The sequence below is a fragment of the Embleya sp. L77 genome (assembly GCF_055557415.1).
This window is the reverse complement of sequence record NZ_CM145709.1, coordinates 3431977-3489647: the sequence shown is the minus strand read 5'-3', so window position 1 is coordinate 3489647 and position 57671 is coordinate 3431977. Positions and strand designations below refer to the sequence as shown.

Below are 57671 nucleotides of genomic sequence, written 5' to 3'. Positions count from 1 at the left end.
CCTTCGCCGAGCGCGGAGCCCGGCTGGAGGAGTGCGTCGGCGCGATGCGCGCGCTGTGGGCCGACGCTCCCGCCACCTTCCACGGCCGGTTCACCACCTTCGAGCGGGTGCACTGCCTGCCCCGGCCCGAACGCGGCGCGGTACCGGTGATCCTGGGCGGCAACAGCGAGCCCGCCGTGCGCCGGGCCGGTCGCATCGGCGACGGCTGGTTCCCGTACACGATCGGCGCGGAGGAGTTCGAGGCGCGCGCCGAGCTGTTGCGTGCTTCGGCGCTTTCGGCCGGTCGGGCCGAGGACGTGGTCGAGATCACCGCGTGGCCCGGCTCGTGCGACCGTGATCTCCAGCACGATCCGACCTGGGTCCGTCGCTTCACCGACGCGGGTGCGAGCCGCCTGGTGTTCGCGCCCAACCCGGCCGAACTGGCCGGTCCGAAGGGGCTGAACACGTTGCGTGAGCGCATCGCGCAGTACCGCGAGAGAGTGCTGGACAAGCTGTGAGCAGCGCCGGCGACCCCGCCACCGGGGTGGTGAACATCCTCGACCACGTCACGCTGACGAACGATCAGGTGGCGCCGTGGCTGGGCCGGTTCCATGATCACTACCTGCCCGGGGCGCAGCGGCGCGGCATGCGACTGGAACGGGTGTGGCGCTCGCCGGCGGGCCGCGACGCGACCACCGTGCACATCCTGTGGGTGCTGCCCGGGATCCGTGCCTTCTACGCGATGCGCGGTGCCGCGGCGGCGGATCCGGCGGTCGCGGAGTTCTGGGCGGCCACCGACAGCCATGCGCTGGAGCGGCAACGTCGCGCGCTGCAGCCGGCGATGCCCGAGCCCGCCGACGCACCGGCCCCGGACCCTACGGCCACGGGCGCGGCCGACACCACCGGGACGGGTCCCGCCGAGACGAGTGCAATCGAAACGAATCCCACCGTGGCGACCCCCTCCGGGGCGGACCGCACGGCACACCACAGCGGAGCACACACATGACACGTTGGGTGGTGCTGGCCGCGACCATGCCCGGGCCCGGGCTCGCCGGGGTGCGCTCGGCCGGACCGGATCTGCCCGGCAGTGTCGGCGGGCACGGCTTCTCGTGGGATCTCGACGCCGCCGCGGCGCCCGAACTTCCCGCGCACGCCGAGGCGGTCGCGCTGCGCCCGGTACGCGCGGGATTCGTGCCGACGACCGGACCGCGGATCAAGCGCACGCTGCTGTTGACCGTGCGTACCGGCACATCCGCCGACGTGCTCGCGGAGTTCGAGTCGGATCTGATCGCCATGCCGGACCACATCGCCACCATCCGCTCGTGGGCGCTGTCCCGGGTGGCGGAGCGGGCCGGGCGGCCGTCGCCGTGGACGCATGTGTGGGAGCAGGAATACGCCACGGTCGAGGGCCTGACCGGCGAGTATCTGCTGAATCCCTATCACTGGGCGCACGTGGACCGCTGGTTCGACGGCGAGGTGCCCGGGTCGATCGTCGAACCGGGCCTGGCGCACGTCTTTCGGCACAGCGATCCGCCGGTGCTCACCGCAGCCGATTCTGACTGATCGTCAATTTGGGCGCCGAACAAGGGCAACCAACAGGTGGGTCCACTCTCGATCGGTGAACCGCAGGACCGCGCAGGCGCGTTGCTTGGAATCACGCACCACCACCTCGCAGGGGTGTCGATTCACCACTTCGACGCAGTTCCCCTGCACGCTGCTGTAGGAGCTCCGTCGCCACGTCGGTGCGTGGGTTTCCTGCGACAAGGTCGCCATCGGCCCGTCACCCCCCTGACTCGTCGAGGCCACGCCGACGGACGACCAGAACCCCCCGCCTCCACGTGAGGGCCAACCTCCGTGTGAGGGCCGGGGACATCGCCCGATCGGGTGAACCGTGTACACGCGGACACCGAAGTGGCGGCGAGAGTTGCACCACCGGGTTTCGTGGAGCATCCTACCGAGCACCCTCACTTTACGCGCTTACAAGATCACTTAAAGCGACGGGACGGGGCGGGGCCGCTTGCGGGGGCAAACGCAGCCCACGCAACAGGAGGTAGCTGCATGACCACCCTGGCCGATCCGGAAGTGGCGGATGCAGAGGACGAGGTCAGCCCGACCATCACGCTGCCGGCGATGCCCGCATGCGTGTCCGCCGTGCGGGAGCATGTCCGCGTGGCACTGACGGTCTGGGACCTCGACTCTTTGTCCGACATCGCCGTACTTCTCGCCTCCGAACTGGCGACCAATGCCGTACGCCACGCGGGCCTGGGACGCCCGTTCAGCGTCGTGGTCCGTCGAGATCGCACCCCGGACGGGGCCGCCTGCGTATGGATCGAGGTGCACGACACCGACACCCGGGTGCCACAGGTGGTCGAGGCCGCCGACGACGACACCACCGGCCGCGGCCTGCTGCTGGTCGAATCACTCTCGGACGGCTGGGAGTCGGTCCCCGAACCCGGCGGCAAGTGTGTGCGCTTCCGACTCGCGATGACCGCCTGATCCGCCCGCCCGGGCGCCCACCGTTGGCCTCCTCGACGGGTGCGCCCTCCGGCTCACCCCGTTGCCGGCTCGCCCGCCGTCGACCGGGCCACGTACACCGGCAGTTCGTGCACGTGGGCGCGGCCGGGCGCGAGCGTGTCCACGGCGAGCCGACCCAGGTGCGGGTGGTGGGTGAACAGCACCACCTGGAACCGGTCGGCCATCGCGTCCAGCACCGCCAGCATCGCCCGCGTGCGTCCGTCGTCGAAGGTCATCGCGATGTCGTCGAGCACGATCGGCATCGCCCGGCCGGCATCCGCGTACGCGTCCAACGAGGCCAGCCGCAGCGCCAGATAGAGCTGATCGCGGGTGCCCTCGCTCATCTCGTCCACGCCGATCGACCCGGCCGCGAACGCGCCGGAGCCTTCCGCGCCCACCGACGAGGAGCCGCCGGCGCGGCGCGCACGCAGCACCGGGGCACCCTTGCGGCCGTCGGTCTCCACAAGCAGCCGATCGAAGCGGCCCGCGGTCAGCGCGGTGAAGACCTCCTCAGCCCGGGCCAGCACCGGGGCCTGGTTCTGTTTGCGGTAGTCCTCCATGCAACGCAGCAGCACCTCGCGGGCCAACCGCAGCCGGACGAACTCCTCGGTGTCCTCGGCGATCGCCGCGACCGTGCCGGCGACCTCCTCCTGCGCCCGGGCGGCGGCCGTCGACTCGCGCTCCAGGTCCAGCACGATCTGCCGGCGCCGACCCAGCGCCTCGCCCGCCGCGGCGTACGCCGCCTCGGCCTCCTCGACACGGCGCGCGGCGTCCTCGATCTCCACGTCGAGTTCCTCGGGCGTGTGGCGCGCGGCTTCCTGTTCGACCTCCGGCGACAGCAACTCGCGATGGTCGGCGAGCGTGCCCTCGATCTCCCGTATCCGGTCGGATCGCCGCACCGCGCGGCGCAGTTCATCGGCATCGGCGGCGCCGGCCCCGGCGACCAGCGCGGCGAGTTCGCCGGCGACGTGCTCGACCGCCTCCCGCCCGGCCGCGACCGCGCGCTCCAAGCGGTCGATCCGCTCGGCGAGCCGATCGCGGGCCGCTTCGGCGCCGCGGGCCGAGGTCAGTTCCTCGTGCAGCGCGAGCACGGCCGCGAACGCCGGTCGGCCGTCGACCTCGGTCGGTACCGGGCGCCCGCAGGCGGTGAACACCTCGGCCACCCGCGCGCCGAATCCGGCCACCCGGTCGGCGGCGCGGACCCGACGCAGCTCCGCCTCGGCCGCGTGGCCGACCGCCGCCGCCACCTTGGCCAGCGTGCCCACCGCGGCGGCGACCGTGTCGGGGTCGCCCTCGGGCAGGTCCAGGCCGTGCACCAGGTCGTGCCAGCGCCGCTCCCACGCGGCGCGTTCGTCCCGGGCCCGGTCCGATTCCGCGCTCGCCTCGGCGAGTTCGGCCTCGGCCTCGCGCACGGTCGCCAGCGCGCTCTCGCGCAGCCGCGCCGCGTCGGCGAGCGCGTCGCGGCGTGCGTCGGCCTGTTCGATCAACGCGGCCAGGGTGCTCGTCGTGGTCGGCGCGCCGGATTCGGCCAGCGCGGTGCGAAAGGCGGCCACCAGTTCGGCGGCCCGCTCGCGATCGGCGGCCAGTCGGGCCCGCACCGTGCGCGCCTCGACCTCGACCCGGGCCAGGTCCCGGATCGCGTCCAGCAACGCGGCGGCGTCGTGCGGGTCCGGCGCGGGCAGCCCGCAGGCCGCCCAGGTCCGCGTCCACTGCGCCGCGAGCTCGTCCCGACGCGCGCTCGCCTCCTGCCGCCGCTCGGCCAGTCGGACCAGCGTGCGTTCGTCGTGTTCGAGGTCCACCCGGAGCCGGCCGCGCCGGACCGCGTCCTCGGCCCGGCGGGCGATCCGCTCGGCGATCTCGTCCGCGGCCCGAACCGCCTGCTCGAACGCGTCGATCCGGTCGTCGGTCAGCGGTGGGCTCGCGCAGATCTGCGTCCACAGCCGGTCCCGCTCGGCGCGGGCGGCGTGCCAGTCCTCGGGCACGGGCGGCGGATCGGCGAGCGAGAGCTTGGCGAATTCGCGGCGGCGCTCGTCGTGTTCGGCCACCGCCGCGTCCCGGGCCGTCGTGATCGTGTGCAGTTCGTCCAGGACCCGGGTCGTCTGCTCCACGTGGTCGGCGACCCGCTCCCGGCCGGGCAGCGGCAGCCGCGCCGCGTGGTCGTCGGCGAACAGGGCCGGGTCGTGCAGACCGTGCCGAGCGCGCAGATCGTCCGCTTCGCGTTCGAGCTCGGCCACCCGCTGCTCCTCGCGCACGATGTCCTCGACCAGGCTGCCCGGCACCGCCCGACGCAGGGCGCGCAACGCGGCCGGGTCGCCGGGCTCGGGGGTCAGGTCGCAGGCCGCACGGGCCGCGTCCAGCCGGGCGCGACGATGCGCGACCTGCTCGGCGGCGGCGGCGAGCCGGGCCTCGCACATCTTGAGCCGGTCGCGCAGCTCGGTCACCCGTTCGCCCACGCCGGCCGGCACCTCGTACGCGGTGGGATCGTCGAGGGCGCGGTCCGGGCGCACCCGGAACAGCAGTTCGGCGGCGCTCGCCCGGGTCTGCGACGCCTCGGCGTCGGCGTCGGCGGCCAGGTCGACCGCGTCGCGCACGGCCGCGACGTCCGCGTGCAGCGCCTCCACCTCGGCGGCGTGCGCCGCCAACACCTCGTCCACCACCACGTCGGCCGCCTCGACGCGGGCCTCGGCGAGGTCTCGGGCGGCTCGGGTGACGTCCGCCGCGGTCTCGCGGGCGCGCTGGTCCAAAGCCTGGAGTTCGGCCGTGAGTTCGGCGGCGACCGGCGGGCCCTCGGCGAGCAACTCGGCCCGCTCGGCGTCCAGCGCGCTCCTGCGGGCCAGCACCGGTAGCGCCTGCCGGAGGCGATCCAGCCGGTTCGCCGCGGCCCGCGCATCGCTGCGGTCCCGGCCGAGCCGGTCGCGCTCCTCCTCGGCGCGCCGGGCCTCCTTGACCGCCTCGCCGAACACCGAGGGGGCCAGGCCGTCGTCCTGGACCCGCTTGCGCAGCCGGCCCAGTTCGGTCAGCCCGGCGTTGATCCGCTGGTTCTTCCCGCGCGTCTTGTACAGCTCGTCGGCGCGCTCCTCCAGGCGGGTGAGCACCTCGCCGAGCCGGGCCGAGGAGCGCGACTCGAACAGCGCCCGCCCGATGTCCCCCTCGCCCCGCAGCAGTTCGGCCCCGCCCTCGCGCAGCCCGGCGTGGTCCAGCGCGAACACGTGCCGGAAGTCGTCCCGGCCCACGCCCGCGAGCACCCGGGTCAGCTCGGTCTCGGCGAGCACCGTGCCGTCCGCGCGGGTGAGCGGGTTCTTGTCCCGCTTGTGCCGCACCACGTCCAGCACGCTCCCGTGCTCGTCGCGCACCAGGGCGCCGAGCTTGAGGTCGCGCATCGCGTGCACGAAGTCGTACGAGGTCTGCCGGTCCATCCCGTACAGGAGTTGGTCCAGGGCGTGCCGCACGGTGGACTTGCCGGCCTCGTTCGGGCCGCAGATCACGTGCACGCCCGGCGCACCGAGTTCGATGTGCCGGTCGGTGAAGCAGCCGAACGCGATCAGGTCGAGCCGGTCGATTCTCATCCGGACTCCCCGTCGCTCCCGGTGACCAGCGCGGTGAGCAGGTCGACGGCCTGGTCGAAGATGTCCGCGCGCCAGGTCGGATCCGCGGGCGCGATGCCCTCCTCGGCCACCTTGGGATCGAGCGTGCGCAGTCCCGGCACGGCCCGGACCAGTTGTTCCAGTGCGGTGGGATCGGCGCGCAGCGTCCGGGCGGTGCGCGCCAGGTCCTCCACCAGCGTCGGCAACTCGACGCCCGCGTCGCCCAGGTCGCGATGCCGGGTCTCCAGCCGGATCTTCTCCAGCCACACCCCGGAGAACTCGGCGGCCAGGGCACGGGTCTCGAACACGAACCGGCGTTCGTCCCGCCACAGCGCCTCGTGTGCGTCACTGGCACCGACGATCCGGACCCGGGTGGCCAGCAATCGGTCGCCGGCCGCGGCCCGTTCCTCGGCCAGGTGCCGGCGGACCGCGTCGAGCACGTCCTCGATGTCGCTCGCTCCCGTCGCGTCCACGTCCAGCCGCGCCCACCGCACCACGTCCAGGTCGCGGTGCTCGATCACGGCCTGGCCCCGGTCGCCGTCGACGGTGATCAGCGTGGCGCCCTTGGGCCCGGTCTCCCGGGCGTGCCGGCCCTGCACGTTGCCCGGGAAGACGATCCACGGCTCGGCCTCGTGCACCACCTCGCGTGTGTGCACATGGCCCAGCGCCCAGTAGTCGTAGCCGCGCGAGACCAGATCGCCGACGCTGCACGGCGCGTAGTTGGCGTGCCCTTCGGCGCCGGTCAGCGCGGTGTGCAGCAGCCCGACGTTGAACATGCCGCCGCGCGGCGCCGGGTAGCTCACCGCGAGATTGTCGGTCACGTCCCGGACGGCGAAGCCCTGGCCGTGCACGGCCAGACCGAGGTCCTCGAACGTCACGGTCTCGGGATGCATGGTGGAGAACCGGTGCACGTTGGCCGGCAGGCGCAGTTCGCGGGTGATCCGGCTGTCCGCGTCGTGGTTGCCCGCGACCAGCAGGACCGGGATGTCCGCCTCGGCCAGGCGGCGCATCTGCACGGTGAAGAACAATCCCGTGTGGTAGTCCTTCCAATCGCCGTCGTAGATGTCGCCCGCGAGCAACACCGCGTCGACCGCCTCGGCCAGGGCCAGGTCCACCAGATTGACCACCGCCCGGCGGGCCGCCCCGCGAATCCGGGTCGCGGGCGCTCCCTCGTAACCGGAGAGTCCCCGCAGCGGGCTGTCGATGTGCAGGTCGGCGGCGTGCAGCAGCTTCATCGAGCGGGGCGCCTCCGGTCGGCGGTCACACGGGCAGCCCAGGATAGGCACACGGCACCGACAGGGCAGGCGTTTCGGCCCGTCCGGCAAAGGTGGGGCTGGCCCCACCCCCGATCCGCCAGGCACCTACCTGGTTCGCGGGCGGCCCCCCGGCCAGGCTGGAGGTAACGCTGCACATCCGTCCTGGAGCCACCATGACAGTTCGCCACACCGACCGGAGCCGGTCGGTCCCGACCGCTCTCGCCGCCTGCGCGGTCTGCGCGGTGGCCGGCGCGTTCCTGTGTCTGGCGGCCGCCCACCGGGACGGCTTCTCCGCCGACCTGGACCTGATCGGACTGCTGCGCCGGCCCGCGCCGCCGCTCACCCTGGTGTTCGGCATCTGCGGTCTGCTGGTGGCACTGCGCGCCCGTCCGGGCGGCGGAAAACCGGTTGAACCCGACCGGCATCCGGCGGCACTGTGGAGGCTCCGCCGAAGGGCGGTGGGTACGAGTGGGCCGCCCCGTCACGGGGAGGGGGCGACCCACTCGCGCACTACTGGTTAGGATGTGCACGAAACCTACGCAGGCTCGCGTAGCTCAGCGGGAGAGCGCCTCGTTCACACCGAGGAAGTCACTGGTTCGATCCCAGTCGTGAGCACCGATCATCCGATGATCTGCATCGGTTCGCTTCCATCGAGGGCCGCTCCTGTGAGCGGCCTTCGGCACGTCCAGGACGGTGCCCGGCACCAGGCGGTCCGGGTCCGGGCCGATCACGTCGATGTTCGCCGCGTACAGCGCCTGCCACCCGCCGATCACGCCGAGGTCGCGAGCGATCGAGGACAGCGTGTCGCCCACCTTGACGGTGTAGGTCGCCCCGAGCAGCCCGACCTGTCGGGCACACTGCGGCCACGCCTCCCAGCCCTGCATCAGCAGGATCTCCTCGGCGATGGCGATCTGCTCCTCGCGGGTGGCCCGGTCCGGGCGGGTGGCGTACTCCTGCCCGCCCGCCTCGTCCCAGGTGCTCGGCAGGATCTGCAACCCGCCGTAGTAGCCGTTACCCGAGTCCAGGTCCCAGCGACCGCTGCTCTCGCAGTCCGCGATCCGGTCCCAGATCCGTTCCTCGACCGCCCCGGCGGGTGCCGCGGGCAGCACGATCAGCCCGGCGCCCACGACGCCGGCGAGCAGTAAAACGACGGACGATCCGATCATCAGCTTGGCCATGCCAGCCGACAGTAGGCAGCGAACACACCAAATCGGGTGACCGGGCCGGGGGCGGGCCGATGAATCACCCGGGTGCCCCAACGCGGGCGCCCTCGCCTCCAGGCACGGTCGTCCGGGAGCCGAGCCCCGAACTCGGTCCGGCGGACGGGACCTAACCGAGGTCCGGCAGCAGGTCGGAGGGGATGTCCAGCCCCGAGGGAATCAGTCCGGACGGCAACAGGCCCGAGGGCACGCCCGGTTGCTGGGGCGCCCGGGTCGCGGGGGACTTGTTCGGGCCGTCCTCGCCGTCGTCCCCGCGGGCGACCAGGATGATCACGGTGACCACGGCCGCCACCACCACGAGCGCGATCACCAGCGTGATCAACGGGTTGCCGCGCCGGCCGCCGCGTTGTGGCGGCGGGGGCGACTGCCCGGGTTGTTGCGGCTGACCGGGTTGTTGCGGGTACGGCGGTGGCGGTTCGTGGTGCGACACGGCTTCGACTCCCCCAAGCGACCGGTGTCGGGGTCGAACTATCCCCGAACACCCATGCTGTCACGATCGGGACGCCCGGGCGCCGGTCTACCGAAGTCCGGCCACGGTGGTCACCGAATCGAGGGGAATCCCGAACCGGCCCGGCACGGGTCGACGTCGCCGGTTCCGCTGCCGGGTGCCCGGCGCGGTGCGACGCCCGCCCGGAGCCCCGGTTCGGCTCGCATCCGCGGTCGTACGGACCTCGTCCCGCGCAGATCCTCGGTCAGCACAGGTCCTTGGACAGCAGCTCGAACTCCAGGTCGTCGCGCAGTGGCCTGCCGAACCGCTCGTTGCCGTACGGGAACGGGGACAACACGCCGGTTCGGGCGAAGCCGCGCCGCTCGTACCAGGCGATCAGCTCGTCACGCTGGCGGATCACGGTCATCTGCATGCGCTTGGCGCCCCACCGCTCCACCGCGACCCGCTCGGCCTCGCCCAGCAACGACCGGCCCAGGCCGCCGCCCTGCCGACCCGGTCGTATCGCGAACATGCCGAAGTAGACGACCGAGTCCGCGCGGCGCTCCAGCTGGCAACAACCCAGCAGCACACCGTCGCGCTCGGCGATCCACATCACACTGTCGGCCCCCTCGACCACCGCCGCGACGCCGTCGGCGTCGGTGCGCTGCCCCTCCAACAGGTGCGCCTCGGTGGTCCAGCCCTGTCGGCTCTCGTCTCCGCGATAGGCGGACTCGATCAGCTCCACCAGGGCAGGGATGTCGGTTGGTCCGGCCTGGCGGAAGGAGACGGGGATGAGCCCCTCGGGGGACTCGTGCGTCCGCGTCGACGCGTCCTGCGGCACCATTGTTGTTTCTCGCCCCTCGTCGATTCGGCGATGTGTTCCATGCCGCCCACGAGCGTACGGCGCGGGTCCGGCGAGGGCCCCTCCGCTTTCGGTCACACTCGGGCGGTGACAAGGTGTCCGAAGCGTGGCAACCGGATGGCCTCGCCACGGATCGAGGGCCATCGGGCGACAAGACACGGAAAACGGGAGAAGTCGCACATGGTGAGGGCAGGCGTTCGCCGGCTGCTGGACATACGAAGGACCAGGATCTCTCTGGCCCTGGTGGGTCTGTGGCTGCTCGCCGCATGCGTCGCCGTCCGACAGGCCAACGAGGTACTCGACCGACCCCATGACCGCAGGCTGCCGGAGTTGGACGCCTGGCTCGGCCCGGAGGGCGTCCTGCACCTGCCCGGCTCGCTCTACGACACCGATTCGCGCGGCTCCACGTTCACCGGCACGCCGTTCGCGGGCTGGGTGCTGCGCCCGCTGACCAAGGCGGCGGAGAACGCGTTGGGCGTCGCGTGGACGATCGTCACGCTGCTGATCGTGGCCGCGATCGGGGTGCTGGTCGCGTACGCCCTGCCGGCGTTTCGCACGCGTCGCGCGCGGCTGCTCGCGGCCCCGCTGATCATCAGCCTCCTGGTGTTGTCGCTGCCGGTCCGGGGCAACCTGTCGCTCGGCCAGATGAGCCTGCTCCCGGTGCTGCTCGTGCTGCCCGTGATGCTCCGACCCGCCCCTGGCAGACTCGCCTCGATCGCCGCGGGCGTCGCCACCGCGCTGCACCCGGCGATGTTGTTGTTCGCCGTCTATCTGTGGATGACCGGCAAGCAGCGTGCCGCCGCGAACACCACCGCCACCTTCCTGGGCTGCACCGCGCTCGCCTGGATCACCATGCCGCACGACTCGTTCACCTACTGGGTGCACCACGTCGCGGGCGCGGGTCTGGGTGGCGACGCCGACGCGCTGTCGAATCAGTCGCTGCACGGCCTGTTGTTGCGGATCGGGCTCTCCGGACCGCTGGAGATAGTGCTCGTGGTGGTGTTGTCCGCGGCGGTGTTGTGGTTCGGCCTGCCGCGCGCGGTGGCCTACGCCAAGGACGGACAGGCTCTGCTCGGCGTCGCGCTGGCCGGCTGTGCGATGGTCGCGGTGGCTCCGGTGTCCTGGCAGCACCAGCAGTTGTGGATCCTGCTCGCCGCCGCCGGTCGCCTCGGCGCCCGGCAGACCGACCGCATGGTGTGGCCGGTCGCGGTCTTCATGATCATGACGTTCGACAGCAAGACGCTGATCTGGGGCAAGTTGTCCGCCGTCCGGGTGGTCGCCGACAACGGGCCGCTGCTGCTCGCGGTCGCCTCGGCCTGCGCGGTGCCGTTCATCACCAGGGCCTCGGCCAAGTGGACCCCGCAGGCGATGCCGCAGGGGGCCGCCGCGCAGAGCCGGTTCTCCTGGATCCCGGCACTGCCGTTCGGCTGGCGTCCGCTGTCCCGGCCGAACCTGCTGCTCGAACTGCTGATGATCCGGGTCGGCTACCAGGTCTACTCGTTCATCCGGGCGTCCGTGCCCGACCAGCGCCGGGTCGCCGAGACGCACGGGCAACAGATCATCGACATGGAGAAGTTCCTGCACGTCGACGTCGAGCGGAGTCTGAACCACTTCGTGGCGAGGATCGGCTGGCTGGAGAACGGCATGAACTTCTTCTACGAGACGTTCCACTTCATCGTGCCGCTGACCATCCTGGCGATCCTGTACGTGCGCAAGCCCGCCGCGTACCGCTCGGCCCGCACCGTGCTGAGCGTGGCCACGATCACCGGCCTGGTCGGCTTCTGGCTCTACCCGCTCGCGCCGCCGCGGCTGATGCCCGGCTACGACTACATCGACACCGTGCACGGCGTGCAGGACCTGAACAATCCGGACTTCGGCGCCCTCACCAAGATCTCCAACCAGTACGCGGCGATGCCCTCGCTGCACGTGGGCTGGTCGCTGTGGTGCGGCCTGATGATCCTGGCCATCGCGCCCAAGGGCTGGCGCTGGCTGGGCCTGCTCTATCCGCTGTCCACCACGCTGGTGGTGATGGGCACCGCCAACCACTGGATCATGGACGCGGTCGGCGGCGCCGCGGTGGTCGCCCTCGGCTTCGCGGTCCAGTACCTGCTCACCGGTCGCTCGGCCTTCTCGGTCGAGCCGCCCGCCGTGCCGGCCACGGTGTCGGTGCCGGCAGGCGCCGGGACGGGGTCGGGCTCCGCGTCCGGTCCCGGCTCCGCCGAAGCGGTTAACACGGCGATACCGCTTCAGGCCGGCGAGTCGGTGGTGATCACCCGATCGTTGGACTCAAAACAGGATGATTCCGATCAACGCGACGATCCGGACAAACAGCCGGTCAGCCGCAAATAGTGACGACACTCCTTGCCATTACCAATACTTTGCCAACAATGCCCGCAACTCGATCGTGCTTCGAGCGGTAGTCACTGTGGTCGGTGCCGGAGGGGCCCGACCTTCAGTGACACCACGAGGAGCACCATGACGCACATCTCGCGCCGCGTAGCCCAGGCCGCGCTGCTCATCGCCGCGGGCGCGGCCCCGATCCTCGGCGCCTCGACCGCCCAGGCGGCGGACCTGCCCACGGGTGGCCTCGGCGCGCTGACCCAGCCTGACGTCGGCGGCCTCGCCGACAAGCTCCCCGCGGCCACCGAGGGCGCGGGCGACGTGGCCGGTGGGACGGCCTCGAAGACCCTGCCCGCGGCCTCGAAGACCGCAGGTCAGACGGCCGGTACCACCGCCACCAACGCGAACAGGACGGTCGGCGAGAGCGCCGCCGTGGCCGCTCCCGCCGCCGGCCAGGCGGTCGCCCAGGCAGCTCCCGCCGCCGGTCAGCTCGCCGCCGGGGGCGTCCCCGCGGCGCCGTCCCTGCCCGCCGTGCCCTCCCTCGGCGGACTCCCCCTGGGCGGCTGATTCATTCGGTTGGAATCCCAGTGAAACCGGCGGGGCCGGTGCGGCGTGTCCATTGATGCCGCACCGGCCCCGCCGTGCGTCCGAACCGAGCTTCTCCACCATTGGGAGTAGCAAACGATCGGGTATCCCTCCGTGGGATGACGTACAAAGGGCCGTCGTGCGCATCCAAATTTCTTGGTGCATGTCTACGCTGTTGTGCGAGCGTTACGAAGAGTCGCAATCCTGGACATAAGACACAGGAGACCCTTCCACCACCCCACAATCGAGGAGCACGGTGTCTGCCACGACGCGGGCCGCCGCGAACGGCCACAACAAGAACGGCACCGGCACCCCGGCTGCCGAGCGCGTGCGCGGGATCTCGGCAGGGGTGTTGATCTGGTACCTACGGATCGTGGCGGCGCTGGATTTCGTGTCGGCGGTCTCGGTTCCGCTGCGTGACCGGGTGCGCCACCACGACACCGGCGAGTACTACACCCCGTTCCTGGTCACGTCCGGTTTCACGTCGGCAGCGCTGGCCGCCTTCCTCGCGATCATGCTCGGCCGGCGCAAGCGGGCCGCCTGGGCCTTCACGGCGATCCTGCTGGTCCCGTCCACCGCCGTGTACATCTGGGCGCTGTGGTTCGACGACCTGCGCCAACACCCGTTCAACTGGTCCTCGACGATCATCACCCTCCTGGTGTGCGTCGCGCTGCTGCTGAGCTTCGCGGAGTTCGGCGCCAAGGGCGACCGGGGCAACGTGCTCAAGGCCGGCCTGGTGCTGGCGGGCGGCGCGGTGGTCGGCGTGGTCCTGGGCTCGACCCTGGTCAACGCCACCGACCGGATCTCCACGTCGAGCATGGGCGACCGGATCCTGTACGCGGTGCTGCGCATCTTCACCCTCGCGCCGGACAGCGACCTGGGCTCGGTGTCGGTACCGCGCTGGGTCGACATCGTGATCAACGTGGCCGGTGTGGCGCTGTTCCTGCTGGTGCTGTTCGTGCTGTTCCGCGCGCCCAAGGGCCGTGAACTGCTCACCCCCGACGACGAGGTGCTGCTGCGCGAGCTGCTCGACAAGCAGGGCGAGCGCGACTCGCTGGGCTACTTCGCGCTGCGTCGGGACAAGGCGGTCATGTGGTCGCCGAGCGGCAAGGCGGCGGTCGCCTACCGGGTCGTGGGCGGCGTCTCGCTCGCGTCCGGCGACCCGATCGGCGACCCCGAGGCCTGGCCCGGCGCGATCGACCGCTGGCTGGCCGAGGCCGAGGACCGTGCCTGGGTGCCGGCCGTGATGGGCGCCAGCGAGGAGGCCGGCACGATCTTCGCCCGACACGGTCTGGACGCACTGGAGTTGGGCGACGAGGCGATCGTCGAGGTGGCCGAGTTCAGCCTGGAGGGCCGGGCGATGCGCGGTGTCCGGCAGGCGTACAACCGGGTCAAGCGGGCCGGGTACACCACCCGGGTGCGCCGGCACGAGGACATTCCCGAGGGCGAGATGCGCGAGCTGCTCGACCTCGCCGACCACTGGCGGGACGGGCAGACCGAGCGCGGCTTCTCGATGGCGCTGGGCCGGCTGGGCGACCCCGACGACGGGCGCTGCCTGATGGTCGAGTGCATGGACGACGAGGGCCGGCTGCGCGCGGTGCTCAGCTTCGTGCCGTGGGGCTGCAAGGGCGTCTCGCTGGACCTGATGCGCCGTGACCGGGACTCGGACAACGGTCTGATCGAGTTCATGGTGCTCGACGTGATAGAGGGTGCGAAGGCGTACGCCGCGGCCAACGCCAAGCCCGCCAAGGGCAAGGGGAAGGGCCGCGCGCCGGAGCCGGACGCCGAAGCCGCTCCCGAGCAGTCCTCGCCGATCGACATCGAGCGGATCTCGCTCAACTTCGCGATGTTCCGCTCGGTCTTCGAGCGCGGCAACAAGCTCGGCGCGGGTCCGGTGCTGCGGCTGTGGCGCACCGTGCTGGTGTTCTTCTCGCGCTGGTGGCAGATCGAGTCGCTGTACCGGGCCAACGAGAAGTACCGGCCGATCTGGGAGCCGCGCTACATCTGCTTCCGCAAGGCCAGCGAGTTGCCCCGGATCGGCATCGCGGCGGCCCGGGCCGAGGGCTTTTTGACCACGCCCACGCTGCCCCAGCTGTTCGGCGCCCGGCACGAGCAGCGGGTCGCGGCAATGGCCAAGCGCAAGGCGGGGGATGCGACTCCGCCGCTCACCGGGTGGGCCGCCGAGCAGCGTGAGCCGGCCGAGCACAAGCAGCCCTGATCGTCCGGTTCGACCACGCCGAAGGGCGGCGCCCCCCACGGGGGCGCCGCCCTTCGGCGTCACGGTCCGGGCCCGCCGTCGCGGCGGGCACGCGGTCGGCTCAGACCAGTCGACGGATCTCGCCGCGCACGCGGTAGAAGCCGCCGCGTTCGGCCGGATGCACCTCGTCCACCACATAGCGCGCACCGGCGACCCGCACGTTCTTCGGGAACTGCACGTTCCAGCCGCTCTCGTAGCCCGCGGAGACCACGTGCACCCGCAGCCGGCCGCCGCCCTGGTCGACGCACTCGACCACGACGCCGGTGCCCGCGTCGGTGGTGGTGGCCACCTCGGTGGTCGGCACCACGGCCTCGATCGTGGCCGCCTTGACGTCGCGCACCTGCGGGACGGTGCCCCCCTGGGCCGCCTCGATGGCCGCCTCGCTCACGTCGATGCAGGCCAGCGAGCCGTCCGTGGTGACGATGTACAGCCGCTCGTCGCGGTACTGCATCGAGTAGGCCGAGCCGCACGTGGTGCCCAGCTTCCACAACCGCTTGCCGTCCTCGGCGAAGCAGTACACCGTCGAGGAGCTGTCGCCGGCGAACACGTACTTGCCGTTCTCGGCCGTCGCACAGGAGAACACCGACGCGTCGCAGTCGTAGGTGGTGCGGATCGTGCCGTCCGACTTCGCGATCCGGTGCACCTTGTTGCCGGAGGTGCCGGCGTACACGTCGTCCTTTTCCTGCCAGCCGAAGAGCACGCTGCCCTTCGTCTTGGCCCGCCACATCTCCTTGCCGTCGGCGGCGGCGAACGCCTGTACGCCGGCGCTGTGTCCGTGGTAGATCGCGTTCTCGTCGCAGCGCACCATCCAGGCGCCGGTGCCGTTGGTCGCCGCGGCCCACAACGACTCGTCCTCGTGGTCGATGGTGGTGCAGCCGCCGTTGGAGTCGGACACGCCCAGCACGCCGTCGTGGATGTCGAGCCAGTAGATGTCGATGTTGTCGGTGATCTCGTAGGCCACCCGCGGGGCCTTGCCGCCGACGTCGTACACGTTGCCGTTGTCGCACCCGGCGTAGATCCACGAGTCGTCCGCGACGATGCACTTGACGCCGTTGGGCAGCTGGTAGCGGCCGGTCACCTCGCCGCTGTGGTCGAGGAACCACACGTCGCCGCGCTGGTTGCCGACCAGCACCCGCTCGGCGTCCACGAAGATGCCGAACGCGGAGGAGCCGGTGCGGTAGCGCCACAACACCGGCGCCGAGTTGCGGGCCGTGGTCGGCCGGGACACGATCTCGCGGCGGGTGATCGAGCGCGGCTGGCGCACGCCCTGGACGGCCGGTTCGTAGCCCTTGCGCAGCTTCGCGGCGACCTTCTTCTTCGCGTCCGCCTGCGCCTTCTCCGGGCTGGCGTGGGTGGCCGTGCTCGTCTGGCCCTTGGCCCCGATCCGCCCGTACGTGACCGTGACGTCGACGCCGTCGACGACGACCTCGTAGTACTTGTGCGCGCCGTCGCCCTCTTCGGACAGCTCAAGGTAGGTACGGGTCTCGGACATGACGACTCCTCGGCTCCGCTGCTCTGTTCGGGATGCGGTGACTGTGGTGGTGGCTGTGCGGGGATGCCGCCGCCGCGGGCGGCGTGGTTGCGGGCCCCGCTGTTGTGGACTTCCGTCGCGGACCTCGCGACGGGGCGCTGGAACCGTGCCGGACAAGGGGATTGATGCGCCGTCATCCCCCGTGGCGATGGCAAGACCCTACTCACGCGAGCCGACAGCCACCGGGCCGGTGTGGTGCGGCTTCGCTCACTCGGACGGCGCAACCCGGGACCGAGGGGGCCGTTGTCGGGCAAAGCGCTTCCGTGTGCGGTCTTCCCCTACTCCGAACGGAGGAGTGATGCGGGTGGGGCCCCTCCCCCGGGACGACGTTTCAGCCTCGGACGCCGGGTTAATCTCCACTCATCCCGATCACCGGTCGCCGGTCCGGCCCCATAACGGTCGGCCGAAGGCCCCGCTTGCCCGAGGAGTCCATGTGGCCGGGCACTTCTTGACGTCTTTGACTCCCGCGGTCTTCGGCGCCAGACCCGCCGGCGAGCGGTTGGCGCGCATCCGCCGATCCCCGCACTTCCGGGACGGTGCCTTCCAAAATCCCGTGCCGACCCGCCGCGGCAGCCCCGGCGCGGTCGGCAAGATGTTGCGTGCGCAAAAGGCCGCGGCCGGGCTGCGTCGGCCGGCCGGTGCGATTCCGCTGGTCACCGCGTCCGCGTTGGACTTCGCTCGGGCGCCGCTGACCGGGCTGCGCGCCTGCTGGCTCGGGCACGCGACGGTGCTCGTCGAGATGGACGGCGTTCGGGTGTTGTTCGACCCGATCTGGAGCACCCGCTGCTCGCCGTCGGCGGCGTTCGGCCCGGCCCGGCTGCACGCGGTGCCGGTGCGTTTCGCCGACCTGCCCGCCCCGGACGTCGTGGTGATCTCGCACGACCACTACGACCACCTCGACATGCCCACCATCCGCGCGCTGGGCAGGCGCGATACGGCGTTCGTGGTGCCGCTGGGCATCGGCGCACACCTGGAGCGCTGGGGCATCGCCGCGGACCGGATCACCGAGTTGGACTGGCACGAGGCGGGCGAGGTCGCCGGGCTGACCTTCACCGCGACGCCGGCTCGGCACTACTGCAATCGCGGCGCGCGGGTGCTCGGCACCGTGCTGTGGGCGTCGTGGGTGGTGGCCGGGCCCGGGCATCGGGTGTTCCACAGCGGGGACAGCGGCTACTTCCCGGGTTTCGCACGGATCGGGCGCGAGCACGGACCGTTCGATCTGACGATGATTCAGGCCGGCGCGTACGCGGAGGCGTGGCCGGAGGTGCACCTGCACCCGGAGGGCGCGGTGCAGGCGCACGCGGATCTCGGTGGCGGGTTGATGTTGCCCATCCATTGGGGCACATTCGATCTGGCGCCGCATGCGTGGGAGGAGCCGGCCGAGCGGTCGGTGGCGGCGGCCCGGGCGATGGGCACGGATCTGGTGATCCCGCGGCCCGGTGCGCTGTTCGAGCCGGCGCTGGTGGACGGCGGCGCGGTGGAGCCGTGGTGGCGTGAGGTGGCCGCGGAGCCGTCGCGGTGGGTGGGCGACGCGGCTGCGGAGAAGGCGGCACGGGTCACGGCGGTACCGGCGGCCTGAGGGTGGGTCGGCGGGGTTGGTGGGTCGGCCCGGCCCGGCGGGCGGAGCGGCCCGGGAGTCGTGGTCGCCGGTGGGTCAGGAGACGTCCCAGAGGTCGGCGCGGACGCCGCGTGGGAGGACCATGACCGGGGTGCGGGCGTTGCGGACGATCTTGTGCGAGGCGTCGCCGACGAAGACCCGCTTGACCGGGCCGACCCGGCCGGACGCGCAGATCAGCAGATCGTCGGCCCAGGTGACCGCGTCCAGCGCGGTGCGAACGTCGTCGCCCTCGGCGGTCTCGCCGTCGGCCGGCACCTCGATCTCGTGCATCGCCGCCGCGAGGTCCTGCCGGGCCTGCTCGCGCGCCGTGCGCAGCACCTGGTGTTCGGCGGCCTGGTGCTGTTTGCCGGAGTACAGCCGCACCGGTCGCAGCACCAACGTGAGCAGCCGCACGTCCGCGTGCAGTCGGCGGGCGAACTCCACGCCGCAGGTGAGCACTCCGCTCGGTTGCGACTCGCGTTGGTAGGCGATCGTGCATCGGGCGATACCGGGCGGCGGGTGGTCGGCGAAGCCGCGCGGGGCGAGCGCCACCGGCACGGGTGAGCCGTGCAGGAGTTGGTCGGCGGTGCTGCCGAGGGCCACGCGCGCGGTCCGCCCGCCCGGGGCCGGGCCGATCACCACGAGTGCGGCTCGGTGTCGCTCGGCGATCCGGGCCAGCCCCCGGCCGCTGCCGCGGTGGTCGTCGATCGCCCGCTCCACCGGCAACTCCGGTGCCCAATCCCGAAGTCGGGCCTGCGCGTCGTCCAGCAGCCGATCGCTCTCCTCGCGCAGGAACGCGCGCCACTCCGCGTCCACGGCGCCGACCCCGGCGCCGGGCAGCGCGGGCGGGCGCACGTGCGCGAGCACGACTCCCGCGCCCAGTTGCCGGGCGAGCAGCATGCCCAGCACCAGCGCGTCCCGGGCACGCGGCTCCGGCTGACACCCCACCACGACCCGCATCCGCGCGCCCTCGGCGCTCACCGGTCCACCTCGACACCCTCGGCGCCCTCGGCACGCCAGCGCGAGTGCCGGTAGCCGTACAGGAAGTAGATCGCCACGCCGACGGCCATCCAGACCAGGAAGACCTGCCATGTGGTCCCGGAGAGCCGGGCCATCAGGTAGATGCAGAAGCCGACGCCCAGGAGCGGGGTGAGCGGGAACAACGGGGCGGTGAAGCCGCGCGGCAGGTCGGGTCGGGTCCGGCGCAGCACGATCACCCCGATGTTGACCAGCGCGAACGCGAACAGGGTGCCGATGCTGGTCGCCTCGGTGAGTTGGCCGAGCGGGACCAGCGCGGCGAGCAGGGCCACCCATGCGCCGGTGATCAGCGTGTTCGCCACCGGGCTCTGGGTGCGCCGGTTCACCTTCGCGAAGATCGGCGGGATCAGGCCGTCGCGGGACATCGCGAACAGGATCCGGGTCTGCCCGTACAGCACGGTCAGCACGACGCTGGCGATCGAGATGATCGCGCCGGCGGACAGGATCGTGGACGCCCACGAGCCGCCGGTCACGTCGGTGACGATCTTCGCCAGCGTCGCCTCGCTGCCCTCGAACTCCTGCCAGGGCAGTGCGCCGAGCGCGGCGAGGGCGACCGCGACGTAGACGACCGTGACGATCGCGAGCGAGATCAGGATGGCCAACGGCAGGTCCCGGCGCGGGTTCTTGGCCTCCTCGCCCGCCGTGGACGCGGCGTCGAAGCCGATATAGGAGAAGAACACCTGGGACGCGCCGGCGCTGATCCCGGCCACGCCGAGCGGCGCGAACGGGGACAGGTTGCCGTCCTCGAACGCGGTGAACGCGATGGCGCAGAAGAACGCGAGGGTGATCAGCTTGATGAAGACCATGATCGTGTTGGCCACGGCGCTCTCCGAGACGCCGCGCACGAGCAGGATCACCGCGAGCAGTACGACGATCACGGCCGGGACGTTGAACCTGCCGCCGTCACCCGGCGGTTGGCTGATCGCGGCCGGCAGGCTCACGCCCAGGGCGGAGTCGAGCAGTTCGTTGACGTACTGCCCCCAGCCGACCGCGACGGCGGAGATCGACACGCCGTACTCCAGCAGCAGGCACCACCCGCACACCCACGCGATGCCTTCGCCGAGCGTGGCGTACGCGTAGGAGTAGGACGAGCCGGACACCGGGATGGTCCCGGCGAGTTCGGCGTAGGACAACGCCGAGAACAGCGCGGTGACCGCCGCGAGCACAAACGAGATCACCACGGCCGGACCGGCCTTGGGCACCGCTTCGCCCAGGATCACGAAGATGCCGGTGCCCAGGGTCGCGCCGACACTGAAGAAGGTCAGTTCGAGCAACCCCATGGTGCGCCGGAGCGCGGGTCCTTCCTCGTCCCCTCCGCCGGAGCTCTCCTCGAGGATCGCGTCCACGGGTTTCGTCCGCAGCACCCCCCGGCGCGACCGGGGTACGACGTGGCTGGCGGGCAATCCGGCCTCCCTGGAGAACATGTTCCGAGGAGGAACGGGTGCCCCGCCGTCCGGGTATCGAACGGTCCTTCAGCCATTCGGACCGGTTCGGCGGCGAGCCTGCCACTCGGCGGCTCGCGGTGTCGGGGCCGGCCGGCACGACGGCGCGCGATGCGGTCCGCACCGATTGCCACGACTACCTTGCCGGGCAGGTGCGTTGGCTGAAACGCCCGGCGGAAGGCCCACAGTCGCCGAAGCCGCCGCACGCGCAGGACGTGCGCGTGTGGCGATACCCGTCTTCCGCACCGGCTTCCGGACCGGCCACGTACGACGGCGCTGAAGCACCGAGTCGCCGTCCGCCGGTTCGGCAATCGCCGTACGCGATCCACTTGGGACGTGGCAGCGGTTGCCAACCAGCCGGCTCCGCCCGGCATGGACAATGTCGCCGGCGGCACTAGCTTCGCGGTAGATAGACCGTGCGTCGTTGGTGGCGTGCTTGCAGGGCGGCCGGCACGCGGGGGGCGACGTTGCCGGGCAGAAGGGTCGCGGCCTGTTCGGGTGTGACGAACGCGTAATCGTCCAGCTCTTCGGTTTGAAGGCGGATCGCGGCCACCTGAGCGGGAGTCAGGGTGCCCGCGTCGAAGAACCAACTGGTGATCGGGCGTGGTCGGTCCCCTTGTGCCTTGGCCCAGTCGATGACGAGCAGGTCGCCGACGGCGAGTTGAAGGCCCAGTTCCTCGGCGAGTTCGCGTGCGCATGCCTCGTGGGGTGGTTCGTCGTGGTCGACGAATCCGCCGGGGATGTTCCAGTGGTCGCGGTAGTTCGGTTTGACCAGGAGGACGCGGTCGCGGGTGTCGGTGATGAGTGCGCAGGCCGCCGCGTACAGGGCGGGTAGTTGTGCGTACCACTGCTCGGGGGGCAGGAACTCACGGGTCACAGCCCCGACCCTAGTCGCGATGCGGGGTGCCCGGAGGTGGTGGATCAGTTCGCGCGGGACGTTCGGGCGAGTTCGAGGAAGTCGGCGACCGCCGGAATCCCGGCGTACGCGGCTGCCTCTGCGCGGAACTCGGCGACTCTGTCCCGCAGTCGTTTCGAGGCCACCGCGTGCGAGGTGTCGACCACCTTCGCGGCGACGCCGCACGCGTGATCGACCTCCCCGCGCCGGAGGAGCACGGAGGCGTACAGAACGCGGTGCAGGGCGCGTGCGCGGACGCCGATGGCGCCGGTGCGGGAGGCGTCGGCGGCGTGCTGTGCGGCTTCTTCGAGGCGTCCGAGGTCGCGCAGGACGTGCATGCGGGAACCGGCGTGGTGGGCCGGGGTGTAGGAGCTGAGCCAGTCGGGAGTGGCCGGGCCGCTGCCGAGGTGTTCGAGGTGGCGGGCGCTGCGGGCGAGTGCGTCGCGGCTCTCGCGTTCGTCGCCCAAGAGGGCGTGTCCGCGTGCCTCGGTGTCGATCAGGCGCGCCATCAGGGCGGCCGGGGCGTTGCCACCCGCCGCGGCCTGGGCGGCGCGGGCGAGTTGTACCGCGTCGGCGGCGCGGCCCAGGAAACACGCCTGGACGGACATGTTCGACATCACGTGCGCGGACAGGGCGCGGTCGCCGGCCGCCTTGGCGAGGCGCAGCGCTTGGACGAAGTAGCGTTGCGCGGCGCCGTGGGCGCCGGAGTCGTAGTACATGTAGCCGCATTGTTCGGTGATCTGCGCGGCGGCGCCGAGGAGGTCGCGGCCGACGTGGTCGTCGTATCGGCCGTGCAGCAGTGGGGTGACCTGGCGGGCCAGGTAATCGGTGACCCATTGCCGGGCGCTCCCGCCGCCCTGCTCGCGGTCGATGTCGAGGAACCGCATGCGTGCCCGGTGTAGCGCCTCCACGTCTGCTGCGCCGACCCGCAGGGCGTCCAGCGGCCGGGCGGCGCTGCGGTCGTCGGGGGTGAAGTGCCACGCGAACGCGGCGGCGGGTGTTGCCCCAGCCACGTAGGCCGAGGTGGTGAGGAACGAGCGCCGGTCCATGCCCACCGTCCACAGTGCGGTCGCGGTTTCGATGCCGTCGGTGATCGATGGCGGGAAGTCGAGCACCCGGTCCAGCACCGGACCGGTCGCGCCGAAGCCCAGTTCCGCTGGATCCACGCGTCGTCGGAGTGCGCGGGTGAGGACGGCGGCGAGGGCCCGATGCGTGTCGGGGCTCGGGTTGCGTCCGCGCAGCCAGTAGTAGACGGTCGCCTTGTCGTAGGAGGTGCCGCCCCGCATGGCCGCGTTGACGTGGCGGGCCACCGCGCCGTGGCTGTATCCGCTGGCGGTGATGAGCTGTTCCAGGGTGTGGTTGCTCACGGGCCTGACCATGGCGCGCCTCCTGCGTTCACCGACCGGGGACACGGGGCGTTCGCACTGTACGCCGGCCTGGTCACTGTGCGACAGATGTCGCACCCTGCGCAACCCCGCGCACCGAGCGCGCCCCGGATGCCCCCGCCACACCCCGATGACCGCGCGGCACACCCGACGGTGAACTGGCGACCAAGGCCCAGTCGGGCTCCGTGCGAGGAAGGGAAACGGGTCATGACCACCGCAACCGCCGTTCGAGACCCCCGAGCCTTTGTCACCCCGGAGGTGTGGGACCGGGAGGTCGCACTCCTCGTCCGCGACCACCCCTTCGACACCGTCATGGCCGGCCGCATCCTCGGGCAGGCCATCGCCTACCTGATCACCGCGATGGAGACACCGGCCGACACCGAGGTGCTGGGCGTGGGGCAGCTCGTCGACCACGGCGTGCACGCCCTCATCCTCGACACCGCGATCTACGCAGACTTCTGTGCCCGGCACAACAACGGCGAGTTCCTGCACCACTCGCCCGCGATCGAACGCAAGAAGGACGGCACCGTCGGCCGGACCGCGGACGCCATCGAGGCTGCGGGCTTCGAGGTCGACCGGCCGCTGTGGGAGGCGGACTTCGCGAACTGCTCCCCGTGTGCACCGGGTACGAAGCACCACTGACACACGACGCGGAATGTCCGGAAGCCGGTGACACCGATTCGTGGTGTCACCGGCTTCGCCGTTCCTGCGTTCGGGGGAACGTGGGCAATCGGGCAACGATCATGATTTCGGACGAGTAGCGTGACGCCGTCCGAGTCGGCAGGGGCGGACACCGCCCCCGCGTCCAGCGAGGATCGTCGCCGCACATGAGTCTCGAGAGCTACTGGGACCGGTTCGCCGATGTCCTCGAACAGCCCCCGAACGACCCTGTTGACAAAGGGTTCTTCTGGACCCAGTGGGATCGCCATGGTCCCGGCGTCGAACTCCTCGGGGACCGTCCGCGTACCGCCCTGGAACTGGGCAGCGGCGACGGGACCGAGATCGCCTACCTCGCCCGGCAAGGCGTGGCCGCGACGGGAGTTGATCTCTCGCCCGCCATGTGCGAACGGGCGAGCCGTCGTTGGGCCCACGTCCCCGGAGCGGTCTTCGTGCACGCCGAGGTCTGTGCCTTCCTCGAAGACACGGGCACCACGTTCGACGCGATCTACTCGCGCTGGGGCGCGATCTGGTTCACCGACCCCGGCAAACTCCTCCCGCTCGTCCTCGACCACCTCACCCCCGGCGGCGTACTGGCCTTCTCCCAGGCCCCGCCGGTCGCGGGCTGCTACGGGCCCCAGGGCATGTACGGGAACGGCTACAAGGGCAGAGAACTCCACGTCCAACGCTGGGCCTACACCCCCGACATGTGGACCGACATCCTGGCCGAGCAGGGCTTCGAACACATCTGTGCCCATGTACTGGCCGCGCCCGACCCGGAAAACCTCGGCACGTTGATCGTCCGAGCCCAAAGGCCATAGCGACACATCACTTCGCGCCGGACGCCTTGAGGATGTCGGCGATCCGGGACACGCTCACCCCGACGATGCCCGCCATCTCGATCCTGGAGAGTTTGTCGGTTCGGCCGGCGATCACGCCCATGCGAACCGCGGCGTCGGTGGCCTGGACCCGGCAGCAAGGACCACGAAGCCGGCATCATCCGCGCCGGCCAAGGGTCCTGGTCGACGCTCCTGGCGGAACTGAAGCGCGCCTGAGTGACGAAGAGCAACGACGAAAGCCGCCGTGCCTGAAGGCGCGGCGGCTTTCGTCGTCCTTCCACTTCTACTGGTCCGGCGGCACCACCTGGTCCCGGATCTGCGTCATGCGGTCGTGCCGGCTCGCCCGCCGTTCGGGAAGGGACATCTGCCGTTCGATCCTGACTGTCCGCGCCTCCAAGCGCCCGCCGCGGGTCGGCATGCTTGGCCATCCTTCGGCGGCATTGCCGATCCAGTCGTCTCGGAACCTGCCGGCGGCCGGCGGTTGGTGAGGCAACGCGGCCTCCACCGCCCCGGCCGACCGAGAACCCGTAACGGTCGCCCAACATGGTCGGCGGCATCAGGCCCGGAACGCCCTCGGCGTCCGATCCCGGGAAGCCGAGGGCAGGTTGCCATCTCGTCCACGCGTCGCAGGTCGACGGCAACGCGATCATGTGCGCGCGGGCGTGGCGGGGGCCGTCCCGATGCCGACGCGAATGCCGCCCGCGTGGAGGCTCTCGTGCTCGCGGCATGATCATCGGGCACCTGCCCGCAATATGCCATCAGCCTGAAATGCAAAACAGGCCAAGTGCCCTATCGGGTACCTGACCTGCGTTGGAGTCGCACTCTGTGTGCGCTCGGCAGGATTCGAACCTGCAACCTTCTGATCCGTAGTCAGATGCTCTATCCGTTGAGCTACGAGCGCCTGGTCGCTTTGACCGAGGTCAACAATACATGCTCCCCGGCTGGGGGTGAAATCCATTGTTCGAGGGTGGCCCAAACTCGGGCAATCAGTGATCAAGCGCCTTCATTTTGCCGGTGTTCGGCGGCTGAACGGGTGATCGCGAAGCGGGGCCGCGAGGCTGCGACGGGCGGCTCGGCGGGCGGCTGCCGGGGACCGCCCGTCGGGGTCGATGTGGGCCCGGCGGGTGGCCGGCGGGGTCGGGGTGGGTGGTTCCGGGTGAGCCCGGTCGGCGGGAGTGGCGACGCGCGCGGGGTTGGGGGTGGCTCGTTCGCTGTGAGCTGAAATGGCCTTTTCGGACATGTCGGCCGGTGGGCGAATCGGCGGGCGTTCGGTCGCGGCGGGCGGGTCGCTTGGATCGGGTCGGCGGCGCGCCGGCGGGAGTGGTCGCGGCGGGCGGGTGGAGCATCGGGTGGCGGCTACGGAAAAGAGCCGTATACCGGACATCGTGCCCCGCGTCGTGACCCGGGGTCGTCGGATGCTCACCGAAACGTGATCGTCATGGGCACGAAACAGCCCGCCTGGTGGGACCAGACGGGCTGTTCGGGAAGCGGAGGCTCCGGGATTTGAACCCGGGATGGGGATGAACCCAAACCGCATTAGCAGTGCGGCGCCATAGACCGGACTAGGCGAAGCCTCCATCGGTGTTTGCCGACGAGGAACAGATTACTAGGCTCGTCAACGTGACTGCAAAAACAATGGGATAGTCGGTCGTGACATGCCCCGGCGGCGACGGGCAAGATGGCCGTCGCGCAGTCCGAGGACCGGAGGAGGTACGCGCTTCGTGAGCAGCAGGCCATCCCGAGGCGCTGCTCGCCTCGCAGCCATACTCGACGCCCTGCCGGATGCTCTCCTGCTGGTGAATCGCAACGGCACCGTCGTCAACGCGAACGCCATGGCACTGGAGGTTCTGGAGGCGCCGGGCACTCCCGTGGTCGGGCGCGGTCTCCTGGACCTGCTGCCCTCGTTCGACCATCGGCGCATCCCGGGCTCCGTGCGGGCCAACGACACGCGCGACACCCGGACCAAGCCGACCCGGATGTCCGCGCACCGTACCGACGGCGGCGTCTTCCCGGTCGAGGTGACCAGCGCGAACCTGCCCGCCGGCTACGACGACGAGTTGCTGATGATCGTCGTGCGCGACCTGACCGGCAAGGTCGACGTCGAGGCCGAACTGGCACGCCAGCAGCGGCAGACCGAGATGATCCTGCGCGCGGCCTGCGAGGGCATCATCGGCATCGACGCCGAGGGCCACATCGTGCTGGCCAACCCCGCCGCCGCCCGGATCCTGCGCCATCGCGCGAGCGACCTCGGCGGCAAGAGCGTGCACGAACTGCTCATGCACGCCCGGGCCGACGGCACGCCGCTGCCCGCCCAGGAGTGCCCGCCGCTGGTGACCCTGGGCAACGGCCGCCGGCAGCGGCTGCGCGACCAGGTGTTGTGGCGCGGCGACGAGGGTTACGTGACGGTGGACATGATCACCGCACCGATCCTGCTCGGCGGCGCCGTGGTCGGCGCCGTGATGACCTTCAGCGACACCGGGCGGGAAAAGTTGCTCGGCGAACGGCGGGCCCAGCTCGCCGAGTTGGTCGACGCCGAGATACTGGGCCGGCTCGCGGCGGTGCGCGGTCGGCTGAAGAAGGTGGCCGACGGCGCGGCCGGCGAGGTCGGCCACGGCGCCCGGCGGATGGTGCGTCAGGTCGCGGGCGAGTTGGAGAGCCTGGAGGAACTCGCGGGCGAGGTGCTCGCCCACCAGGCGGCCGGCACCGAAGCGGCCGAGCCGGAGGACGCCGACGCGGCGACCGAGCCGGAGCGAGTGCCGACCACGGTGGACGATCTCGTCGATCGGGCCATGGAGACCGTGACCTACCTCGCGCGCGGCGCGGGCGTGGAGTTCGCGGTCAACGCGTCCCCGGTCGGGGTGCGGGTGGACGTGGACGCGATGACCCGGGCTCTGGGGCATCTGCTCGCGGACGTCGTCGCGGCCGGCCCCGAGGGATCCACCGTCGTGGTCGCGGCGGCCCAGCGCGGCAACGTGGCCCGGATCGAGGTGCGCGGCCCGGAGAGCCGAGGCAGCGCCGTCCGGGTCCCGCTCGCGCGCGCGGTCGTCGAGGCGCACGGCGGCACCGTCGAGTCGCACACCATGCCCGGCCGAGGCAGCACGTACGTGGTCGAGTTGCCCGCCGACGCCGAGGCCGCCGAACAGGCCGAGAGTTCCGGCGAACACCGCGCGGCCAAGGGCCGCCGGGCCCGCCAGACGGGCCGACCGGACCCGGCCGCCGAGAAGAACGGCAAGGCCGGGAAGGACACCGGGCCGGGCAAGGACGCCAAGGCCGAGGACGGCAAAACCGACGCCGACGCGGCCGACCCGAAGGCGGTCGAGGACGAGGCCGCACCGGCCGAGGCGACCGCCCCGAAGGCGGCCGACGCGACCGAGGCCGCCGAGCCCGGAACCGGCACCGAGCCGAAGCGTTCGGGCGCCGCGCGCACGAGGGACGCCGCCGATGCGCCCCCCGCGCCCGGCAGCGGAGTCGAACTCGCCGTGCGCGGACGCGGCGCACAACCGCCGCGGGCCCGCCTGGAGCCGGCCGGGTCGTCCACACCGCCGGTGCCCGCCCCGCCGCCGCCCGGTTCGGTGGCCGCCGCGCCGCAGGGGCCGTTCGCGCTGCCCGCCGGCACGGTCGCACCGGTGCCGCTGGTGCCCGCGAACCCGGGTTCCGCCGAGGGGCAGCACGAGCGACCGGACGCCGACGGATACGACGAGGCCGAGGAGGCCGCGCGCAACAACAGCGGCGCGTTCGAGGCGGTCTACCCGCCGCGCTCGCGTCGCGGTCGGCCCTCGCGCGACGCGCACGACGCGGGAGAGTCCGCCTCCGGGCCCTCCGGTTCGCACCGCGGGGTCGCCCACCACGGCGGCTCCGAGGTCGAGCGGGTCGAACCGACCGCGCTGCCGCAACGACCCGCCGCCGCCCCGCCCGCCCAGGCACCCGCGGCCGGTGGCCGGCTGAACGGCGGGCACACTCCGCAGGGCGCGCAGGCGCGCCGCCGGCTGTCCACGCCGCCGGCGCCGATCCCGGCGCAGGGCCGCCCGTCGGACGCTTCGGCCCGCAGCACCAGCGTGCAGGATCGGCCCGGCCGACCCGCCGCCGCCGACATGCCCACCGAGTTGTTGCCGCCGATCCCGGCCGCCCCGGATCAGCCGATTCCGGTCCAGGGCCGGCGGCCCGGTTTCCCGGGCGGGCCGCCCGGTGACGCCGAGACGATGTCCGGGGCCGACCTGCCGACCATGGTCACGCCCGCGCCGGACGGGCAGCCGCGCCGGTTGTTGGTCTGGCCCGAGCCGGACACCGCGACGGCGGGCGCGCTGACCGCGCGTGGCTGGAGTCCGCTGCTGGTGCGTTCGCGCGAGGAGGTGGACGCGAGCGTTCCGGTGCAGCCGGCCGCGCTGTTCGTGGATCCGCTGACCGGCCCGATCACCCGTACCGCGCTCCAGTCGTTGCGCACCGCCGCGACCGCTGCCCAGATCCCGGTGCTGGTCACCGCGGGATTGATGCAGGCCACCCGGGACGCGGCGTTCGGCGCCGACCCGGCCGTGCTGCTGCGTTCGCTGGCGCCGGCGGACAGCGCCGGGCACGCCTCGCGCGTGCTCCTGGTGGAGGGCAACCCGGACATCGCGACGGCGTTCACCGCGTCCCTGGAGCGGCGTGGCATGGACGTGGTGCACGCGGCCTCGGAGAGCGAGGCGGTGTCCAAGGCGTCCAGCGTCGAGCCCAATCTCGTGGTGCTCGACCTGATGCTGGTGCGCCGGCGTCGGATGGGCGTGGTCGACTGGCTGCGCAACAACGCCCGCCTGCACTCGACGCCGATCGTCGTCTACACCACGCTCGACCTGGTCGAACACGACCTGCATCGGTTGCAGACCGGGGAGACCGTGCTGTTTTTGGCCGAGCGTTCGACCCGCGAGGACGTACAGCAGCGCATCGTCGACCTGCTCGGCAAGATCGCGTCGCCCTCCTAGGCCGTATCGGCACCGATGACCCGCGCGCCACCGCGCGGGTCACTCGGACGAGCGGACCACCCGTGGGCGACGCGGAGCCGCCCGCGCCCCGGTCACCCGCACCGACGCTGCGGCCCGCTCCGGCAGCGGGGAATCGCACACGTCCGCACCCGGACCGCCGGCACCCGAGGCCCGCACGGCACCCGCCGTATCCGCACCGAACCACAACGCCTCACCATGCCGCCGGCCCCTGGGCGTGCAGCCGACGGCTCATCTCGCCGACGGTCAGCGCCAGTTCGGTGGCGAGGTCCATCGCCTGAGGGTGGTCGTGGTGTTCGCGCATCCACCAACACATGACCTGCACGATAGGCCCGGCGGACTCCGGATGTCCGATGATCGCGGTGCGCGCGCACAACGGACGCGGCGGTCCGTCCCGATCGAGCCGGAACCAGTAGCCGTCCCGGAAGCCGAGCACGGGATGGCCGAGTGCGTCCGGCAACACGACGTCGTACGGCCGGTGCGGTTCGGATCGCACCTCCAACGGGTACATGGAGCGCCTTCCACGGGGAAGTCGAGGGCTCGCCGGTCCCCCTCCGAAAGAGCGGAAAAGCGGGAACTACCGGATGATCACGGCCTTGTGCCGAAAACGATGTGCCATCCGGAGCAACCGGGACACCGTCGCATTCTTCCGCTCGGCCGTCCCGATCAGCCGATCGCCACGCCTGGTTCACCCGTACGGGCGCACGGCGGGTCGTGCCGGGCGCGTGGGTCGGCGCTCGACACAGGCGCGAAAGCCGAGGCCGTGGGGGCTGACAACGGCCCGATCGGCGAGAAAGAATCCCCTCACCTCGACCGGTCCCCGTCCGGCGAATGCAGGGAGGCCACACAGTGCTGAGCACGATGCAGGACGTGCCCTTGACGATCGCTCGCATCATGCGACACGGAACCACGGTGCACGGTGCTTCGGAGGTGGTGACCTGGACCGGTGGCGCGCCCAGGCGGGCCACCTACGCGGAGGTCGGTCGCCGGTCGGCACAACTCGCCCACGGTCTGCGCGAACTCGGGATCACCGGCGACGAGCGGGTCGCCACGTTCTTGTGGAACAACCAGGAGCACCTGGAGTGCTACCTGGCGATCCCGTCGATGGGTGCGGTGCTGCACACGCTCAACCTGCGACTGCCCCCGGAGCAGTTGATCTACATCGCGAACCACGCGGACGACCGGGTGCTGATCCTGGACGGCTCGCTGGCCGCGCTCGCCGCCCCGCTGCTGACCCACCTGAAGACCGTCCGGCACGTCGTGGTCACCGGCGCCGACACCGATCTGGCTCCGCTCGCCGATTCCGGCAAGCAGATCCACCGCTACGACGACCTGCTCGCCGGCCGGCCGACCGAGTTCGACTGGGCCGAGGACATCGACGAGCGCCAGGGCGCCGCGATGTGTTACACCTCCGGCACCACGGGCAACCCCAAGGGGGTCGTCTACAGCCACCGGTCGACCTATCTGCACAGCATGCAGGTGTGCGCGGCGGAGGCCTTCGGCCTGGGCACCGCGGACATGGTGCTGGCGGTGGTGCCGATGTTCCACGTGAACGCGTGGGGTCTGCCGTACGCGGCGATGATGTGCGGCGCCTCGATCCTGATGCCCGACCGGTTCCTCCAGTCGGAGCCGCTGGCCGCGATGATCGCCGCGGAGAAGCCGACGTTCGGCGCCGCGGTGCCGACCATCTGGAGCGGGCTGCTGGACTACCTCGACGTGCACAAGACCGACGTGTCCTCGCTCAAGGAGGTCGTGGTGGGCGGCTCGGCCTGCCCACCCGGCCTGATGCAGGCGTTCGAGGAGCGGCACGGGGTGCGGATCGTGCACGCGTGGGGGATGACCGAGACCTCGCCGCTGGGTTCGGTGGCCCGCCCGCCGGCCGGGCCGACCGGTGACGAGGCGTTCGCGTACCGGATCTCGCAGGGGCGCCTGCCCGCCTCGGTGCAGGCCCGGCTGGTCGGCCCGGACGGTGCCGACGTCCCGCTCGACGGCGAGTCGGTCGGCGAACTGCTGGTGCGCGGGCCGTGGATCGCGGGCGCGTACATCGGCGACGAGGGCTCGGTGGACGCCAGTGGCGGCGGCCGGTTCCAGGACGGCTGGTTGTGTACCGGCGACGTCGGCACGATCACCCCCGACGGCTTCCTGCGGCTGACCGACCGGGCCAAGGACGTGATCAAGTCGGGCGGCGAGTGGATCTCGTCGGTCGAGTTGGAGAACACCCTGATGGGCCACCAGGACGTGGTCGAGGCCGCCGTGGTGGGCGTGCCCGACGACAAGTGGGGCGAGCGCCCGCTGGCCACGATCGTGCTGCGCGAAGGGGCCACGACCACGGTCGAGCAACTGCGCGACTACCTCGCGGGTCGGGTGGCCCGCTGGCAGGTGCCCGAGCGGTGGAGCCTGATCACCGCCGTGCCCAAGACCAGCGTGGGCAAGTTCGACAAGAAGGTGATCCGGCGTCAGTACGCGGAGGGCGAGCTGGAGGTCAGCGAGCTCGACCGGGGCTGAGCCGGGCCGGACGTCGCCGGTCGGGCCGCATCCGGTCCGACCGGCGGATCATGCCGGTCCCCGGGCGTGGCGCCGCCGCGGTCAGAGCACCCCGACCGGCCCGTCGACCGCGTTGCGGTCGATGACGATCCGCTGTCCGCCGTGGGTCTCCGAGACGTTGCCGGTGTACTGGTGCACCCGCCGGCCGCGCCAGTACCCGTCGGGCAGCGCGCCGTCGCCGGTGGTGGCCGCGTGACCGTCCCAGCGGGCGTACCAGACCGCGTCCGGGACCGAACGCTTGCCGACCGCGTCGATCAGGTCGGCGATGCCGGAGCTGAGGCTGCTGTAATAACCCGCCACGTAGCCGCGTTCGCGGACCCGGTCGGACCACGCGGACACGAAGTCCAGCACGGCGGCCCGGCACCCGGCGTCGGTGTTGTCGTACGCCTCCATGTCGTACCAGACCGCGCTGCCCGGCCGGAAGCCGAGCGTGGCGCTGCGGTCCACCGCGTCGTTCGCCTCGGCGATGCCCTGCTCCGCCGCCCGCGCCGGGTCGATCCGGCCCGGCTTGCCGGACTGCGAGCAGGGTGCCTGCAGGCCCACCTGGATGGGCAGGAAGTCCCAGCCCTGGCGGTGTACGGCCTTGACCCAGTCGAAGGTCAGCCGGGTGCTCTTGCAGGCACGGTTGTCGCCCGCGACGTAGACCCCTACCACCTTGTACGGCGAGTCCCGCCAGGCCTGCATGGTCTCCACGGTGGGTGTCTCGCACGTGTCGAAGCCCGGCGCGTTCACGCTCCTGGATCGTTCCGGACGTGCCCCGGCACCTTCGGCGAGCCCGGCCGGCAGCAGGCCGAGCACGGCGGTGAGCAACACGGTCGAGGCGATCCGACGAGTGGTCAGCGGACGCACGAGATCTCCTGACGTGGTGGCAACGGGCCTCCCACCACGCTGCGCACCGCGTCCGGCCCGACCTGCGGACCGCTCGGGCGACGCGCCGACGCGTCACCCGAGCGGCCCAACGAGCGCACCGGGGCGGGGTGTCCACACCCCCGTCGGGGCGAGCCTCACCCCTTCGACACCGGCACCGGCCCCGCCTACTCGACGCCCAGCACCAGCCCCGACGTCGGCACCCCGGTGCCGGCCGTCACCAGCACGTTGTGCACGTTCTCGACCTGGTTGACCGAGCTGCCGCGGATCTGCCGCACGCCCTCGGCGATGCCGTTCATCCCGTGCAGGTACGCCTCGCCCAGTTGGCCGCCGTGCGTGTTCGTGGGCAGCTTGCCGCCCAGTTCCAGACCGCCGTTCGCGACGAACGCCGGCGCCTCGCCGCGCCCGCAGAAGCCGAACTCCTCCAGCTGCATCAGCACGAACGGGGTGAAGTGGTCGTAGAGCACCGCGGTCTGGATGTCGTCGGGAGTCAGTCCCGAGGTCTGCCACAGCTGCTTGGCGACCACGCCCATCTCGGCCAGACCGGTCATCTCGTCCCGGTAGAAGCTGGTCATCTGGTCCTGGAGGCGACCCGCGCCTTGCGCCGCCGCGTTGATGATCGCGGGCTTCTGCTTCAGGTCCTTGGCCCGTTCGGCGCTCACCACCACGATCGCCTGAGCGCCGTCGGTCTCCTGGCAGCAGTCGAGCAGCCGCATCGGCTCGACGATCCAGCGCGAGTTCCGGTGGTCCTCCAGCGTGATCGGCTTGCCGTGGAAGTAGGCCTTCGGGTTGTTCGCCGCGTGCTTGCGGTCGGCGACCGCGACGTGGCCGAACGCCTCGGTGGTCGCGCCGTACACGTGCAGGTAGCGCTGCGCGAACATGGCCACCCACGAGGCCGGCGTGAGCAGCCCGTGCGGCATGTTCCAGCCCAGGCCCACACCCTCGACGGTGGGATCGCGCTGGAGCACGCCGGAGCCGAACCGGCGGCCGGAGCGCTCGTTGAACGCGCGGTAGCAGACCACCACGTCGGCCACCCCACTCGCGACGGCCATCGCGGCCTGCGCGACGGTGGCGCAGGCCGCGCCGCCGCCGTAGTGGATCCGGCTGAAGAAGGTCAGGTCGCCGATCCCGGCCGCGGCGGCGACCGCGATCTCGGGGTTGGTGTCCATCGTGAAGCTGACCAGGCCGTCCACCTCGGACGGCGCGATCCCGGCGTCGTCCAGGGCCGCGCCCACCGCCTCGACGGCCAGGCGCAGTTCGCTGCGACCGGAATCCTTGGAGAACTCGGTCGCGCCGATCCCGGCGATGGCGGCCTTGCCGCGCAGGTTGTCGGCGTGCTTGAGGCTCACGCTTCGGCTCCTTCCGGCAGCTTCACCGTGACCGTGCCGGTGACGTGGTTGCCGAGCTTGTTGGCTCCGACGACGGCGATCTCCACGAGCGGGGTGCCGTCCTCGGCGGTGGTCTTGGCGGTCACCGTGCCGGTCAGGGTCATGGTGTCGCCGGGGTAGTTCGGGGCGCCGAGCCGGATCGCGACCTTGCGCAGCTCGGTCTCGGGGCCCGCCCAGTCGGTGATGTAGCGGCCGACCAGGCCGTTGCTGGTCAGGATGTTCATGAAGATGTCCGGCGAGCCCTTGTCCGCGGCGAGCTGCGGATCGTGGTGCACGTCCTGGAAGTCGCGGGTCGCCAGCGCGGTCGCCACGATCAGCGTGCGAGTCAGCGGGATGGCCAGCGGCGGCAGTTCGTCGCCGACGGACACCTCCGCGTGGGTCCGGCTCACGAGATCCTCGGTGGTCATCGGTTGCCTCCCTGGGCGGGCGCGTGGGCGAGCAGGCTGCCGAGCGCGGCAAGCTGTTGGATGCCGCTGCCCAGGGTCACGTCGATCTGACGGCCCCACAGGAAGTGGCGGTGGATCGGGTGGTCGATGTCGGAGCCGGTGCCGCCGTGCAGGTGCTGGCACGCGTGCACCACACGCTTGCCCGCCTCGGAGGCGAACCAGCGGGCGACCAGGGCCTGTTCAGTGGCCTGCTCGCCCTGGTCCATGCGCCACGCGGCCTCCAGCGTGGTGACCCGGATGGCCTCGGTGTCCATGTACGCCTCGGCGGCGCGCAACATCACGCCCTGCTTGGTGGACAGCGGCTTGCCGAACTGCTCGCGGGCGTTCACGTGTTCGACCGTGCGGGCCAGGCCGCGTGCGCACACGCCCACCTGCTGCGCGGCCAGTGCGACGCGCGCGCGGTCGACGATCCAGGCGGCGACCGCGGGGCCGGCCCCGGTGTCACCGACCAGCCGGGCCGGTGCGTCGGTCAGCCGCAGGTTGCCCGAGGCCCACGGCGCGGTGGTCGGCGCGGCCTCGATCGCCACTCCGGCGGCGCCGGCGTCCACGGTGAACACCGCGAGCGCGCCGTCGAGCGAGGCGGTGACCAGGACGCGGTGCGCGACGGTGAGCCAGGCCACCGCGCGCTTGTCGCCGTCCAGGCGATAGCCGGCCCCGTCTCGCCGGGCGGTCACCTTCGGTACGGCGGGCAGCCCCGCCCCGACCTCGGCGAGCGCACCTGCCACGATCCGCGAACCGTCCACGAGCGCGGGCAGTTCGGCCTCGATCAGCTCGTCCGAACCGAAGCGCAGCAGCGGCAGCAGCCCGTACACGACCGTGTCGAGCAGCGGGATCTGCGCGGTGAACCGACCCTGCTGCTCCAGCAGCAGTGCCAGGCCCACCAGGCCCAGGTCGCCGCCGCCGTGCCGCTCCTCGATCAACGCGCCGACCAGACCGGCTTCGGCGACCTTGCCCCACAGCTCGGCGTCCAGGTCCGCGTCGGACTGGGCGAGCTTCTTCAGCCGCTCGTCGGTGGACTGGTCGGCGAAGATCCGCTCGGCCAGCGAGGACAGCTCCCGCTGGTCCTCGGTGAGGTTGAAGTCCATCAGTTCTCCCCAACCGCTCGGAACGCGGGCACGGTCAGCTCGGGGTCGTGGGTGACGAATTCCAGCTCGACCGGCATCCCGATGCGGACCTCGTCGTGCGGGACGCCCAGCACGTTGCCGAGCATCCGCACACCCTCCTCCAGCTCGATCAGGCCGACCGCGTACGGCATGTCGAACGCCGGGAACTTCGGGTAGTGCATGGTGACGTGCGAGTACACGACGCCCTTGCCGGTGGACTCGACGGTCTCCCATTCGAGCGACGCGCACTTGTTGCAGCCCGGGGCGAACGGGAAGCGCGGGGTGGCGCAGTCCAGACACCTCTGGAACAGCAGCTTCCCGGCGGCCACACCGTCCCAGAACGCCTGGTTGTCCTTGTTGACCACCTTGCGCGGGCGCAGCGGCCGCTCGGCGGGCGGCGCGGCCTCGGCCTTCTTCTTCTTGTGTGGGGTGTAGCGCAGGATCCGGAAGCGATGCGTGCCGACCAGCTCGCGGCCGCTCTCGCCCGTGACGTAGATGTTGGTCAGCGTGGTGATGAAGTGGCCGGTGCCCAGGCCGGTGGTCTTCTCCTCGGACACGGTCTCGATCAACTGGTCGTACTGCACCAGCTCGCCCAGCCGCAGCGGGCGCATGTACTCCTGCTCGCAGTTGGTGGCGACCACCGAGCCGAAGCCGTTGTCGGTGAAGTGCTTGTACAACTCGCCGGTCGCCGAGTTCGCCGGAGCGCCGCCTTGCATGCCGCGCATGATCCACACCTGGAGCATGGGCGCGGGCGCGACCACCTCGCCGAAGTGGGTCCGGGCCGCGGCCTCCGGGTCGGTGTACACCGGGTTGGTGTCGCCCATGGCCTCGGCCCAGTGCCGGATCATCGGCCCGTTGACCGGGTCGAGCGCGAGCACGCCGGAGACGTCGTGCATGCCCTCGTACTTCTTGACGACCGCGAGGAAGGCGGCCTTGTCCTGGCTGATGGGGTCGGTCATGTCGTCCTTCACCGCTTCACTCGGGTCATGCCAAGGCGAACCATGGCGACGATCTCCCGCTGGACCTCGCTGACGCCGCCGCCGAAGGTGTTGATCTGCGCGCGGCGGTTCATCGCCTCCAGGAGGCCGTCGCTGAACGCGCCGGGCGACTTCGGTCGCAGCGTCGCATCCGGGCCGACGATCTCCATCAGGTTGCGATACACCTCGATGGCACCCTCGGTGCCGAAGAACTTCACGCCGGACGCGTCACCCGCGTTGAGCGTGTTGTTGCCGACGTCGTGCACGAGCCGCCAGCTGAACATCCGCACGGCGGACAGGCGTGCGTAGGTCTCGGCGAACTTCAGCTGGACCCAGGGCTGGTCGACCACCTTGACGCCCGGCTCGATCTCGGTCTCGCGGGCCCATTCCAGGACCTCGGCGAAGAAGTCCTCGGCCTGCATGCCCAGCGCCGCGAGCGCGACCCGCTCGTGGTTGAGCTGGTTGGTGAGCAGCTTCCAGCCCGAGTTCTCCTCGAACACCAGGTTGTCGTAGGGCACCCGGATGTTGTCGTAGTACGTGGCCGTCGTGGTCATCCCGCCGACGGTGACGATCGGGGTCCAGGAGAAGCCCGGGTCGCTGGTCGGCACCAGGATCATCGTGATGCCCTTGTGCTTGGGCGCGTCCACGTCGGTGCGGCAGGCGAGCCAGATCCAGTCGGCGCCCTGGGCGGTCGAGGTGAAGATCTTCTGCCCGTTGATCACCCACTCGTCGCCCTCGCGCACCGCGCGGGTGCGCAGCGACGCCAGGTCGGTGCCGGCCGAGGGCTCGCTGTAGCCGATCGCGAAGATGATCTCGCCCGTGAGGATTTTCGGCAGGTAGAAGCTCTTCTGCGCCTCGGTGCCGAACTTCATCAGGGTCGGGCCGACGGTGTTCAAGGTGACCATGGAGACGGGCGCGCCGGCGCGGTACGCCTCGTCGAAAAAAATGAACTGCATCTCCGGGCCCTTGCCCTGGCCGCCGTATTCGGTCGGCCACCCGATGCCGAGCCAGCCGTCGGAGCCCAGTTGCCGGCGTACCCGTCGGGTGGTGGGGCCGCCGGCCTCGCCCTCGCGGTCGAGTTCCGCCCGGACCTCGGGGGTGATCAGGCGGGTGAAATAGTCCCGCAGCTCTGCCCGTAGAGCGTCCTGCGCTGGGGTCGGGGCGAGATGCACGTCGCTGCTCCTTCACGTGCGTGGATCGCGTGGGTCGCGACGCGGGTCGACGCCCGCCGGGCACGGAAGGGTCGCGGTCGGGTCTGCCCCGCGCTGCACATCGATATGGACCGGGAACGCGTGTCGCCCGGCAACATCGAATCTCTCCGACTCGGGATCGCTTGTCAATATCAAGCATTTTTTGGAAGCCGGGGTCACACCCTTCGACCCGTTCTCCGACGCCTCGTACGGATCGCCGAAAACGGGTGGTCCGGGCCGGGCGGCGGCCGACACACTGCGGGCATGGAAATACCGAACCGCCGGATCCGCGCCGCGTACACCGACGACACCATCACGGTGTACCAGGCGTACAAGCCGCAGATCGCCGACGCGGCCGTCCGCGACCAGCGATTTCCGGACACCTGGAGCCGGGAGCGGATGACCTGGGTCAAGCCGAGCTTCACCTGGATGATGTACCGCTGCGGCTGGGCGACCAAGCCGCGGCAGGAGCGGGTGCTGGCCCTGGAGATCAGCCGCGAGGGCTTCGAGGCGGCGCTCGCCGGGGCATGCCTGAGCCATTACGAGCACCCCACGTATCCGGATCGCGACGCCTGGGGCCGGCGGCTGCACGCGACCACGGTGCGGATCCAGTGGGACCCCGAACGCGACCTGAACCTGCGGCCGTTGGCGCACCGCTCGTTGCAGCTCGGGCTGGCCGGATGGGCGACGCGCGCCTACGCCGACGAGTGGACGCGGCGGATCACCGACGTGACCGCGCTCGCGCATCGGGTGCACGACCTGGTCCGCGCCGGCGACCCGGCCGCCGCGGCCGAGGCGGTCCCGGTCGAACGGGTCTACCCGCTCCCGGACTCGCTGGTCCCGGTGATCGGCGCCACACCGCCGGACCCGGCATAGGTCGTGTCCGGTTCGGGTGCTCGGCTCAGTGCACGGTCAGCCCGCCGTCGATGCTGACGATCTGTCCGGTCATGAAGCTGCCCGCGTCGGACGCGAGCAGCAGCGCCAGGCCGGTCATCTCCTCCGGCGCGGCGATCCGCTTCAGCGGCGCGGCACCCTTCATCCGGGCCATCGCCTCGGGACCGGTCTTGCGGACCATGTCGGTCTCCACCGCACCCGGGGCCATCGCGTTGACCCGGATGCCGTGCTCGGCGAGTTCGCCCGCCATCGTGCGGGTGAAGGCGACCAGTCCGGCCTTGCCCGCGGCGTACAGGCCCTTCCCCTCGGCCCGGGTGAACACCGCCGCGCTGACCACGTTCAGCACCGACGCCCGCCCGGACGCGATCAGGTGCGGCAGCGCGTATTGCACCAGGAACACCGGCCCGCGCAGGTTCACCGCGAACGACTTGTCCCACGCCTGGGCGGTGATCTCGCCCACGGGTTGGGCGAGTTCGTTCGCCGCGTTGTTGACCACGATGTCGATACCGCCGAAGTGGGCGACGGTCGCGTCGACCAGGGCGGCCAGTCGGTCGAGGTCGCCGCAGTGGGTGGGCACCGCGAGTGCCCGACCGCCGGCTTCGGTGATCTCCTTCGCCACCGCCTCGCACGCGTCCGCCTTGCGACTCGCGATCACCACCGAGGCGCCCGCCGCCGCATAGGCGTGTGCGATCGCCCGGCCGATTCCCCGGCTGCCGCCGGTCACGATCGCCACCCGACCGCTCAGGTCGAACATCGCGTTCGCGTCCCGTACTGCGCCTGCGTCGCTCATCCGTTGCCACCTCGTCGTTCGGAACACGGTGCGCCGCGCCGGGGGAACCCCGCCGGCATGCCTGGGGTGGGTGCGCCGGTGCGACACGTGTGGAGATTTGTATTGCACAGTCAACTACTTCCGTGCAAGGTGTCGAGCGATGCGACGATCGGCGGAGGGTGCACACATGACCGGGCTCATCGACGCGCGACGCACGTGGGAACTCGCCGAGAAGCGCCTGGCCGCGGAGACCGATCCGCGCCGGCACGCGATCCTGACCACGCTGGTCGCGCACATGCGCGCCGAGCACGAGGGCGACCTGGACGCGCTGATGGCCACCGTGTCGCCGCAGGCGGTCTACCACCAGTGGGGGGCGTCCCCGGTGGATCGGGCCCCCAAGAGTCACGCCGAGGTCCGCGAGTTCTATCGTGCCGTGGTCGAGAACGACTGCGGCCGACTCGCGCACCACATCGATCGGCTGACGGTGGATCAGGACAGCGTGGTGACCGAGGGGTTGCTGCGGATCGCCTATCCGGGTCGGATCCTGGCCGGAATGGGTCGGTCGGTACCGGACGTGGACGCGTTCTACCTGTACGAGACGCGGATGGCGATCGTGTGGGGCTTCGACGCGGACGCGCTCGTGGTGTGCGAGGACAGCTATTCCACGGGTGACGGCTTCGCCGACATGCGCCGCCTCGACCCGGACGAGGTGCCCGCCCGCAAGGGGGTCTGACGGCGTGTCACCAAGGTGGTGAGGCCGGCTCGGCCCACCATGGGACCCGCATTGTCCACAGGAATCCCCAGCAGCCCCCAAAAGTTTCCACAGCCTGTGGATAACTTATGCACATCCTCGGCACGGCATCGCACAGGAATCCTGGTGCGGCGCCTTGGCAGGAATCCATTCATGGTTGGCGTTTCCGCCACTCACGGCGACCCGATGTCGGCGAGCAGGATCGAAGGCGCGCCGGAAGCCCCGCGCACATCCCGACCCCCAAGGCTCTTCCCGGGATGTGCGCGAGGTGCGCCGATCCGGTCGCTCGATCCCATCGGTCACGGGGCCGATGGGCGCGGGCAGCGGCAGGTACGGGCTCCGCCGGCAGGGACGGTCGGGAACGAGGACGACCCGCTCCCGGGCCTCGTGCCGCGCACGGCCCGGTCCGAATCCGGCGGATCGCGGACCGGGTCGCGGCCGGCACCGACGTGGTCCGGGGATAGGTTGCCGCCATGCGTCGTGTGGGGATTCTCCTGTTCGACCCGGTACGGGTGTTCGAATACGCGGTGGCCTTCGAGATCTGGGGAGTCGATCGCACGGACCGGGGTGTACCCGCGTTCGAGGTGCGCGTGTGCGGACCCCGGCGCGTCGGTGTGGAACTGGGAGCCGGCGTGGTCTGCTTCCCCGACCACGACCTGGACGGCCTCGACGCGTGCGATCTCGTGGTCGTCCCGGGCAACGAACACCGGACCGAGCCGCGCCGGGACGTGTTCCCCGACGACGTGCTCGAAGCCCTGCGGTCCGCCCACCGGCGGGGTGCCACGATCGCGTCGTTGTGCTCGGGCGCCTTCGTGCTCGCCGCCGCGGGTCTGCTGGACGGGCGCCGGGCGACGGCCCACTGGCTGGACGCCGCGGACCTGGCCGCCCGCTACCCGCAGGTCACCGTGGACGCCAACGTGCTGTTCGTCGGCGACGGTTCGATCTGGACCTCGGCCGGCTCGGCGGCCGGCATCGACCTGTGTCTGCATCTGGTCCGGCTCGACCACGGCGCCGCCGCCGCGACCGAGATCGCCCGCACGATGGTGACCGCGCCCTTCCGCTCCGGCGGACAGGCCCAGTTCATCAGCAACCCGGTGCCGGTCTCGCCCACGGACCAGGACGACGCCCTCGGCCGGCTGCGCGGCCACGTCCTCGACGACCTGCGCCACCCCTGGACCGTCGCCGAACTGGCCGCCCTCGCCGGTATGTCCGAGCGCAGCTTCGCCCGCCACTTCGCCCGCAGTACCGGCACCTCACCGCTCCGGTGGTTGTCCACCCAACGCGTTCTGGCCGCGCAGCGCCTCCTGGAGATCGGCGACCTCTCGATCGCCGCCATCGCCCGTCGGTGCGGCTTCGGCTCGCCGCTGACCCTGCGCCAACACTTCACCCGCCATGTCGGCGTCGCCCCCAGGGACTACCGCGCCGCCTTCCGCGGCGGCCGGGGTCGGCCCACGGCGGACGGCGGCGTCGGGTAGGCGTATCGGATGGCCGGGAGCGGGCCGGATAAGACCGCCGTCGCCACCTCGCCCTCGGCCTCGGGCGGGCCGCCGACCCCGACCGCGCGGGCGCCGGGTCAGCGCACGATGCCCGCCGCCCGCGCGGCGGTCAACCATTGCGGGAACTCGGCCAGGATCCGCTCGTACAGCTCGACGTCGGAGATCCGGTCGATGTCGTCGACCTGGAAGAACCCGGCGTTGTCCACCAGTCGGCCGGGCATCGTGTCGATGCGCTCCAGGATCCCGTAGTTCGACCGGCCCAGACCGACGAACTGCCAGAAGATCGGCAGTCCGGCCGCATCGGTCAGCAGCCGCTGGATCTGCTTGCTGCGGTTGACCCCGCCGTCCGAGTAGAACAGCACCAGCACCGGCGCGCCCGGCTCGCGCCGGTAGCGCGCGATGATGTCCTCGATCACCGCCGGTTCGTTGTTTCCGCCGAACACGCCGGCCAGGTGGTCGGGTACGCGCTGCCCGCCGTTCGGCAGCGGCGGCGACTGCGGGCGGTTGTTGCGTCCGTCGATGTACACGTTGTCCGCGATCCAGCGCGGCAGTTCGGGGATCCGAACCGGGTCCAGCGGCGCGAACTCGTCGGCGAAGATCCACGCGTCCAACTCGCCGTCGTCGTCGAGCCGGGCCGCGATCGGCGCCATCCGCTCGACCAGGCGCCCCACCGCGCCGTTTCCGTACAACTCCCGCATCGAGCCGGAGCGATCCAGCACGATCGCCACCCGGGCGCGCACCTCGCGCAGGCCCTTCTTCTCCAGCGTGATCCGCACCGCCTCCTTGCGCAGCGAGATCCGCGCGCCCACCTCCGGCGGCAGCCCGGCCAGTTGCGGGTCCTCCGAGGGCGCGGGCAGCCGCATGGTCGGCTCGTCGCTGTACGGCGGCGGTGCCCACCCGGGCGTCGCGCCCACCGGCGCGACCGGCAGCGTCCCGGCCGGCCGGGCGGCGTCCGCCCCGGCCCCGGCGTCGGCCTCGGCGGATGCCTCGTCCTCCTCGCCGACGTCCACGCCGTAGTCGCTCGCGAGTCCGGCCAGCCCGGTGTCGTAACCCTGTCCGATCGCCCGCAACTTCCAGCCGCCCTGGCGCCGATACAACTCGCCGAGCACCATCACCGTCTCGCTGCCCGCGGCCTCGACCGGGAACGTCGCAACGGCCGCGCCCGAGGCGTCCAGGACCGCCAGCGCGAGGCCGCCCACCCGGGCGAACGTACCCTCGTGCACCGACGCGGCCAGCACCACCCGATCCACGTCGGCGGGCAACCCGGCGGGGTCCACCACGACCGCCTCGCCGCCGGCCGTCGGGCCGATGTGGCGCACCGCGCCGTCGGCCGCGGCCGGCTGGTTGTAGAACACGAAGTCCTCGTCCGAGCGCACCTTGCCCTGCGATCCGAGCAGCAGCGCCGAGGCGTCCGCGATCGGTGCGTCCGCCGCGCGGCGGATCACCAGGGTGAGCGGGCCCGCGGGAACCGGGACATTGGCCCCGGCGATCAGAGTCGTCATGGTCGTCAGTGTGGCCCGAATCGACCACCTGCCGCAGAGATGTGGCCGGCGACCGGGGAACCGACGTGATCGGCATCACGGGTGATGGGCCGTCACATCGTGAATGATCGCCCCCATCCGGTGGGAACCAAGCGGTTATGGGCAACAACGGTCATCATCCGGGCGTACCTCGCGCCGACCCCGGCGAGTGGAGCGAGGTCGAGCACGAACGTGCCCGGTTGCTGATCGAGCGCGCGGCCTCGATCGCCCGCCGCCTGGAGTCGCTGTGCGCCGCCGAGGCGGCCGCGACGCAGCGCGGCCCGGGCCGCACCTGACGGTGCCACCCGGGCCGGTCGAGCGGCCCGTGGGACCCCTCGCGACGCCCCGTCCCCTCCACGGCGCGTCGTGGTACTGCCGTCATCGCGGTGCTCACAGACGCACCACGCCGACCAAAACGGGTGAAACGGCCGAAGGCGACCGCATCTCCCGGTGTTCACACAGGAGATACGGCCGCCCCCGACCGAACGCGCGGGACCCGCCCCGCGCACTGCTTGTTGCGCACATCACTCACTCGACGCCGTGCACCGCGTCGCGGGCACCACACGGCGCGCGCCGAACACTCGGGACCGGACCGGCCCCGGGGAGTTCTAGCGCAGGACCAGCTGCTGGCCCGGGAGGATCAGGTCGGGGTTGGTACCGACCACACCCTGGTTCTTCGCGTACAGCGCCTGCCAGCCACCGCCGACGTTGTTCGCCGCGGCGATGCCGCTGAGCGTGTCACCGGCCTTGACCACGTAGTTGCCCGTGGTCGAGGTGGTCGAGGTGGTCGAGGTGGTCTCGGCGACCGGAGCCGCGGCCGGCTTGCTCGCCGGAGCGGCCTTCTTCGGCGTCTCGCTCTTGGGCGCGACGGCGACCTTCTTGGGGGTGCTGCTCTTGGGGGTCGACTCCTTCTTCGGAGTCGCCTTCTTCGGGGCGGTGCTACCGGAGTCCGTGGACGGGCTGCCGCCACCGCGGGTCAGGCCGGCCTTGACCGAGCACACCGGCCAGGCGCCCGGGCCCTGGGACTTGAGCACGTTCTCGGCGACCCGGATCTGCTCGGCCTTCGAGGCGTTCTGCGGGCTGCCGGTACCGCCGTTGGCGCGCCACGTGCTCTGCGTGAACTGCAGACCGCCGTAGAAGCCGTTGCCGGTGTTGATGGACCAGTTGCCGCCGCTCTCGCACTGGGCGACCTTGTCCCACGTCGAAGTCGTGGCAGCGCCGGCCGAGGTCGCGGTCGCGAGCCCGACGAGCGGGGTGGCGGCGACGACGCCGACAATGGTCGCGGTGCGCAGGCGGCGCTGGGTACGACCCATGCCGCGGTGCGTGTTGGTGCGACCGAAAGCGTTGCGGAGAGACATACATTCCTCTCGGAATTCCCCTGGGGCGGATGGACCGGCGCGATCCTTGCGGATCACCCCCGCCCGGAACCGAACGGTCACGTCCAAGACGTGATGTCCGATGCCGCAACCCCGCGGCCCTCCCAGACCGCGAGTTCCGCCATGCCGTGCCGGCGGGAACCCAGGAGGTGCGATTTGCACATCGCCAGGACCATAAACAGGTTATCCGGCCCTTATCAACCCGCTCGGGCATTTACGCAGGTCAGGATAGGTATTAGAAATGCCTGCCGAGCCCCGAACGGTGGCCTTCCGGCCCGGTTTCGCGTTTACCGGAGTCCAAACCAGGGAACCTTTTGCCCCTTTTGACCTCCCGTCATACACGCAGCGCAGTTGATACGTGACTCGTTGTCGAATGATCACCGAAGGCGATCGAGTGATCACGCGGCCGCGCGGGGCAAAAGCCGCATTTCTCGTGAGCCTTAAATGCCTTTATGTCCGGCTTACGCGCTCCGCGTGAGCGGCATCACAATTCCGCCGATGGCGGTCCGCACAGGCGCCGGGTATATCGGGCCGGCCATGGCCGGGCGGACCCTTCCCGGCCTGCGTGTATTCACGCTGCGAGAGCACGCCACCACCGGCCGGAAAAGTATGCCGAATGCGATCCGGGCCACATCGGGAACTGTGACCCGCGCCACTTTCACCCGTGCGGGGACCTATTCCCACCCCTTTCGAGGGATCCCGACGCGGAACGCGACCTTCCGGAAGCACGGGCGCCGGGAAAGCGCGCCCGATATCACGACGAGTGGCAGCGGGAAAGCGGATTCCGCGCGCCGAAAGTCGCGCCGGGCGCATCCCCTATATATAGGAGCGCTCTTCCGGGGTCGAGCGGGCCCGGTACGGGCGAATGCGTGCCCCGGCGCGGATCGAGGCCCGCCGGGGGCGTCGGGGGTCGCCGGATCCATCGCGGCGCGCCCGGGCACTGTCGGACTCGGGCCCTGTCCGGCTCGGGCTCTGTCCCTCGGGCCCTGTCCGGCTCGGGCGCTGTCGGGCTCGGGCGCTGTCCGGCTCGGGCGCTGTCGGGCTCGGGCGCTGTCGGGCTCGGCCACCCGGCCCCAAGGATCCCGCGACCCGGCACGGCCTCGGCCGCCCGCCCGCCCGGCCTCAGTCGCGGACGCCGTCCTTGGACCGCGGCAGCAACCCGCTCTCGATCGCCGTGACCACCGCGTGCGTGCGGTCGCTGACGTCGAGCTTGGCGAAGACCCGCAGCAGATGCGTCTTCACCGTCGCCTCGGCGATCACCAGGCGCTTGCCGATGTCCGCGTTGGAGAGCCCGTCGGCCACCGCGTCCAGCACCTGCACCTCGCGTGTGGTCAACACCACCGGGGTGGGCCGGCGCATCCGGGCGACCAGCCGTTCGGCCACCCTCGGGGCCAGCACGGTCTGGCCCCGGGCCGCCGAGCGAATGGCCTCGACGAGTTGCTCGCGGGTGGTGTCCTTGAGCAGGTAGCCGATGGCACCGGCCTCGACCGCGCGCTCGATCTCGACGTCGGTGTCGTAGGTGGTCACGATCAACACCCGGGTGCGGCCGCCGAGGCCGACGATCCGGGCGGTGGCGGCCACCCCGTCCAGGACCGGCATCCGCAGGTCGATCAGCGCCACATCGGGCTCCAACCGCTCGACCAGCTCGACGGCGGCGAGCCCGTCGCCCGCCTCGCCGACGATCTCGATGCCGGCCTCCGAGGCCAGCAGCGCGACCACTCCGGCCCGCATCACCGAGTGGTCGTCCACCACGACGACCCGCAGCGTGTCCTGTGTCATGTCGTTCACTCCTGACCGTCGGTGGGAATCATCGCCAGGATCCGGGTCCCGTCACCGACCGAGCTGGTGACGGTGAACTCGCCGCCGAGTTCGGCCAGTCGCCTGCGCATGCCGTCGAGACCGAAGCCGCGGGCCTCGTCAACCACGAACCCCCGACCGTCGTCGGTGATCTCCAATTCGACGCCGTGGGCGTACCGGGCGAGCACGACACCGACCGTGCCGGCGCTCGCGTGCTTGCGCACATTCGCCAGCGACTCCTGGGTACAGCGCAGCAGCGCGATTCGGGTCTGCTGGTCGCACTCGACGTCGGGCAGTTCCGCCTCCACGGTGATCCCGGTGTCCTCGACGAACCGGTCCAGCGTGCGACGCAGGGCCCGGGCGACCGAGCCGGGAACCACTCCGCTCTGCGGCGCCGAGCCGACCAGCACCCGGGCCTCGGCCAGGTTCTCCCGGGCGGTCTGCTCGATCGAGAGCAACTGCCGACCACTGGTCGCGGGGTCGGTCGCGATGCCCGAACGCGCCGCCTCTGCCAGCACGATGATGGACGCGAATCCCTGGGCGAGCGTGTCGTGGATCTCCCGGGCCAGCCGTTCCCGCTCCTCCGCCGCGCCCCGGCGTTGATTGGCCTCGGCCAACCGCTCCTGGGCACTGGCCAGTTCGCTGCCCAGGACGCGCTCACGCTCACCGCTCTGCTCGACGAACCGATGTACCGACAGCCCGATCGGCACACTCACCGCGTAGACGATCACGGTCGCGAGGGTGTTGCCGGTGAGCAGATCCGGGCTCCAGCCCTGCGGGGCGACGCCGCCGAGCACGGTGGCGACGGCGGCGAGCCCGCCGAACACGATCGCGGACCCGGGGTCCCTGGTCGAGAACCAGAAGTGCGGCAGGCTCGCCGCGTACACCGTGGCACCGCCGTCGCGGGTGTAGGCCATCGCACCCAGGCCGACGATCAGCACGCCCGGGAAGGCGTTCGGCCGCAGCACCGGATTGCCGGGAAACACCCGGGTGATCAGGTAGCACAGGCCGAGCACGACCGGCAGCCCCATCGACCAGTACCTGCTCGCCGCGGGGTCGTCCTTACCGGCGACGACCATCGGGGCCAGGCCCAGCAGCACCCAGAACAGGATGTACCAGCGGTGTGGCGTCCACGCCCGGAACCGGTGGATGAACTGCGGCCGTTCGGACATGCGGATCAGCCTACTTTTGCGGCCGGGTGGACAACGGCGGCGGGGGTTTGCTCCCGGGTCCGACGCATCCCGATCGACGGCCACCAGCTGCGCTCGCCCAGCAGCAGCATCACGGCGGGCAGGATCATGATCCGGATCACGAAGGCGTCCAGGAGTACGGCCACCGCGAGGCTGAAGCCGAACTGCTTCATCTCGATCAGGTGCAGCCCGATGAAGCTGGCGAACACGGTGACCATCACGAACGCGGCGCTGGTCACCACGCCGGCCGAACTGCCGATCCCGTCGAGTACCGCCTGCCTGGTCGGCACCCCGCGCAGCGCGGCCTCGCGGATCCGACTGATCACGAACACCTGGTAGTCCATCGACAACCCGAACAGGATCACGAACAGGAACAGCGGCACGCGCGAGCCGATCGAGCCGGTCGAGTCGAAGGCGAGCAGCCCCTCGGCCCAGGTCCCCTGGAAGACCACGACCAGCAGTCCGAGCGCGGCACCGGCCGAGAGCAGGTTCAACACCACGCCGACCAGCCCCAGGACCACGGAACCGAACGCGAACACGGTGATCACGAAGGTCACCAGGAGCAGCGTCGTGATGATCAGCGGCAGCTTGCCCTTCTGGTGCTCGGGATAGTCCGCGTACCGGGCGACGTCGCCGGTCACCGCGACGTCGACGCCGGGCAGCCCGGCCACGGTGGCCGGCACGTAGTCCTCGCGGACCCGGTCGAGCGAGTCCTGCGCCGCGGCGGCGCTGACGAAGTGCGGTACCCGCAGCTCCAGCATGGTGATCCGGTGGTCGGGGGAGGTACGCAGCTCCGCGATGCCGGCCAGATCCGGGTCGCCGTGCGCGCGCCCCTCCAACTCGCGCAGCGCACCGGCCACCTCGTCAGCGCGACCCGCCTCGGCCCGGACCACGATCTGGTGCATCGACTTCAGCTCCGGGAACGCCTGGTTCTGCCGATGCCAGGTCTCCATCGCGGGCAGGTCGCGGGAGTAGGTCTCCCGGCCGATGTCGGTCAGCTTCAGGTTCGCCAGCGGGGCGGTCAGGGCCAGCATGGCGAGCACGGCGACGGCGAGGGTGGCGGCGGGACGCCGGCTGGTGATTCGCAATACGGCCGTGGTGAGCCGACCGGCGCCGGTGCGCTGCGGCTTCGCGGCCGGCGTCTCGCCGCGGCGGGCCGCCCGTTCGGCCCGGCGGACCGCGCGGCGCTCTGCCCGGACGCCGAGCTTGACCAGCAGCGCGGGCAACACGGTCAGCGAGCCGAGCACCGCGACCAGGCTGACCAGGATCGCGCCGGTGGCGATCGAGGAGAAGATGACGTCGTCCGCGAGGTAGAGGGTGGCGCTGGAGGCGGCGACGGCGAGCCCGGACACCACGACGGCGTGTCCGGAGGTGGCCGCGGCCAGTTCCACCAGGGCCCGGGTGTCGAGCCGGCCACCGGATCGGGCCCGTTCCTCGCGTTCGCGCTTGAGGTAGAAGAGCGCGTAGTCGACGCCGACCGCCAGGCCGATCAGCAGGATGACGTTGGTGCCGACCCCGGCGTCCGGGATCACGTGCGAGGCGAGCATCGACAGCCCGATGGCCGCCGCGATCGCGGACATTGCCAGCAGCAGCGGCACGGTGGCCATCGCCGCCGAGCGGAACACGATCAACAGCGTGAGCAGGGTGATCGGCAGGGCGATCAGTTCGGTACGCGAGAGGTCCTCGCCACGCTGGCCCTGGACGTCCTTGCTGATCGAGGGACCACCGCTCTCCGCGATCCGCAACCCGGGATGGCCGGCCTGCACCTTCGCGGTCTGCGCCAGCAGCGGGTCGACGTGGTTCTTCCCGTCCAGCTCGGCACCCTTCATGGTGACGTCCACCCGGACGGCCGTACCGTCCGCCGAGCGCACCGGCGCGGCCACGGTCAGCACCTCGGGCAACTTCCGCATGCGGTCCACGATCTCGCCGGCCGCGGCGTCCGCGGCGGCCGCGTCCAGGCGGCCCACCCCGGCCTGCGCGGTAATCAACACCCGCTCCACCGGGCGCTGTTGCAGTCCGCCCTCGGTGGCCATCGCCTCGCCGCGGCCGGCCTCGCCGACCCGGAAGTCGTCGGCCGTGGCCGCGTTGGTCCCGACGGCGATGCCGCCGCCGAGGCACAACGCGACAAAGAGAACCCAGCCGGCGATGGCTCGCCAGGGGTGTCCGGCGCTCCACCGGGCCATCCGAACAGGAAGTTTCGTCATGCCCGAAATCCTGGTCTTCGGGCCCGGGGCCCGGACAGGCTCGACCGATGGAACCCGCCGTCCACCGATCGGTGGACAAGGACGCAGGAGCCGCGCTCGACCGGGGTTCGGAAGCCGGTCGCTCCGGCTTCCGCGGGCACTGCGGACCCGTCGATCAGGACCCCGTGCCGGATCCCGCCTTCCACTGGGTGGCGACGACGGAGAACGTCCGCAATCCCCCGCTGCCCGGGGCCTCCCGGACGTCGGTCACCCACACCAGCACCACGGTCTTGCGACTCGTCTCGATGCACAACCCCGTATCGCGCCCCACGAGGCTCGAATTGAGCGCGGTGAGCGGCACCGAACTCGGCAGGGACGCGACCCGGGCGGCGTTGCGGCACTCCTCTACGGTCGCATCCGGCTTGCCGACGAGACCCGCGACGGCTCCGGTGTCCAGGAACCGCAGCTCGGCCGTCACGGGGCCGTGGTCGTCGCCGCGTGAATCCTGGTGACACGCCATGTACTTGAGCGTGACCAGCGGCGGCACCTCGCCGTCCGGGACGTCCTTCTGCCCGAGCCTGACGGCCAGGTTCTCCAGGTCGACGTACGTGGCGAAGCCCCCGTTGCAGATCCCGTCGTCGAGGTAGGAGAGCGGAGGCACCACCGGCGCACCGATCACCAGAGGGACCTTCGACCGGGTCGGTGTGGAACCGTCACCACCGCCGTGGCCGGACCCGGTGTTGCCGGTCCCGCCGCCGTCGCCGTCCCCATCGATCAGGGAGGGGACGACGAACACTCCCGCGACGATCACCACGACGGCGGCCACGGCGGCCACCGCGATGCGGGCCCACGGTCGTCGGCGCGTCGCACCGCCGGGTACGGGCTTCGCCGGCGGGAAGGCCGGGGCTGCGGCCCGGGGCGGGAGCAGGGGCGGCGGCGTCGCCATGCCCACGATCGGTGGTCGCAGGGGTGTCGGCGGGGGCGACGGGGGCGGTGCGGGCGACAGGGCCGCTGCGGCGGACACGGCGGGTGGGGCGGACACGGCGGGTGGGGCGGACGGCATCGGTGGCGGCGGGATCGGCGGGCCGGGCGTGGCCTCGTCCGCTTCCCGGTCGCCGGTCGCCGTCGACGGAGCCGCCTCGCGCCGGGCGGCGTCCCGGGCGATCGCCGCCGGCAGCCAGCCCGTTCCGCGTACGAGCGGGCTCACCTCGGCGCCGCGCCGACAACCTTCGATCACGTCCGCGAGCGAGGGCCGGTCGGCGGGCTCCTTGGCGAGACACGCGCCTAGCAGGCTGCGCAGCGGCTCCGGGCACGCGCCCAACTCCGGTGCCTCACTGACGATCCGATACATCAGGGCCTGTGCGTGGCCCTGCCCGAAGGGATGGTCGCCGGTCGCGGCGTAGTGGCCGACCAGCGCGAGCGAGAACACGTCGCTGGGAAAGCCGACCGGCTTGCCCAGCACCTGTTCCGGCGACATGAACGCCGGTGTGCCGACCACGACATCGGTACCGGTGAGCGCGGTGGTGTCCGCCGCGCGAGCGATGCCGAAGTCGATGACGCGCGGCCCGTCCGCGGCCAGCAGCACGTTGGACGGCTTGAGATCACGATGGACGACGCCCGCCGCATGCACCGACGCGAGCGCCTCGGCCACACCGGCGACCAGCAGCAGCACCGTCTCGACGGGCAGCGGTCCGTGCACCCGAACGGCCTCCGACAGCGCCGGCCCGGCGACATACGCACCGGCCAGCCACGGCAGCGGGCCGTCGGTGTTGCTGTCCAGCACCGGCGCCGTGTACGGCCCGTACACCCGCCGAGCGGCCTGCACTTCGCGCTCGAACCGCCTGCGGAACTCGGGATCCTGCGCCAGCTCGGGCCGAACCACCTTGAGCGCGACGGGCTGTCCACCGCGCGTGTACGACAGGTAGACGCTGCCCATCCCGCCCTGGCCGAGCCTGCCCCGCAGCCGATACCCGGCAACCTCCCGAGGATCGCCGGGCAGCAACGGATCGATCATGCACAGTCCCCCGTTCGACCGAGCCCGATCCCGGCCCCGTGGAATCGACGGCCGAATCGAGTGCGGACCCCGATTATGGCGGCCCCCGGCGAACACACCACGGCGGAGGGGAGCAGCGGCCTTGGGGCCTTGGGGCCTTGGGGCGTTGGGGGCCCTGGGGCCGTGGGGCCGTGGGGCCGTGGGGCCGTGGGGCCTGGTCCCCGGGTGGCCGGAGCACTGGAGCGCTGGAGAACACATGTCACATCTCGTCGGGCTGTCTCGTCTCGGGGCTCGAAGAAGCACGGAGACCGACCGCCGGGTTCTTTGGCGAGGACGGCCGGGTGCCGTGGTGACGGTGGCCTCGGTTTGCGGCGGGCGGCTTGCGGCTTGCGGCTGGGCGGGTTGACGGACGGGCGGCGGTGTAGACGGCGGAACGGCGGGAGCGGGCGCGGATAGCGGTACGGCGGCAGGACGCCGGTAGTTGTACGGCGGCAGCGGTCGCCGGCAGCGGTACGCCGGCTTGCACGGCGATTCGACAAGGGCCTCGACGCGGATGGCCGGACAGGCCGTCTCGTCTCGGGTGCCGGAGGCAGGCTCCGATCAGGGATTCCGATCAGGGATCAGGAAGGTGATGGTCATGCGGGTGTTCGTGGCAGGCGGGACCGGGGTGCTGGGACGGCGGTTGGTGCCGCAACTGGTGGCGCGGGGCCACCAGGTGACGGCGACGACGACGAGTGCGGCCAAGTTGGGCTCGCTGGAGAAGCTGGGCGCGGATGCCGTCGTGATGGACGGGCTGGATGCGGTGTCGGTCGGCGCGGCGGTGGCCGAGGCCCGGCCGGACACGATCGTGCACCAGATGACGGGCATCTCCATGACACACGCCGGCAAGCCCGATCTGAAGCACTTCGACCGGTGGGCAGTCCCCACCATCCGGCTGCGCACCGAGGGAACGGACCACCTGCTGGCCGCAGCCGAGGCGGCCGGCGTGTCCCACTTCGTCGCCCAGGGCTACGCCAACTGGAACGGCATCCGTACGGGTGGATGGGTGAAGACCGAGGAGGACCCATTGGACCTGATGACGGGGACGGCGGCGCACACATCGATGGCAGCACTCCGTCACGTGGAGGACGCGGTCGGCAAGGCCGGCGGCGCCGTCATGCGGTACGGGGCGTTCTACGGACCGGGCGCCACCGACGACCAGGTCGAGCTCGTACGCAAACGGCAGTTCCCCCTGGTCGGGCGCGCGACCGGCTACAGCTCCTGGGTGCACCTGGACGACGCGGCAAGCGCCACCGTCCTGGCCGTGGAGCAACAGGCGCAGGGCGTGTTCAACATCGTCGACGACGAACCGGCCCCGGCAAGCGAGTGGTTGCCCCACCTGGCCGCGTGCGCGGGAGCAAAACCCCCGATGCGGATCCCCAAGTGGCCGGCCCGCCTGCTGGCCGGCGAGGTGGCGGTAATCATGATGACCGAGGGCCGCGCCTTCTCCAACGCCAAGGCCAAACGGGAACTCGGCTGGCAACTGCGCTACCCGTCATGGCGCCAGGGCTTCGAGGCAGAACTGACCTGAACCGAGCGGGGAACCCGCCCGACCCCACACCGGCCCCCAAGCCACACAAGCAAGGCCCCCGGCCGGCCCCAACCACGTCTACGCCGCAGCCACCCGCCGTCCCCGGCCTTCACCTGTCAGACACAAAGTTCGACGGCACTCGTTCGACCCTCCTCGAAAGCGCCGCCAACCTGCGCTGCTTCCTGCAGAGGACATGGGATTCCAACCCACGAGCAAGGTCACCCCTGCCAGCAGTTTCCAATTTTCAAGTCTCAGTCTCCCCATGACGTGCCGTACGGCGCGGCGCCCCTCAATGCCGCGCCGTACGCGTTTCCCCTGAGCAGAGAACGCGCGCGCGACGCACAGTACGCCGCTTCCGAACCCGGTTCGCAAGCGCTCTGCTCCCCGCGCACGTGGGGATGGTCCCAGCGCGATCGACGTCGGCCGCACCACGATCTCTGCCCCCGCGCACGCAGGGGCAGACCTGGGTGCGCTGGGCGCCGCTTCCCAGGCTTCGCCGCTTACGCGGATGTGCTGCGTGTCGATGAGTTCTGCGTCCTCGTCGAGTCCGCCGGCCTTTCGCCCATCCGGTTCCACGGCCTCCGGCACGGTGCCGCGGTGATCCATCCGGGCAGCGGCGCCAATGCGAGTAAGGGCCAAGTCGTGCTCGGCCATGCATGTACACCTTCACCGCGGACGTCTACGCGATCATCTACGAGGAGGTCGCCGCCGCGGCTGCCGAGGCCGCCGAGCAGTTCATCCCGCGCGCCAACGAGAAGACCGCCGGGCACACGTCGGGCCCACCATGGGGCCCGAGACGCGCGCCGGCGGTCTCTCATCTCCGCATTTCTGCAGGTCAGCGGAGGACGTGGGATTCGAACCCACGAGCAGAGTCACCCCTGCTAGCAGTTTTCAAGACTGCCGCCATCGGCCACTAGGCGAGTCCTCCAGCGCCGCGACCTGGTGGGGTGCGGGCGGGATCAGTCTCTCATGAGCGATGGCTCGGATCACTGGGGATTCCGGGCGGGCTCATGGGTGGCCGGGGGCGGGGGTCAGTTGTCGCCCACGCGCTGGCCCAGGGTGACCTCGGTGGTGGCTTCCTTGCCGTCGCGCTGGTAGGTGACCTTGACCTTGTCGCCCGGGCGGTGGCTCCAGATCTCGCTGAACAGGTCCTCGTAGGAGCCGATCGCCCGGTTGTTGAGCCTGGTGATCACGTCGCCGGCCTTCAGGCCCGCCTTTGCCGCCGGGCCGTTCGCGGTGACCGGGTCCTGGCCGTTGGTGCTCTGCGCCATGATCTGCGCGCCGGTGCCGGTGTAGCGCGAGTCGGGCAGGATGCCCATCTGGGCGTAGACCGGCTTGTTGCCCTGGATCAGGGTGTCCGCGACCCACCGGGCCTGGTTGATCGGGATCGCGAAGCCCAGGCCGATGCTGCCGGATTCCTGCTGCTGGCCGAACGGGGACTGCCCGCCGCCGCCGGTCGAGCGGATCGCCGAGTTGATTCCGATCACCTCGCCGGCCGCGTTCAGGAGCGGACCGCCGGAGTTGCCGGGGTTGATCGCCGCGTCGGTCTGGATCGCGTTCATGTACGAGACCTTTTGCTGGTCGCCGGAGGCGACCGGGCGGTCCTTGGCGCTCACGATGCCGGTGGTCACCGTGTTGGAGAGGGTGAACGGCGCGCCGATCGCAATCACCGGGTCGCCGACCGCGACCTTGTCGTTGTCGCCCAGCGGCAGCGGCTGGATGTTGGTGGGCATGTCGTCGACCTTGATCACCGCGAGGTCGTAGCCCTCGGCGCGGCCGACGATCTTCGCCGGCTTGGTGGTGCCGTCGGAGAAGGTCACGCTCAGCTCGCCACCGGCGGCGGCCAGCGACACCACGTGGTTGTTGGTCAGGATGTGGCCCTGCTTGTCGTACACGAAGCCCGCGCCGGTGCCGCTCTCGGTGCCCTGGCCGGACACCTTGCCCTTGGTCTTGATCGTCACCGTGCTCGGCACCGCCTGCTTGGCGATGCCCGCCACGCTCGTGGGCGAGCGGTTCAGCGAGGCCGGGTCCACCGGCGAGGAGGACGGGCCGACGCCCGCCGAGGCCGGCTTGTCGTCCCGCTCCACGATCCAGGCGCCCACCCCGCCGCCGACACCGCCGGCGAGCAGCGCGGCCACCACGGCGGCGACCAGGATCCCGGACGGCCGGCGCTTGGGCTTGGGCGGTGCGCCGAAACCGGGGTAGCCCGGGTAGCCGGGGTAGGCACCGGTCGTCCCGAACGGCGGAACCCCCGCGCCGCCCGCCGCACCCGCTGCCGGTGCGGCGGCGAACGCGGCGGGCACCTCGGCCGTCGGCTCACCCACCGGCGGCAGCGCCGCGGTGGACGGCCCGGCCTCCCCGTGCGGCTGTCCCACGGTGGGCGCCCCGACCGGCTTTGCCGGCGCCTCGGAGCGGAACTCCGGCTCCGCCGCTGCGGACCCGATCCCCGGCTCCGCCGGCAGTGGTGTGGCGGAGGACGATCCGTGGCCCTCCCCTGGCACCGGTGAACCGACTTCGCCGCCGGTCACGTCGCGGTCGTCGCTCACGGTCTTCCTCCCACGCACATTCGGAATGTTTGATGCCCACAGACTTCCCGACGCCCTGTCTGAACACCGTAAGCGCCGGACGTCCCGGCCGCTCGTCCCCCTTATCCCGTGGTTATCCGCGCAGGTGGAGCCGGTCGCGCAGGGGTGTAAATCTCGGAGGAATCACCGAAGATCGGCCCCGAAAGCGCCCCGCGACCCGGCCTACGAGGCCCCCGGAACGCCATCGACCGCCCGCCGCGACTGCGGCGAAGCCGTATTCCACCTCCGCCGGCCTCTTCGGTCTCGTCCCACTCCCACCCGACCACACGACGAACCCACGCAAACCACCCACCGTCGCGGCCGCACAAACCACAGGCCGCCCCGCCGCCCCCGGCCGCACAAACCACAGGCCGCCCCGCCGCCCCCGGCCGCCGCACCAAACCTCTCGCCGACCTGCCACCCCGGCCGCACACAATCCGCGCACAATTACGCACCGACCCGCGCACCCAGCCGCCCACGACCCGCCTCACACGACCGGCCGCACACCCACCCGCCGGCCCGCTGCCCGGCCATACCTGACCCGCGCCCACCCCCGCCGACCCGCCAACGCGCCGCCCCGGCCGTACACAACGCGCAAACACCCACACACGCCAAGACACGCCAAGACACGCCGACACACACCTACGCATACCTGCGGATACCAACGCACCCTGGCACACAACCCCCGGACGGAACCCAGGACACCGTCGCCCGACACCTGCCCGTCACCGAGCGCTCACCTCGGGATGGCACGATTGTTCCGTGCCAACCACCGGGGCGCGCCCACTGCGCGCCAACGTGCAGGTCGTCGCCCACCGCGGTGCGTCCGACACCGTCCCCGAGCACACGCTCGCGGCCTATCTCCAGGCCATCGAGGACGGCGCCGATGCCCTGGAATGCGATGTCCGCCTGACCGCCGACGGCCATCTGGTGTGCGTGCACGACCGCAAGGTCGACCGCACCTCCAACGGCAGCGGCATCGTCTCGACGCTGGAACTCGCGGAGCTGTCCGCGCTCGACTTCGGCTCCTGGAAGGAATCCGGCGTCGAACGCGAACGCCCCGAGGAACCGGAGGCCCCCGACTGGGACCGCCGTTCGGTGCTCACCCTGGAACGCCTGCTCGAACTGGTCGTGGACGCACCCCGCCCGGTGCGCCTGGCGATCGAGACCAAGCACCCCACCCGGTACGCGGGACTGGTCGAGCGTCGCCTCGTCGATCTGCTGGAGCGGTTCGGGCTCAGCCGGCCCGGCGCCGAGGACCCGTCGCCGATCCGGGTGATGAGCTTCTCCCAGTTGTCCCTGCGGCGGATGCGACTGATGGCGCCCGAGTTGCCCACCGTGTTCCTGATGGAGCACGTGCCGCTGCTGTTCCGGGACGGCACGCTGCCCCGGGACGTGCGCATCGCCGGCCCCAGCATCGACATCGTGCGGGCCCACCCGCGCTACGTCGCCCGCCTGCATCGGGCCGGGCACCGGGTGCACGTGTGGACCGTGGACACCCCCGAGGACGTCGAGTTGTGCCTGCGGCTCGGCGTGGATGCCATCATCACGAATCGGCCACGACAGGTACTGGCCCAAGTGTCCGGTTAGCCCCAATTAGGGGGCGTACGCTGGTAGCCTTTCGGGGCGTTATATCCGTCTTGGCAGGATCGCATACCCCTATACGCCCCTG

At 71.4% G+C, this 57671-nt stretch carries 45 protein-coding genes, 4 tRNA genes and 1 pseudogene (1 of these 50 running past the window's edge); 20 read left to right on the top strand and 30 right to left on the bottom strand.

Annotation, left to right across the window (positions count from 1 at the left end; genetic code table 11):
• The 3 genes in view from ACZOOI_RS14900 to ACZOOI_RS14890 are tightly spaced (each overlapping or abutting the next) and all read left to right on the top strand, a layout consistent with a single transcriptional unit that may run on beyond the window.
• Positions 1 to 497: the 3' portion of an LLM class F420-dependent oxidoreductase gene (locus tag ACZOOI_RS14900; RefSeq protein ID WP_465281091.1), read on the top strand. The gene continues 412 nt to the left of window position 1, outside the view; only the last 497 of its 909 coding nucleotides appear in the window; its start codon lies off the left edge, out of view; it ends in the stop codon at positions 495 to 497.
• Complete coding sequence (locus ACZOOI_RS14895; RefSeq protein ID WP_465281090.1) at positions 494 to 985, top strand: NIPSNAP family protein; 492 nt, start codon at positions 494 to 496, stop codon at positions 983 to 985. Before ACZOOI_RS14900 ends, ACZOOI_RS14895 begins: the two co-directional genes overlap by 4 nt.
• A complete protein-coding gene (locus ACZOOI_RS14890) occupies positions 982 to 1542 on the top strand; it encodes a Dabb family protein (protein WP_465281089.1) in 561 nt (186 codons plus the stop codon). The genes ACZOOI_RS14895 and ACZOOI_RS14890 overlap by 4 nt, the downstream gene beginning before the upstream one ends.
• A gap of 3 nt (positions 1543 to 1545) precedes the next feature.
• On the opposite strand, the gene ACZOOI_RS14885 is transcribed toward ACZOOI_RS14890, so the two are convergent.
• Positions 1546 to 1752, bottom strand: coding sequence for a DUF397 domain-containing protein (locus ACZOOI_RS14885; protein WP_465281088.1), 207 nt, complete (start codon positions 1750 to 1752; stop codon positions 1546 to 1548).
• A gap of 285 nt (positions 1753 to 2037) precedes the next feature.
• Here ACZOOI_RS14885 and ACZOOI_RS14880 point away from each other — a divergent pair, with 285 nt between their 5' ends.
• The gene (locus ACZOOI_RS14880) at positions 2038 to 2475 is read left to right on the top strand and encodes an ATP-binding protein (RefSeq protein ID WP_465281087.1); all 438 of its coding nucleotides are present in this window, start codon (positions 2038 to 2040) and stop codon (positions 2473 to 2475) included.
• Positions 2476 to 2528: 53 nt separating this feature from the next.
• Here the strand turns inward: ACZOOI_RS14880 and ACZOOI_RS14875 are convergent, their stop codons facing one another.
• Positions 2529 to 6059: an AAA family ATPase gene (locus tag ACZOOI_RS14875; protein WP_465281086.1), complete on the bottom strand. Its 3531-nt coding sequence runs from the start codon at positions 6057 to 6059 to the stop codon at positions 2529 to 2531.
• Positions 6056 to 7312: a metallophosphoesterase family protein gene (locus ACZOOI_RS14870; RefSeq protein WP_465281085.1), complete on the bottom strand. Its 1257-nt coding sequence runs from the start codon at positions 7310 to 7312 to the stop codon at positions 6056 to 6058. The genes ACZOOI_RS14875 and ACZOOI_RS14870 overlap by 4 nt, the downstream gene beginning before the upstream one ends.
• Before the next feature lie 194 nt (positions 7313 to 7506).
• Between ACZOOI_RS14870 and ACZOOI_RS14865 the strand changes: the two genes are divergently transcribed.
• Both ACZOOI_RS14865 and ACZOOI_RS14860 read left to right on the top strand, forming a co-directional pair.
• Positions 7507 to 7854, top strand: coding sequence for a hypothetical protein (locus tag ACZOOI_RS14865; protein ID WP_465281084.1), 348 nt, complete (start codon positions 7507 to 7509; stop codon positions 7852 to 7854).
• Positions 7855 to 7876: 22 nt separating this feature from the next.
• A tRNA-Val gene (locus ACZOOI_RS14860) sits at positions 7877 to 7948 on the top strand.
• Between the two features lie 251 nt (positions 7949 to 8199).
• Here the strand turns inward: ACZOOI_RS14860 and ACZOOI_RS14855 are convergent.
• From ACZOOI_RS14855 to ACZOOI_RS14845, 3 genes and pseudogenes are all read right to left on the bottom strand, one after another.
• Positions 8200 to 8499, bottom strand: a pseudogene (locus ACZOOI_RS14855) (transglycosylase family protein); the annotation flags it as partial.
• Between the two features lie 163 nt (positions 8500 to 8662).
• Entirely contained in the window at positions 8663 to 8983 is a 321-nt protein-coding gene (locus ACZOOI_RS14850) for a hypothetical protein (protein WP_465281083.1), read from the bottom strand.
• A 262-nt stretch (positions 8984 to 9245) separates the two neighbouring features.
• Positions 9246 to 9824 (bottom strand): GNAT family N-acetyltransferase, encoded by a 579-nt coding sequence (locus ACZOOI_RS14845; protein WP_465281082.1) that lies wholly within the window; start codon positions 9822 to 9824, stop codon positions 9246 to 9248.
• Positions 9825 to 10022: 198 nt separating this feature from the next.
• Here ACZOOI_RS14845 and ACZOOI_RS14840 point away from each other — a divergent pair, with 198 nt between their 5' ends.
• From ACZOOI_RS14840 to ACZOOI_RS14830, 3 genes are all read left to right on the top strand, one after another.
• Entirely contained in the window at positions 10023 to 12191 is a 2169-nt protein-coding gene (locus ACZOOI_RS14840) for a bifunctional glycosyltransferase 87/phosphatase PAP2 family protein (protein WP_465281081.1), read from the top strand.
• 126 nt (positions 12192 to 12317) lie between these two features.
• On the top strand, positions 12318 to 12749 hold the full coding sequence (locus ACZOOI_RS14835; RefSeq protein WP_465281080.1) for an ATP-binding protein: 432 nt from the start codon (positions 12318 to 12320) through the stop codon (positions 12747 to 12749).
• Positions 12750 to 13023: 274 nt separating this feature from the next.
• Complete coding sequence (locus ACZOOI_RS14830) at positions 13024 to 14985, top strand: phosphatidylglycerol lysyltransferase domain-containing protein (protein WP_465281079.1); 1962 nt, start codon at positions 13024 to 13026, stop codon at positions 14983 to 14985.
• A 100-nt stretch (positions 14986 to 15085) separates the two neighbouring features.
• On the opposite strand, the gene ACZOOI_RS14825 is transcribed toward ACZOOI_RS14830, so the two are convergent.
• Positions 15086 to 16516: a WGR domain-containing protein gene (locus tag ACZOOI_RS14825; RefSeq protein ID WP_465281078.1), complete on the bottom strand. Its 1431-nt coding sequence runs from the start codon at positions 16514 to 16516 to the stop codon at positions 15086 to 15088.
• Between the two features lie 472 nt (positions 16517 to 16988).
• Here ACZOOI_RS14825 and ACZOOI_RS14820 point away from each other — a divergent pair, with 472 nt between their 5' ends.
• Entirely contained in the window at positions 16989 to 18134 is a 1146-nt protein-coding gene (locus tag ACZOOI_RS14820) for an MBL fold metallo-hydrolase (protein WP_465281077.1), read from the top strand.
• A gap of 75 nt (positions 18135 to 18209) precedes the next feature.
• Here ACZOOI_RS14820 and ACZOOI_RS14815 read toward each other — a convergent pair whose 3' ends face one another.
• The 4 genes from ACZOOI_RS14815 to ACZOOI_RS14800 form a co-directional block, all read right to left on the bottom strand.
• A complete protein-coding gene (locus tag ACZOOI_RS14815; RefSeq protein WP_465281076.1) occupies positions 18210 to 19133 on the bottom strand; it encodes a universal stress protein in 924 nt (307 codons plus the stop codon).
• Entirely contained in the window at positions 19130 to 20614 is a 1485-nt protein-coding gene (locus tag ACZOOI_RS14810; RefSeq protein WP_465281075.1) for an amino acid permease, read from the bottom strand. Before ACZOOI_RS14810 ends, ACZOOI_RS14815 begins: the two co-directional genes overlap by 4 nt.
• A 412-nt stretch (positions 20615 to 21026) precedes the next feature.
• The gene (locus ACZOOI_RS14805) at positions 21027 to 21509 is read right to left on the bottom strand and encodes an NUDIX domain-containing protein (protein ID WP_465281074.1); all 483 of its coding nucleotides are present in this window, start codon (positions 21507 to 21509) and stop codon (positions 21027 to 21029) included.
• 44 nt (positions 21510 to 21553) lie between these two features.
• Entirely contained in the window at positions 21554 to 22894 is a 1341-nt protein-coding gene (locus ACZOOI_RS14800) for a hypothetical protein (protein ID WP_465281073.1), read from the bottom strand.
• Between the two features lie 225 nt (positions 22895 to 23119).
• Here ACZOOI_RS14800 and ACZOOI_RS14795 point away from each other — a divergent pair, with 225 nt between their 5' ends.
• Together ACZOOI_RS14795 and ACZOOI_RS14790 are read left to right on the top strand one after the other, a co-directional pair.
• Entirely contained in the window at positions 23120 to 23554 is a 435-nt protein-coding gene (locus ACZOOI_RS14795) for a hypothetical protein (protein ID WP_465281072.1), read from the top strand.
• Positions 23555 to 23739: 185 nt separating this feature from the next.
• Entirely contained in the window at positions 23740 to 24390 is a 651-nt protein-coding gene (locus ACZOOI_RS14790; protein ID WP_465281071.1) for a class I SAM-dependent methyltransferase, read from the top strand.
• Positions 24391 to 24691: 301 nt separating this feature from the next.
• Here the strand turns inward: ACZOOI_RS14790 and ACZOOI_RS14785 are convergent, their stop codons facing one another.
• From ACZOOI_RS14785 to ACZOOI_RS14775, 3 genes are all read right to left on the bottom strand, one after another.
• A complete protein-coding gene (locus tag ACZOOI_RS14785) occupies positions 24692 to 24826 on the bottom strand; it encodes a hypothetical protein (protein WP_465281070.1) in 135 nt (44 codons plus the stop codon).
• Between the two features lie 410 nt (positions 24827 to 25236).
• Positions 25237 to 25309 (bottom strand) — tRNA-Arg (locus ACZOOI_RS14780).
• A gap of 587 nt (positions 25310 to 25896) precedes the next feature.
• Positions 25897 to 25985 (bottom strand) — tRNA-Ser (locus ACZOOI_RS14775).
• Positions 25986 to 26129: 144 nt separating this feature from the next.
• Between ACZOOI_RS14775 and ACZOOI_RS14770 the strand changes: the two genes are divergently transcribed.
• Positions 26130 to 29363: a PAS domain-containing protein gene (locus ACZOOI_RS14770; protein WP_465281069.1), complete on the top strand. Its 3234-nt coding sequence runs from the start codon at positions 26130 to 26132 to the stop codon at positions 29361 to 29363.
• A 211-nt stretch (positions 29364 to 29574) separates the two neighbouring features.
• Here the strand turns inward: ACZOOI_RS14770 and ACZOOI_RS14765 are convergent, their stop codons facing one another.
• On the bottom strand, positions 29575 to 29892 hold the full coding sequence (locus tag ACZOOI_RS14765) for a hypothetical protein (RefSeq protein ID WP_391587367.1): 318 nt from the start codon (positions 29890 to 29892) through the stop codon (positions 29575 to 29577).
• 338 nt (positions 29893 to 30230) lie between these two features.
• On the opposite strand from ACZOOI_RS14765, the gene ACZOOI_RS14760 reads away from it, so the two are divergent.
• Positions 30231 to 31886 carry a long-chain fatty acid--CoA ligase gene (locus ACZOOI_RS14760; RefSeq protein ID WP_465281068.1) on the top strand — a complete coding sequence of 552 codons (1656 nt, stop codon included), beginning with the start codon at positions 30231 to 30233 and terminating at the stop codon, positions 31884 to 31886.
• Between the two features lie 81 nt (positions 31887 to 31967).
• On the opposite strand, the gene ACZOOI_RS14755 is transcribed toward ACZOOI_RS14760, so the two are convergent.
• From ACZOOI_RS14755 to ACZOOI_RS14730, 6 genes are all read right to left on the bottom strand, one after another.
• Positions 31968 to 32774, bottom strand: coding sequence for a glycoside hydrolase domain-containing protein (locus ACZOOI_RS14755; protein WP_465281067.1), 807 nt, complete (start codon positions 32772 to 32774; stop codon positions 31968 to 31970).
• Between the two features lie 185 nt (positions 32775 to 32959).
• On the bottom strand, positions 32960 to 34141 hold the full coding sequence (locus tag ACZOOI_RS14750) for a lipid-transfer protein (RefSeq protein WP_465281066.1): 1182 nt from the start codon (positions 34139 to 34141) through the stop codon (positions 32960 to 32962).
• The gene (locus ACZOOI_RS14745; protein WP_391587363.1) at positions 34138 to 34587 is read right to left on the bottom strand and encodes a MaoC family dehydratase; all 450 of its coding nucleotides are present in this window, start codon (positions 34585 to 34587) and stop codon (positions 34138 to 34140) included. The genes ACZOOI_RS14750 and ACZOOI_RS14745 overlap by 4 nt, the downstream gene beginning before the upstream one ends.
• Complete coding sequence (locus ACZOOI_RS14740; RefSeq protein WP_465281065.1) at positions 34584 to 35711, bottom strand: acyl-CoA dehydrogenase family protein; 1128 nt, start codon at positions 35709 to 35711, stop codon at positions 34584 to 34586. Before ACZOOI_RS14740 ends, ACZOOI_RS14745 begins: the two co-directional genes overlap by 4 nt.
• The gene (locus ACZOOI_RS14735) at positions 35711 to 36688 is read right to left on the bottom strand and encodes a bifunctional MaoC family dehydratase N-terminal/OB-fold nucleic acid binding domain-containing protein (RefSeq protein WP_465281064.1); all 978 of its coding nucleotides are present in this window, start codon (positions 36686 to 36688) and stop codon (positions 35711 to 35713) included. The genes ACZOOI_RS14740 and ACZOOI_RS14735 overlap by 1 nt, the downstream gene beginning before the upstream one ends.
• Positions 36689 to 36696: 8 nt before the next feature.
• Positions 36697 to 37878 carry an acyl-CoA dehydrogenase family protein gene (locus ACZOOI_RS14730; RefSeq protein ID WP_465281063.1) on the bottom strand — a complete coding sequence of 394 codons (1182 nt, stop codon included), beginning with the start codon at positions 37876 to 37878 and terminating at the stop codon, positions 36697 to 36699.
• 282 nt (positions 37879 to 38160) lie between these two features.
• On the opposite strand from ACZOOI_RS14730, the gene ACZOOI_RS14725 reads away from it, so the two are divergent.
• Positions 38161 to 38772, top strand: a complete 612-nt coding sequence (locus tag ACZOOI_RS14725; RefSeq protein WP_465281062.1) for a DUF4291 domain-containing protein — start codon at positions 38161 to 38163, stop codon at positions 38770 to 38772.
• A 25-nt stretch (positions 38773 to 38797) separates the two neighbouring features.
• Here ACZOOI_RS14725 and ACZOOI_RS14720 read toward each other — a convergent pair whose 3' ends face one another.
• Positions 38798 to 39580, bottom strand: a complete 783-nt coding sequence (locus ACZOOI_RS14720; RefSeq protein ID WP_391587358.1) for an SDR family NAD(P)-dependent oxidoreductase — start codon at positions 39578 to 39580, stop codon at positions 38798 to 38800.
• A gap of 166 nt (positions 39581 to 39746) precedes the next feature.
• On the opposite strand from ACZOOI_RS14720, the gene ACZOOI_RS14715 reads away from it, so the two are divergent.
• Together ACZOOI_RS14715 and ACZOOI_RS14710 are read left to right on the top strand one after the other, a co-directional pair.
• A complete protein-coding gene (locus tag ACZOOI_RS14715) occupies positions 39747 to 40292 on the top strand; it encodes a nuclear transport factor 2 family protein (protein ID WP_465281061.1) in 546 nt (181 codons plus the stop codon).
• A gap of 491 nt (positions 40293 to 40783) precedes the next feature.
• A complete protein-coding gene (locus ACZOOI_RS14710) occupies positions 40784 to 41785 on the top strand; it encodes a GlxA family transcriptional regulator (RefSeq protein WP_465281060.1) in 1002 nt (333 codons plus the stop codon).
• 98 nt (positions 41786 to 41883) lie between these two features.
• Here the strand turns inward: ACZOOI_RS14710 and ACZOOI_RS14705 are convergent, their stop codons facing one another.
• Entirely contained in the window at positions 41884 to 43308 is a 1425-nt protein-coding gene (locus ACZOOI_RS14705) for a VWA domain-containing protein (RefSeq protein ID WP_465281059.1), read from the bottom strand.
• 137 nt (positions 43309 to 43445) lie between these two features.
• On the opposite strand from ACZOOI_RS14705, the gene ACZOOI_RS14700 reads away from it, so the two are divergent.
• Complete coding sequence (locus ACZOOI_RS14700) at positions 43446 to 43622, top strand: hypothetical protein (RefSeq protein WP_465281058.1); 177 nt, start codon at positions 43446 to 43448, stop codon at positions 43620 to 43622.
• 312 nt (positions 43623 to 43934) lie between these two features.
• Here the strand turns inward: ACZOOI_RS14700 and ACZOOI_RS14695 are convergent, their stop codons facing one another.
• The 5 genes from ACZOOI_RS14695 to ACZOOI_RS14675 all read right to left on the bottom strand — a co-directional run bounded on the left by ACZOOI_RS14695 (position 43935) and on the right by ACZOOI_RS14675 (position 51886).
• A complete protein-coding gene (locus ACZOOI_RS14695) occupies positions 43935 to 44639 on the bottom strand; it encodes a transglycosylase family protein (protein WP_465281057.1) in 705 nt (234 codons plus the stop codon).
• A gap of 1185 nt (positions 44640 to 45824) precedes the next feature.
• Positions 45825 to 46481 (bottom strand): response regulator, encoded by a 657-nt coding sequence (locus ACZOOI_RS14690; RefSeq protein WP_465281056.1) that lies wholly within the window; start codon positions 46479 to 46481, stop codon positions 45825 to 45827.
• A gap of 5 nt (positions 46482 to 46486) precedes the next feature.
• The gene (locus tag ACZOOI_RS14685) at positions 46487 to 47671 is read right to left on the bottom strand and encodes a sensor histidine kinase (RefSeq protein WP_465281055.1); all 1185 of its coding nucleotides are present in this window, start codon (positions 47669 to 47671) and stop codon (positions 46487 to 46489) included.
• 5 nt (positions 47672 to 47676) lie between these two features.
• Positions 47677 to 49893 carry an MMPL family transporter gene (locus ACZOOI_RS14680; protein WP_465281054.1) on the bottom strand — a complete coding sequence of 739 codons (2217 nt, stop codon included), beginning with the start codon at positions 49891 to 49893 and terminating at the stop codon, positions 47677 to 47679.
• Between the two features lie 154 nt (positions 49894 to 50047).
• Complete coding sequence (locus tag ACZOOI_RS14675; RefSeq protein WP_465281053.1) at positions 50048 to 51886, bottom strand: serine/threonine-protein kinase; 1839 nt, start codon at positions 51884 to 51886, stop codon at positions 50048 to 50050.
• Between the two features lie 610 nt (positions 51887 to 52496).
• On the opposite strand from ACZOOI_RS14675, the gene ACZOOI_RS14670 reads away from it, so the two are divergent.
• Entirely contained in the window at positions 52497 to 53435 is a 939-nt protein-coding gene (locus tag ACZOOI_RS14670; protein ID WP_465281197.1) for an NAD-dependent epimerase/dehydratase family protein, read from the top strand.
• Between the two features lie 839 nt (positions 53436 to 54274).
• Here the strand turns inward: ACZOOI_RS14670 and ACZOOI_RS14665 are convergent.
• Positions 54275 to 54363, bottom strand: a tRNA-Ser gene (locus ACZOOI_RS14665).
• Positions 54364 to 54466: 103 nt separating this feature from the next.
• Entirely contained in the window at positions 54467 to 55981 is a 1515-nt protein-coding gene (locus ACZOOI_RS14660) for a S1C family serine protease (protein ID WP_465281052.1), read from the bottom strand.
• Positions 55982 to 56761: 780 nt separating this feature from the next.
• Between ACZOOI_RS14660 and ACZOOI_RS14655 the strand changes: the two genes are divergently transcribed.
• A complete protein-coding gene (locus ACZOOI_RS14655; RefSeq protein WP_465281051.1) occupies positions 56762 to 57589 on the top strand; it encodes a glycerophosphodiester phosphodiesterase in 828 nt (275 codons plus the stop codon).
• The last annotated feature ends 82 nt before the right edge of the window (positions 57590 to 57671 follow it).

Excerpts from the sequence above, each read along its gene's own strand:
- ACZOOI_RS14705 (WP_465281059.1), bottom strand. The coding sequence starts at position 43,308 with ATGACGACTCTGATCGCCGGGGCCAATGTCCCGGTTCCCGCGGGCCCG.
- ACZOOI_RS14745 (WP_391587363.1), bottom strand. The coding sequence starts at position 34,587 with ATGACCACCGAGGATCTCGTGAGCCGGACCCACGCGGAGGTGTCCGTC.
- ACZOOI_RS14880 (WP_465281087.1), top strand. The coding sequence starts at position 2,038 with ATGACCACCCTGGCCGATCCGGAAGTGGCGGATGCAGAGGACGAGGTC.
- ACZOOI_RS14835 (WP_465281080.1), top strand. The coding sequence starts at position 12,318 with ATGACGCACATCTCGCGCCGCGTAGCCCAGGCCGCGCTGCTCATCGCC.
- ACZOOI_RS14690 (WP_465281056.1), bottom strand. The coding sequence starts at position 46,481 with ATGACACAGGACACGCTGCGGGTCGTCGTGGTGGACGACCACTCGGTG.
- ACZOOI_RS14735 (WP_465281064.1), bottom strand. The coding sequence starts at position 36,688 with ATGACCGACCCCATCAGCCAGGACAAGGCCGCCTTCCTCGCGGTCGTC.
- ACZOOI_RS14795 (WP_465281072.1), top strand. The coding sequence starts at position 23,120 with ATGACCACCGCAACCGCCGTTCGAGACCCCCGAGCCTTTGTCACCCCG.
- ACZOOI_RS14870 (WP_465281085.1), bottom strand. The coding sequence starts at position 7,312 with ATGAAGCTGCTGCACGCCGCCGACCTGCACATCGACAGCCCGCTGCGG.
- ACZOOI_RS14875 (WP_465281086.1), bottom strand. The coding sequence starts at position 6,059 with ATGAGAATCGACCGGCTCGACCTGATCGCGTTCGGCTGCTTCACCGAC.
- ACZOOI_RS14845 (WP_465281082.1), bottom strand. The coding sequence starts at position 9,824 with ATGGTGCCGCAGGACGCGTCGACGCGGACGCACGAGTCCCCCGAGGGG.
- ACZOOI_RS14685 (WP_465281055.1), bottom strand. The coding sequence starts at position 47,671 with ATGTCCGAACGGCCGCAGTTCATCCACCGGTTCCGGGCGTGGACGCCA.
- ACZOOI_RS14670 (WP_465281197.1), top strand. The coding sequence starts at position 52,497 with ATGGTCATGCGGGTGTTCGTGGCAGGCGGGACCGGGGTGCTGGGACGG.
- ACZOOI_RS14710 (WP_465281060.1), top strand. The coding sequence starts at position 40,784 with ATGCGTCGTGTGGGGATTCTCCTGTTCGACCCGGTACGGGTGTTCGAA.
- ACZOOI_RS14695 (WP_465281057.1), bottom strand. The coding sequence starts at position 44,639 with ATGGGTCGTACCCAGCGCCGCCTGCGCACCGCGACCATTGTCGGCGTC.
- ACZOOI_RS14810 (WP_465281075.1), bottom strand. The coding sequence starts at position 20,614 with ATGTTCTCCAGGGAGGCCGGATTGCCCGCCAGCCACGTCGTACCCCGG.
- ACZOOI_RS14785 (WP_465281070.1), bottom strand. The coding sequence starts at position 24,826 with ATGCCGACCCGCGGCGGGCGCTTGGAGGCGCGGACAGTCAGGATCGAA.
- ACZOOI_RS14700 (WP_465281058.1), top strand. The coding sequence starts at position 43,446 with ATGGGCAACAACGGTCATCATCCGGGCGTACCTCGCGCCGACCCCGGC.
- ACZOOI_RS14675 (WP_465281053.1), bottom strand. The coding sequence starts at position 51,886 with ATGATCGATCCGTTGCTGCCCGGCGATCCTCGGGAGGTTGCCGGGTAT.
- ACZOOI_RS14725 (WP_465281062.1), top strand. The coding sequence starts at position 38,161 with ATGGAAATACCGAACCGCCGGATCCGCGCCGCGTACACCGACGACACC.
- ACZOOI_RS14790 (WP_465281071.1), top strand. The coding sequence starts at position 23,740 with ATGAGTCTCGAGAGCTACTGGGACCGGTTCGCCGATGTCCTCGAACAG.
- ACZOOI_RS14715 (WP_465281061.1), top strand. The coding sequence starts at position 39,747 with ATGACCGGGCTCATCGACGCGCGACGCACGTGGGAACTCGCCGAGAAG.
- ACZOOI_RS14680 (WP_465281054.1), bottom strand. The coding sequence starts at position 49,893 with ATGACGAAACTTCCTGTTCGGATGGCCCGGTGGAGCGCCGGACACCCC.
- ACZOOI_RS14890 (WP_465281089.1), top strand. The coding sequence starts at position 982 with ATGACACGTTGGGTGGTGCTGGCCGCGACCATGCCCGGGCCCGGGCTC.
- ACZOOI_RS14825 (WP_465281078.1), bottom strand. The coding sequence starts at position 16,516 with ATGTCCGAGACCCGTACCTACCTTGAGCTGTCCGAAGAGGGCGACGGC.
- ACZOOI_RS14885 (WP_465281088.1), bottom strand. The coding sequence starts at position 1,752 with ATGGCGACCTTGTCGCAGGAAACCCACGCACCGACGTGGCGACGGAGC.
- ACZOOI_RS14840 (WP_465281081.1), top strand. The coding sequence starts at position 10,023 with ATGGTGAGGGCAGGCGTTCGCCGGCTGCTGGACATACGAAGGACCAGG.
- ACZOOI_RS14865 (WP_465281084.1), top strand. The coding sequence starts at position 7,507 with ATGACAGTTCGCCACACCGACCGGAGCCGGTCGGTCCCGACCGCTCTC.
- ACZOOI_RS14740 (WP_465281065.1), bottom strand. The coding sequence starts at position 35,711 with ATGGACTTCAACCTCACCGAGGACCAGCGGGAGCTGTCCTCGCTGGCC.
- ACZOOI_RS14720 (WP_391587358.1), bottom strand. The coding sequence starts at position 39,580 with ATGAGCGACGCAGGCGCAGTACGGGACGCGAACGCGATGTTCGACCTG.
- ACZOOI_RS14765 (WP_391587367.1), bottom strand. The coding sequence starts at position 29,892 with ATGTACCCGTTGGAGGTGCGATCCGAACCGCACCGGCCGTACGACGTC.